Origin of the sequence: Escherichia sp. KTE159 (genome assembly GCF_000408805.1) — a bacterium.
Lineage (GTDB): Bacteria > Pseudomonadota > Gammaproteobacteria > Enterobacterales > Enterobacteriaceae > Escherichia > Escherichia marmotae.
In genome coordinates, this window is record NZ_KE137292.1 from 414,227 (window position 1) to 471,897 (window position 57,671).

The 57,671-nt window shown below is 51.3% G+C and carries 55 protein-coding genes and 3 pseudogenes (1 of these 58 cut by a window edge); 20 read left to right on the forward strand and 38 right to left on the reverse strand.

What is annotated here, in order from left to right; all coding sequences use genetic code 11:
• Together entF and wzz(fepE) are read left to right on the forward strand one after the other, a co-directional pair.
• A protein-coding gene (entF, locus tag A31E_RS19405; RefSeq protein ID WP_016248449.1) for an enterobactin non-ribosomal peptide synthetase EntF crosses the window boundary here: on the forward strand, positions 1-2,742 show its 3' portion. The gene continues 1,140 nt to the left of window position 1, outside the view; 2,742 of the gene's 3,882 nt are visible here — the last part of the coding sequence; the start codon falls outside the window, past its left edge; the stop codon is at positions 2,740-2,742.
• Positions 2,743-2,958: 216 nt separating this feature from the next.
• Positions 2,959-4,092 (forward strand): LPS O-antigen length regulator Wzz(fepE), encoded by a 1,134-nt coding sequence (wzz(fepE), locus tag A31E_RS19400; protein ID WP_016248450.1) that lies wholly within the window; start codon positions 2,959-2,961, stop codon positions 4,090-4,092.
• Here the strand turns inward: wzz(fepE) and fepC are convergent.
• The 3 genes from fepC to fepD are packed head-to-tail and all read right to left on the reverse strand — an operon-like array spanning position 4,089 to position 6,894.
• Entirely contained in the window at positions 4,089-4,904 is an 816-nt protein-coding gene (fepC, locus tag A31E_RS19395; protein WP_000140656.1) for an iron-enterobactin ABC transporter ATP-binding protein, read from the reverse strand. The genes wzz(fepE) and fepC overlap by 4 nt on opposite strands.
• Positions 4,901-5,893, reverse strand: coding sequence for an iron-enterobactin ABC transporter permease (fepG, locus tag A31E_RS19390; protein ID WP_016248451.1), 993 nt, complete (start codon positions 5,891-5,893; stop codon positions 4,901-4,903). Before fepG ends, fepC begins: the two co-directional genes overlap by 4 nt.
• Positions 5,890-6,894: a Fe(3+)-siderophore ABC transporter permease gene (fepD, locus tag A31E_RS19385; RefSeq protein ID WP_010380679.1), complete on the reverse strand. Its 1,005-nt coding sequence runs from the start codon at positions 6,892-6,894 to the stop codon at positions 5,890-5,892. Before fepD ends, fepG begins: the two co-directional genes overlap by 4 nt.
• Positions 6,895-7,004: 110 nt before the next feature.
• Here fepD and entS point away from each other — a divergent pair, with 110 nt between their 5' ends.
• Positions 7,005-8,255, forward strand: coding sequence for an enterobactin transporter EntS (gene entS / locus A31E_RS19380; protein ID WP_001041811.1), 1,251 nt, complete (start codon positions 7,005-7,007; stop codon positions 8,253-8,255).
• A gap of 3 nt (positions 8,256-8,258) precedes the next feature.
• On the opposite strand, the gene fepB is transcribed toward entS, so the two are convergent.
• Positions 8,259-9,215, reverse strand: a complete 957-nt coding sequence (fepB, locus tag A31E_RS19375; protein ID WP_016248452.1) for a Fe2+-enterobactin ABC transporter substrate-binding protein — start codon at positions 9,213-9,215, stop codon at positions 8,259-8,261.
• 188 nt (positions 9,216-9,403) lie between these two features.
• Here fepB and entC point away from each other — a divergent pair, with 188 nt between their 5' ends.
• From entC to A31E_RS19340, 7 genes are all read left to right on the forward strand, one after another.
• A complete protein-coding gene (gene entC, locus A31E_RS19370; RefSeq protein WP_016248453.1) occupies positions 9,404-10,579 on the forward strand; it encodes an isochorismate synthase EntC in 1,176 nt (391 codons plus the stop codon).
• 9 nt (positions 10,580-10,588) lie between these two features.
• Positions 10,589-12,199, forward strand: a complete 1,611-nt coding sequence (gene entE / locus A31E_RS19365; RefSeq protein ID WP_016248454.1) for a (2,3-dihydroxybenzoyl)adenylate synthase EntE — start codon at positions 10,589-10,591, stop codon at positions 12,197-12,199.
• A gap of 13 nt (positions 12,200-12,212) precedes the next feature.
• A complete protein-coding gene (gene entB / locus A31E_RS19360) occupies positions 12,213-13,070 on the forward strand; it encodes an enterobactin biosynthesis bifunctional isochorismatase/aryl carrier protein EntB (RefSeq protein ID WP_001007132.1) in 858 nt (285 codons plus the stop codon).
• Entirely contained in the window at positions 13,070-13,816 is a 747-nt protein-coding gene (entA, locus tag A31E_RS19355; RefSeq protein ID WP_001011656.1) for a 2,3-dihydro-2,3-dihydroxybenzoate dehydrogenase EntA, read from the forward strand. The genes entB and entA overlap by 1 nt, the downstream gene beginning before the upstream one ends.
• Positions 13,817-13,818: 2 nt before the next feature.
• Entirely contained in the window at positions 13,819-14,232 is a 414-nt protein-coding gene (entH, locus tag A31E_RS19350) for a proofreading thioesterase EntH (protein WP_000637956.1), read from the forward strand.
• Between the two features lie 180 nt (positions 14,233-14,412).
• A complete protein-coding gene (gene cstA, locus A31E_RS19345) occupies positions 14,413-16,518 on the forward strand; it encodes a pyruvate/proton symporter CstA (protein ID WP_001043117.1) in 2,106 nt (701 codons plus the stop codon).
• Between the two features lie 148 nt (positions 16,519-16,666).
• A complete protein-coding gene (locus tag A31E_RS19340; RefSeq protein WP_000460431.1) occupies positions 16,667-16,864 on the forward strand; it encodes a YbdD/YjiX family protein in 198 nt (65 codons plus the stop codon).
• A 9-nt stretch (positions 16,865-16,873) separates the two neighbouring features.
• Here A31E_RS19340 and hcxA read toward each other — a convergent pair whose 3' ends face one another.
• Positions 16,874-17,962, reverse strand: a complete 1,089-nt coding sequence (gene hcxA / locus A31E_RS19335) for a hydroxycarboxylate dehydrogenase HcxA (RefSeq protein WP_001515956.1) — start codon at positions 17,960-17,962, stop codon at positions 16,874-16,876.
• A gap of 108 nt (positions 17,963-18,070) precedes the next feature.
• Between hcxA and ybdL the strand changes: the two genes are divergently transcribed.
• Positions 18,071-19,231, forward strand: a complete 1,161-nt coding sequence (ybdL, locus tag A31E_RS19330; RefSeq protein ID WP_000183958.1) for a methionine-oxo-acid transaminase — start codon at positions 18,071-18,073, stop codon at positions 19,229-19,231.
• Here ybdL and A31E_RS19325 read toward each other — a convergent pair whose 3' ends face one another.
• The 4 genes from A31E_RS19325 to dsbG all read right to left on the reverse strand — a co-directional run bounded on the left by A31E_RS19325 (position 19,232) and on the right by dsbG (position 23,055).
• Entirely contained in the window at positions 19,232-19,861 is a 630-nt protein-coding gene (locus A31E_RS19325) for an IbrB-like domain-containing protein (protein ID WP_000526876.1), read from the reverse strand.
• A complete protein-coding gene (locus tag A31E_RS19320) occupies positions 19,834-21,054 on the reverse strand; it encodes a phosphoadenosine phosphosulfate reductase (RefSeq protein ID WP_000029788.1) in 1,221 nt (406 codons plus the stop codon). The genes A31E_RS19325 and A31E_RS19320 overlap by 28 nt, the downstream gene beginning before the upstream one ends.
• A 141-nt stretch (positions 21,055-21,195) precedes the next feature.
• A complete protein-coding gene (gene citR, locus A31E_RS19315) occupies positions 21,196-22,101 on the reverse strand; it encodes a DNA-binding transcriptional repressor CitR (protein ID WP_000002459.1) in 906 nt (301 codons plus the stop codon).
• A 207-nt stretch (positions 22,102-22,308) separates the two neighbouring features.
• The gene (gene dsbG, locus A31E_RS19310; protein ID WP_000913734.1) at positions 22,309-23,055 is read right to left on the reverse strand and encodes a thiol:disulfide interchange protein DsbG; all 747 of its coding nucleotides are present in this window, start codon (positions 23,053-23,055) and stop codon (positions 22,309-22,311) included.
• A 373-nt stretch (positions 23,056-23,428) separates the two neighbouring features.
• Between dsbG and ahpC the strand changes: the two genes are divergently transcribed.
• Entirely contained in the window at positions 23,429-23,992 is a 564-nt protein-coding gene (gene ahpC, locus A31E_RS19305; protein WP_000052796.1) for an alkyl hydroperoxide reductase subunit C, read from the forward strand.
• 243 nt (positions 23,993-24,235) lie between these two features.
• Complete coding sequence (gene ahpF / locus A31E_RS19300; protein WP_032240660.1) at positions 24,236-25,801, forward strand: alkyl hydroperoxide reductase subunit F; 1,566 nt, start codon at positions 24,236-24,238, stop codon at positions 25,799-25,801.
• Positions 25,802-25,921: 120 nt separating this feature from the next.
• Here the strand turns inward: ahpF and uspG are convergent, their stop codons facing one another.
• The 11 genes from uspG to citC form a co-directional block, all read right to left on the reverse strand.
• Positions 25,922-26,350 (reverse strand): universal stress protein UspG, encoded by a 429-nt coding sequence (gene uspG / locus A31E_RS19295; RefSeq protein WP_001515959.1) that lies wholly within the window; start codon positions 26,348-26,350, stop codon positions 25,922-25,924.
• Between the two features lie 123 nt (positions 26,351-26,473).
• Positions 26,474-26,563: a small membrane protein YldA gene (gene yldA, locus A31E_RS26705; RefSeq protein WP_353889723.1), complete on the reverse strand. Its 90-nt coding sequence runs from the start codon at positions 26,561-26,563 to the stop codon at positions 26,474-26,476.
• A gap of 142 nt (positions 26,564-26,705) precedes the next feature.
• A complete protein-coding gene (gene rnk / locus A31E_RS19290) occupies positions 26,706-27,116 on the reverse strand; it encodes a nucleoside diphosphate kinase regulator (protein ID WP_000089740.1) in 411 nt (136 codons plus the stop codon).
• A 227-nt stretch (positions 27,117-27,343) separates the two neighbouring features.
• Positions 27,344-28,153, reverse strand: coding sequence for a ribonuclease I (gene rna / locus A31E_RS19285; protein WP_010380708.1), 810 nt, complete (start codon positions 28,151-28,153; stop codon positions 27,344-27,346).
• Positions 28,154-28,266: 113 nt separating this feature from the next.
• Positions 28,267-29,730, reverse strand: coding sequence for a citrate/succinate antiporter CitT (gene citT / locus A31E_RS19280; RefSeq protein ID WP_000050312.1), 1,464 nt, complete (start codon positions 29,728-29,730; stop codon positions 28,267-28,269).
• Positions 29,731-29,780: 50 nt separating this feature from the next.
• Positions 29,781-30,659 carry a triphosphoribosyl-dephospho-CoA synthase CitG gene (citG, locus tag A31E_RS19275; protein WP_000062439.1) on the reverse strand — a complete coding sequence of 293 codons (879 nt, stop codon included), beginning with the start codon at positions 30,657-30,659 and terminating at the stop codon, positions 29,781-29,783.
• Complete coding sequence (gene citX, locus A31E_RS19270) at positions 30,634-31,185, reverse strand: citrate lyase holo-[acyl-carrier protein] synthase (protein ID WP_000550392.1); 552 nt, start codon at positions 31,183-31,185, stop codon at positions 30,634-30,636. Before citX ends, citG begins: the two co-directional genes overlap by 26 nt.
• A 3-nt stretch (positions 31,186-31,188) precedes the next feature.
• On the reverse strand, positions 31,189-32,721 hold the full coding sequence (gene citF, locus A31E_RS19265; protein WP_000149038.1) for a citrate lyase subunit alpha: 1,533 nt from the start codon (positions 32,719-32,721) through the stop codon (positions 31,189-31,191).
• 10 nt (positions 32,722-32,731) lie between these two features.
• Positions 32,732-33,640, reverse strand: a complete 909-nt coding sequence (gene citE / locus A31E_RS19260) for a citrate (pro-3S)-lyase subunit beta (RefSeq protein WP_000622357.1) — start codon at positions 33,638-33,640, stop codon at positions 32,732-32,734.
• Entirely contained in the window at positions 33,637-33,933 is a 297-nt protein-coding gene (citD, locus tag A31E_RS19255) for a citrate lyase acyl carrier protein (protein WP_000700699.1), read from the reverse strand. Before citD ends, citE begins: the two co-directional genes overlap by 4 nt.
• Before the next feature lie 14 nt (positions 33,934-33,947).
• A complete protein-coding gene (gene citC, locus A31E_RS19250; RefSeq protein WP_000467718.1) occupies positions 33,948-35,006 on the reverse strand; it encodes a [citrate (pro-3S)-lyase] ligase in 1,059 nt (352 codons plus the stop codon).
• 367 nt (positions 35,007-35,373) lie between these two features.
• On the opposite strand from citC, the gene dpiB reads away from it, so the two are divergent.
• Positions 35,374-37,032, forward strand: a complete 1,659-nt coding sequence (gene dpiB, locus A31E_RS19245; protein ID WP_000938914.1) for a sensor histidine kinase DpiB — start codon at positions 35,374-35,376, stop codon at positions 37,030-37,032.
• Positions 37,001-37,681, forward strand: coding sequence for a two-component response regulator DpiA (gene dpiA, locus A31E_RS19240; protein ID WP_000126491.1), 681 nt, complete (start codon positions 37,001-37,003; stop codon positions 37,679-37,681). Before dpiB ends, dpiA begins: the two co-directional genes overlap by 32 nt.
• A 37-nt stretch (positions 37,682-37,718) precedes the next feature.
• Here dpiA and dcuC read toward each other — a convergent pair whose 3' ends face one another.
• The gene (dcuC, locus tag A31E_RS19235) at positions 37,719-39,104 is read right to left on the reverse strand and encodes an anaerobic C4-dicarboxylate transporter DcuC (RefSeq protein WP_000958609.1); all 1,386 of its coding nucleotides are present in this window, start codon (positions 39,102-39,104) and stop codon (positions 37,719-37,721) included.
• A 573-nt stretch (positions 39,105-39,677) separates the two neighbouring features.
• Between dcuC and pagP the strand changes: the two are divergent.
• Together pagP and cspE are read left to right on the forward strand one after the other, a co-directional pair.
• Positions 39,678-40,108 (forward strand): annotated as a pseudogene (gene pagP / locus A31E_RS25625) (lipid IV(A) palmitoyltransferase PagP).
• A gap of 174 nt (positions 40,109-40,282) precedes the next feature.
• Positions 40,283-40,492, forward strand: a complete 210-nt coding sequence (gene cspE / locus A31E_RS19230) for a transcription antiterminator/RNA stability regulator CspE (protein WP_000034825.1) — start codon at positions 40,283-40,285, stop codon at positions 40,490-40,492.
• 52 nt (positions 40,493-40,544) lie between these two features.
• On the opposite strand, the gene crcB is transcribed toward cspE, so the two are convergent.
• A complete protein-coding gene (gene crcB / locus A31E_RS19225; RefSeq protein ID WP_000939738.1) occupies positions 40,545-40,928 on the reverse strand; it encodes a fluoride efflux transporter CrcB in 384 nt (127 codons plus the stop codon).
• 92 nt (positions 40,929-41,020) lie between these two features.
• Between crcB and A31E_RS19220 the strand changes: the two genes are divergently transcribed.
• The gene (locus A31E_RS19220; RefSeq protein ID WP_016248456.1) at positions 41,021-41,809 is read left to right on the forward strand and encodes a deaminated glutathione amidase; all 789 of its coding nucleotides are present in this window, start codon (positions 41,021-41,023) and stop codon (positions 41,807-41,809) included.
• 128 nt (positions 41,810-41,937) lie between these two features.
• Positions 41,938-42,141 carry a twin-arginine translocase subunit TatE gene (gene tatE / locus A31E_RS19215; protein WP_000503933.1) on the forward strand — a complete coding sequence of 68 codons (204 nt, stop codon included), beginning with the start codon at positions 41,938-41,940 and terminating at the stop codon, positions 42,139-42,141.
• 99 nt (positions 42,142-42,240) lie between these two features.
• Here the strand turns inward: tatE and lipA are convergent, their stop codons facing one another.
• The 15 genes and pseudogenes from lipA to leuS form a co-directional block, all read right to left on the reverse strand.
• Positions 42,241-43,206: a lipoyl synthase gene (gene lipA, locus A31E_RS19210; RefSeq protein ID WP_000042625.1), complete on the reverse strand. Its 966-nt coding sequence runs from the start codon at positions 43,204-43,206 to the stop codon at positions 42,241-42,243.
• 209 nt (positions 43,207-43,415) lie between these two features.
• Positions 43,416-43,579 (reverse strand): annotated as a pseudogene (locus tag A31E_RS26365) (LysR family transcriptional regulator); the annotation flags it as partial.
• A 42-nt stretch (positions 43,580-43,621) separates the two neighbouring features.
• Positions 43,622-44,263 carry a lipoyl(octanoyl) transferase LipB gene (gene lipB / locus A31E_RS19205; protein WP_000284037.1) on the reverse strand — a complete coding sequence of 214 codons (642 nt, stop codon included), beginning with the start codon at positions 44,261-44,263 and terminating at the stop codon, positions 43,622-43,624.
• A gap of 99 nt (positions 44,264-44,362) precedes the next feature.
• The gene (gene ybeD, locus A31E_RS19200; protein WP_000850550.1) at positions 44,363-44,626 is read right to left on the reverse strand and encodes a DUF493 family protein YbeD; all 264 of its coding nucleotides are present in this window, start codon (positions 44,624-44,626) and stop codon (positions 44,363-44,365) included.
• Between the two features lie 108 nt (positions 44,627-44,734).
• Positions 44,735-45,946 carry a D-alanyl-D-alanine carboxypeptidase DacA gene (gene dacA, locus A31E_RS19195; protein ID WP_010380725.1) on the reverse strand — a complete coding sequence of 404 codons (1,212 nt, stop codon included), beginning with the start codon at positions 45,944-45,946 and terminating at the stop codon, positions 44,735-44,737.
• A gap of 138 nt (positions 45,947-46,084) precedes the next feature.
• Positions 46,085-47,161, reverse strand: coding sequence for an endolytic peptidoglycan transglycosylase RlpA (gene rlpA / locus A31E_RS19190; RefSeq protein ID WP_001231396.1), 1,077 nt, complete (start codon positions 47,159-47,161; stop codon positions 46,085-46,087).
• Positions 47,162-47,171: 10 nt separating this feature from the next.
• Positions 47,172-48,284, reverse strand: coding sequence for a peptidoglycan glycosyltransferase MrdB (gene mrdB / locus A31E_RS19185; RefSeq protein WP_000131717.1), 1,113 nt, complete (start codon positions 48,282-48,284; stop codon positions 47,172-47,174).
• A gap of 2 nt (positions 48,285-48,286) precedes the next feature.
• Positions 48,287-50,188: a peptidoglycan DD-transpeptidase MrdA gene (gene mrdA, locus A31E_RS19180; protein ID WP_000776176.1), complete on the reverse strand. Its 1,902-nt coding sequence runs from the start codon at positions 50,186-50,188 to the stop codon at positions 48,287-48,289.
• A gap of 30 nt (positions 50,189-50,218) precedes the next feature.
• Positions 50,219-50,686, reverse strand: coding sequence for a 23S rRNA (pseudouridine(1915)-N(3))-methyltransferase RlmH (rlmH, locus tag A31E_RS19175; RefSeq protein WP_000776104.1), 468 nt, complete (start codon positions 50,684-50,686; stop codon positions 50,219-50,221).
• A 3-nt stretch (positions 50,687-50,689) separates the two neighbouring features.
• Positions 50,690-51,007, reverse strand: a complete 318-nt coding sequence (gene rsfS, locus A31E_RS19170; RefSeq protein WP_001161664.1) for a ribosome silencing factor — start codon at positions 51,005-51,007, stop codon at positions 50,690-50,692.
• 259 nt (positions 51,008-51,266) lie between these two features.
• Positions 51,267-51,878, reverse strand: a complete 612-nt coding sequence (locus A31E_RS19165; protein ID WP_016248457.1) for an adenosylcobalamin/alpha-ribazole phosphatase — start codon at positions 51,876-51,878, stop codon at positions 51,267-51,269.
• 23 nt (positions 51,879-51,901) lie between these two features.
• Entirely contained in the window at positions 51,902-52,543 is a 642-nt protein-coding gene (gene nadD / locus A31E_RS19160) for a nicotinate-nucleotide adenylyltransferase (protein WP_010380730.1), read from the reverse strand.
• A 1-nt stretch (position 52,544) separates the two neighbouring features.
• Positions 52,545-53,576, reverse strand: a complete 1,032-nt coding sequence (gene holA, locus A31E_RS19155) for a DNA polymerase III subunit delta (protein ID WP_016248458.1) — start codon at positions 53,574-53,576, stop codon at positions 52,545-52,547.
• Positions 53,576-54,154, reverse strand: coding sequence for an LPS assembly lipoprotein LptE (gene lptE / locus A31E_RS19150; protein WP_016248459.1), 579 nt, complete (start codon positions 54,152-54,154; stop codon positions 53,576-53,578). Before lptE ends, holA begins: the two co-directional genes overlap by 1 nt.
• 14 nt (positions 54,155-54,168) lie before the next feature.
• Positions 54,169-56,751, reverse strand: a complete 2,583-nt coding sequence (gene leuS / locus A31E_RS19145; RefSeq protein ID WP_016248460.1) for a leucine--tRNA ligase — start codon at positions 56,749-56,751, stop codon at positions 54,169-54,171.
• A gap of 234 nt (positions 56,752-56,985) precedes the next feature.
• Here leuS and A31E_RS19140 point away from each other — a divergent pair, with 234 nt between their 5' ends.
• On the forward strand, positions 56,986-57,468 hold the full coding sequence (locus A31E_RS19140) for a zinc ribbon-containing protein (protein ID WP_016248461.1): 483 nt from the start codon (positions 56,986-56,988) through the stop codon (positions 57,466-57,468).
• Between the two features lie 74 nt (positions 57,469-57,542).
• Here the strand turns inward: A31E_RS19140 and A31E_RS26710 are convergent.
• Positions 57,543-57,646, reverse strand: a pseudogene (locus A31E_RS26710) (hypothetical protein); the annotation flags it as partial.
• Between the last annotated feature and the right edge of the window lie 25 nt (positions 57,647-57,671).

Consider the following 57,671-nt stretch of genomic DNA (forward strand, 5'->3'; position numbering starts at 1 on the left):
GCGCTGTTCCCGGATGAGCACGGTGATTTGAGTATTGAAATCCTCGCCAATAAACAACGTTACGATGAGTCAACGTTAATCCAGCACGCTGAACGCCTGAAAATGCTGATTGCGCAATTTGCCGCGGATCCGACGCTGTTGTGTGGCGATGTCGATATTATGCTGCCAGACGAATATGCTCAGTTGGCGCAGATCAATGCCACCCAGGTCGATATTCCTGAAACCACACTGAGCGCGCTGGTGGCAGAACAGGCAGCGAAAACGCCGGATGCTCCGGCTCTGGCAGATGCACATTACCAGTTCAGCTATCGGGAAATGCGCGAGCAGGTGGTAGCGCTGGCTAATCTGCTGCGTGAGCGCGGCGTTAAACCCGGCGACAGCGTAGCGGTGGCATTGCCGCGCTCGGTCTTTTTGACCCTGGCATTACATGCGATTGTTGAAGCAGGCGCGGCCTGGTTACCGCTGGATACGGGCTATCCGGACGATCGTCTGAAGATGATGCTGGAAGATGCACGCCCGTCGTTGTTAATCACCAGCGACGATCAACTGCCGCGCTTTAGCGATGTAGCAAATTTAACCCGCCTTTGCTATAACGCCCCACTTACCCCTCACGACAGTGCGCCACTGCAACTTTCGCAGCCGCACCACACCGCTTATATCATCTTTACTTCCGGTTCTACCGGCAGGCCGAAAGGGGTGATGGTCGGGCAGAAGGCTATCGTTAATCGCCTGTTATGGATGCAAAACCATTACCCGCTGACAGGTGAAGATGTCGTTGCTCAAAAAACGCCGTGCAGTTTTGATGTCTCAGTATGGGAATTTTTCTGGCCGTTTATCGCTGGGGCAAAACTGGTAATGGCAGAGCCGGAAGCGCACCGCGATCCGCTCGCTATGCAACGGTTTTTTGCCGAATACGGCGTGACGACCACACACTTTGTACCGTCGATGCTGGCGGCGTTTGTTGCTTCGCTGACAGCGGAAACCGCTCGCCAAAGTTGCGCGACGTTGAAACAGGTGTTCTGTAGTGGCGAAGCATTACCGACCGATTTATGCCGTGAGTGGCAGCAATTAACCGGCACGCCGTTACATAATCTCTATGGCCCTACAGAAGCGGCGGTGGATGTGAGCTGGTATCCGGCCTTTGGCGATGAACTGGCGGCGGTGAGTGGTAGCAGCGTACCGATTGGCTATCCGGTCTGGAACACGGGGCTGCGCATTCTTGATGCGATGATGCATCCAGTACCGCCGGGTGTTGCGGGAGATCTCTATCTCACCGGCATCCAACTGGCGCAGGGTTATCTTGGACGACCCGATCTCACAGCCAGCCGTTTTATTGCCGATCCGTTCGCTCCTGGTGAACGCATGTATCGTACTGGCGATGTGGCTCGCTGGCTGGAAAATGGCGCGGTGGAGTATCTCGGGCGCAGTGATGATCAGCTAAAAATCCGTGGTCAGCGTATTGAACTGGGTGAAATCGATCGCGTGATGCAGGCGCTGCCAGATGTCGAGCAGGCCGTTACCCACGCTTGTGTCATTAACCAGGCGGCAGCAACCGGCGGTGATGCGCGTCAGTTGGTGGGGTATCTGGTGTCGCAATCAGGTTTGCCGCTGGATACCACTGCACTGCAGGCGCAATTGCGCGAAACATTGCCGCCGCATATGGTGCCTGTAGTTCTGCTGCAACTTGCGCAGTTGCCGCTCAGCGCCAATGGCAAGCTGGATCGCAAAGCTCTGCCGTTGCCGGAACTAAAAGCCCATACGTCGGGACGTGCGCTGAAAACGGGCAGTGAATCGATTATTGCTGAAGCGTTTTCGTCATTACTGGGTTGTGACGTGCAGGATGCCGACGCTGATTTCTTCGCTCTTGGCGGTCATTCGCTACTGGCGATGAAACTGGCAGCGCAGTTAAGTCGACAGTTTGCTCGCCAGGTCACACCGGGGCAGGTGATGGTGGCATCAACCGTCGCTAAACTGGCAATGATTATTGATGGCGGAGCAGAAAACGCCCAGCGTCTGGGATTTGAAACCGTTCTTCCACTGCGTGAAAGCAATGGCCCGACGCTGTTCTGTTTCCATCCGGCGTCCGGTTTTGCCTGGCAGTTTAGCGTGCTCTCGCGTTATCTCGACCCACAATGGTCGATTATCGGTATTCAGTCACCGCGCCCCAATGGCTCCATGCAGACGGCGACAAACCTGGATGAAGTATGCGAAGCGCATCTGGCAACATTACTGGCACAACAACCTCGTGGCCCTTATTACTTGCTGGGTTATTCGCTGGGCGGTACGCTGGCGCAGGGTATCGCGGCGCGACTGCGTGCTCGTGGCGAACAGGTAGCATTTCTTGGTTTGCTGGATACCTGGCCACCAGAAACGCAAAACTGGCAGGAAAAAGAAGCCAACGGTCTGGATCCGGAAGTGCTGGCGGAGATTAACCGCGAGCGCGAGGCGTTCCTGGCGGCACAGCAGGGAAGTACTTCAACGGAGCTGTTTACCTCCATTGAAGGCAACTATGCTGATGCGGTGCGATTGTTGACCACTGCTCATAGTGTGCCATTTGATGGTAAAGCCACGCTGTTTGTTGCTGAGCGTACATTACCGGAAGGTGTCAGCCCGGAGCGCGCCTGGTCACCGTGGATTGCAGATCTGGATATTTATCGCCAGGATTGCGCGCACGTGGATATTATATCGCCAATGACGTTTGAAAAAATCGGGCCAATAATTCATACGATACTAAATAAATAACTTTATCTTAAATACAAACCCATAATTATGATAAATAATTATGGGTTTTATTATTTATCATATTAATACCCCCCTGAGTGGATTGACTGAAAATGCTCCAAATATTGCGTTCGTGCGTGTAATTTACAAACTTCAGCTTCGGATAATTCTCACCAACTGGTAAAGTGAGCGCTATGGAGATTTACTCATATTGGACTCATTTTCAGGTTATACCGCATGTCATCACTGAATATTAAGCAGGGAAGTGACTCTCATTTTCCCGATTATCACCTGGCGTCGCCCAGTAATAATGAAATTGATTTACTTAATCTAATCGACATTTTATGGCAGGCAAAAAAAACGGTCATGGCAGTCGTTTTTGCGTTTGCCTGCGCAGGTTTACTTATCTCTTTCATCCTGCCGCAAAAATGGACCAGTTCGGCTGTCATCACCCCCGCAGAGGCTGTTCAGTGGCAAGACCTGGAGAAAACTTTCACTAAACTCCGCGTGCTGGATCTCGATGTCAATATCGACCGCGGTAGTGTTTTTAATCTTTTTATCAAAAAGTTTCAGTCAGTTAGCTTGCTGGAAGAGTATCTGCGTTCATCACCTTATGTTATGGACCAACTAAAAGAGGCGAAAATCGACGAACTGGATTTGCATCGCGCTATTGTCGCATTGAGCGAAAAAATGAAAGCGATTGATGACAATGCCAGTAAGAAAAAAGATGAGCCGACACTTTATACTTCCTGGACGCTAAGTTTTACCGCGCCCACCAGTGAAGAAGCCCAGACCGTTCTGGCAGGGTATATCGATTATATCTCTACGTTGGTGGTGAAAGAGTCGCTAGAAAATGTGCGTAATAAACTGGAAATTAAAACCCAGTTCGAAAAAGAAAAACTGGCCCAGGATCGGATTAAAACCAGAAACCATCTTGATGCAAACATTCAGCGCCTCAATTATTCACTCGATATTGCTAATGCGGCAGGAATTAAAAAACCCGTTTACAGTAATGGTCAGGCAGTAAAAGACGACCCTGAGTTCTCTATTTCTCTCGGCGCAGACGGTATTGAGCGTAAACTGGAAATTGAAAAAGCGGTCACTGATGTTGCCGAACTGAACGGTGATTTACGTAATCGCCAGTATCTTGTTGAGCAATTAACAAAAGCAAATGTCAACGATGTCAATTTTACGCCGTTTAAATATCAGTTGCGTCCGAGTTTGCCGGTGAAAAAAGACGGTCCTGGCAAAGCGATTATTGTGATCCTTGCCGCGTTGGTCGGCGGTATGGTTGCGTGTGGCAGCGTGCTTTTGCGCTATGCAATGGCATCCAGAAAACAGGATGCCATGATGGAAGGCCACTTAGTTTAAATCTTCGCGGTTGAAGGTGCCGTTCGTCCGAGCGGCACCACCAATGGTGTTCCTGCCACGGGATCATCAATAATCATGCAGCGCAAACCATAGATACGCTCAATTAATTCGGCAGTGACAATCTCCTTAGGTGCACCCTGGGCGATAATTTTTCCTTCTCGCAGCGCAATCAAATGGCTGGCGTAACGACAGGCCTGGTTGAGATCGTGCAGCACCGCAGCCAGCGTATAGCCTTTCTCGCGGTTTAGTTCACTGAGCAACTCCAGCAAATCAATCTGATGACTGATATCCAGCCAGGTCGTTGGCTCATCGAGCAACATAATCGCCGTTTCCTGGGCCAGCACCATCGCGATCCACGCTCGCTGTCGTTGCCCGCCGGAGAGGGTATCCACGCTTTGATTCGCCAGATGAGTAATTCCCGTGGCCTGCATCGCTTTTGTAACCGCCTCTTCATCTTCTTTCCGCCAGCGGGTAAACAACGGCTGATGCGGATAGCGCCCACGCGCTACCAGCTCCTGAACGGTGATGTCGCCCGGCGTGGTAGCGTTTTGCGCCAGCAGACCAATCCGGCGTGCGACCTCTTTACTGGCGAAACGCTGAATCTGTTCGCCATCCAGCCAGACATGCCCGTGAGCGGGTGTCATCAGACGGCTTAACGTGCGCAGCAAAGTGGATTTACCGCAGCCGTTTGGCCCGATAATCGCCGTGAAATGACCGTCAGGGATCTCTACGGTCAGATTTTCCGCAACGGTATATTTGCCATATCCCAGGGTTAACTGCTCGCCGCGCAAACGGGCTACTGATTCGGTCATTTTTTGCGAGACTCCTGAATTAACAAGACGATAAGGTAAATACCGCCGAGGCTGACGGTGACGACGCCAACCGGAAGTTGATACGGCATAAACAGTTGCTGAGCGCAGAGGTCTGCTGCCAGCAGTAACAGCGCGCCACATAGCGCCGCCTGGGTCAGCCCCCAGCGAGCGGTGCCGCTAATGCGTCGGGCAATATGCGGCGCGACCAGCGCAATAAAGGAGATCGGCCCCGCCAGTGCAGTTGCAGCAGCGGTAAGCACCACCGCCACCAGCATCATTAACAGACGCGAGCGTTCGACGCTGACGCCCAGCGCGCAGGCGGTATCATCGCCCATCTCCAGCAAGCGCATCCGCCTTACCAGCAAGGCTGCGGCAATTAACATCAAAATAATGATTGGCGCGGAAGGCCAGGTTTTCGCCCATGTCAGGCCGTTGAGCGAGCCGGCATTCCACAAACCCGCCGTTAGCGCCGTCTCTAATGAGGCTTTAAGCAATAGCCAGGTATTAAAGGCCACCAGCATGGCGCGAACGCCGATACCGATAATAATCAGGCGAAAGGTGTCGATACCGTTACGCCAGGCGAGCAGCCAGACCAGTAGTGAAGTGACAATGCCCCCCGCCATTGCTGCCAGGGCGATAGCCGTCAGGTCCTGACCAAACAGTACCATCGCCACCAGCACGCCGCTCCACGCCCCGGTGTTAAAGCCCATCACGTCAGGGCTGCCGAGTGGGTTACGCATCAGCGACTGAAAAATAGCGCCGCTGACGCCCAGCGCCGCGCCAATTAACAGCGCCATCAGCACGCGCGGTAAGCGCCATTCGGTGACGACCATTGTCATACTGCGGGGAGCATCACCCATCAGCGCGGCGAATACCTGCGATGTTTCCAGTGTCACAGCACCACTGCGTAATCCCCAGATGCCCGCCACGATACAGGCGGTAATCAGCAACAAACAGGTTATGAGTAATCTGCGAGAGACGTAAATCATGCGCCACCTCGCGTTTTACGTCGGACGAGGAAGATTAATACCGGTGCGCCAATAAAGGCGCTGACCACGGAAACGCGCAGCTCGCCGGGCACAATCACACGCCCGATGATATCGGCAAACAGCAACAGGACAGGCGTGGCGAGTAGTGTAACGGGGAGTGACCAGCGATGATCTGCTCCTACCAACCAGCGCGCCATATGCGGCATCATCAGGCCAATAAAGGCAATCGGACCCACCACTGCCGTCGCACTACCGCAAAGCACAGTAATCGCCAGCAGACCAATCAACTGTGTGCGCGCTACGCGGCTACCCAGCGCCGTCGCGGTGTCGTTTCCCAGACTTAAACTATTCAACGCACGACTCAGTAAGAGTGCGGTTGCTCCGGCGATCAGCACCGGGAGCAGCACCACTTTTAAGGTATGGAGGTTGCGAATATCCAGTGAACCGGCTTGCCAGAAACGCAACTGATCGTAGACGTCAGGATTAAGCAGGGCGATGCCGCTGGTCAGCCCTTCCAGTACCGCCGCCAGCGCCACGCCCGCCAGGGTTAAACGCACCGGACTTAACTGCCCGCCGCCCTGGCTGCCGGTAAAGGCAACAATCAACGAGGCCACCAGCGCGCCAGCGAAAGCCATCGCCAGTTGTTCCTGGGCGGAAGAGTAACCAAACAGCGCTGCGCCGAGCACAATGGCAAAGCTGGCTCCGGCGTTCACGCCAAGCAAACCGGGATCGGCAAGCGGGTTTCGGGTGAGGGTTTGCATTAACGCCCCGGCAAGGCCAAGCGCTCCGCCCGCCAGCAATCCGGCAAGGGTGCGCGGCAGTCGGGCGTCGAGCACGATGGTGCAGTCGGCGCTCTGGCAGGTGCCGGAGAGTGCCTCCAGGACCACGGAGGCGGGGAGTGATTTTGCCCCAATGAGCAGGCTTAATGCCGTCGCGATAATCAGTAATAACAGCAATCCGGGCACGGCAATGGCGCGTGTCACGGCAACAGAACCAGACATACGAACTTCCATGATAATGAAATTAATTATCGTTATCGATCTTATTTGGATATGTTAGCATGTGCAGCCTAAGAATAGGTATTTAAAATATTTGATGGCAAGGCATTGTAATGAATAAACAATCCTGGCTGCTTAACCTCAGCCTGTTGAAAACGCACCCGGCGTTTCGCGCAGTATTCCTCGCTCGTTTTATCTCAATTGTTTCTCTGGGGTTGCTCGGCGTCGCGGTGCCGGTGCAGATCCAGATGATGACGAATTCCACCTGGCAGGTTGGGCTTTCAGTGATGCTGACCGGCGGCGCGATGTTTGTCGGTCTGATGGTCGGTGGTGTGCTGGCGGATCGTTATGAGCGCAAAAAAGTGATTTTGCTGGCGCGCGGCACCTGTGGCATTGGCTTTATTGGTCTGTGTCTGAACGCGCTGTTGCCGGAGTCATCACTATTGGCAATCTATTTACTCGGTTTATGGGATGGTTTTTTTGCCTCGCTGGGCGTTACGGCGCTGCTGGCGGCAACGCCTGCGCTAGTTGGGCGGGAAAACTTAATGCAGGCCGGGGCGATTACCATGTTGACCGTGCGCCTGGGATCGGTAATTTCGCCCATGATGGGTGGCTTACTGCTGGCGACTGGCGGCGTCGCCTGGAACTACGGGCTGGCGGCGGCAGGAACGTTCATCACTTTACTGCCTCTGTTAAGCCTTCCGGCACTGCCGCCGCCACCGCAGCCGCGTGAGCATCCGCTGAAATCGCTTCTGGCAGCCTTTCGTTTTCTGCTCGCCAGCCCGCTGGTGGGCGGCATTGCGCTGTTGGGTGGGTTGTTGACGATGGCGAGTGCGGTGCGGGTACTGTATCCGGCGCTGGCAATCAACTGGCAGATGTCGGCGGCGCAGATTGGCTTTCTCTATGCGGCAATTCCGCTCGGTGCGGCAATCGGGGCGTTGACTAGCGGGAAACTGGCGCATAGCGTGCGGCCAGGATTGTTAATGCTGCTTTCCACATTAGGTTCATTTCTCGCCATTGGTTTGTTTGGCCTGATGCCAATGTGGATTCCGGGCGTGGTTTGTCTGGCGCTGTTCGGCTGGCTGAGCGCGGTCAGTTCGTTGCTGCAATATACAATGCTGCAAACGCAAACTCCGGAAGCGATGTTAGGGCGGATTAACGGTTTGTGGACGGCGCAGAACGTGACGGGCGATGCGATTGGTGCGGCGTTGCTGGGCGGTCTGGGGGCGATGATGACACCGGTTACATCCGCCAGTGTCAGTGGCTTTGGCTTGTTGATTATCGGTGTATTGTTGTTGCTGGTGCTGGTGGAGTTGCGCCGTTTTCGCCAGACGCCACCACAAGCGGCAGCGTCCGACAGTTAATGCTTAGAACAGCGCCTTAAGTCGTTCCAGCACTTGCATGGCGCTGTAGTAATCCAGACGGAACGTCTCGGTTCCCAGTGCATAAACCTGCTTGTTCTGTACTGCAGGCAGGTGCGCGAGCAGCTGATTAGCATAAATTGCATCGGCATCTTTCTGATCGCCGGCGAACAGGAACAGCGACTCACCGTTTAACCCGGCAGCCAGATTTTCTCCACCAAGCTGAATGATGTCATGGCGTTTGCCCTGACTTTGACTGGCGTTTAAGCCCGCTGGCAGTTTCGCCAGCGTAAAGCCGAGTTGTTCCAGCATCTGCCCTTGTGCTGATTCCGGCGTCCAGAGATTGGCACTGTGTGCAGCGGCGGTATAGACAATGGCAGTGACCGGCTGCGGCGGTAATTTGATTTGCTCTTTCGCTGCCGTCAGTTGTTTATCAAACTGCGCAATTCTTTCTGCCGCCTGTTTCTCATGCCCGGTAATTTCGCCTAACTGCGTTAATAGCGACTGCCAGCTTTTGTCGTCGTAATTGATAATTAACGTCGGCGCGATGGTGGAAAGCTGATCGTACAGTGGCATTGCAGAATCGCCGCCGGTTGCGCTAATCAAAATCAGATCCGGCATTTGTGCGGCTACCGCTTCGGCGTTCGGTTCTCCGATATAGAGGCGCTGCAGTTTGCGTTCCTTCGCAACATCGCTCCACTGGCGCAAGAATCCCTGGTCGTCCGCGACGCGGTTATTCGGCGTAGTTGCACCACTGGCAATCACCGGAGCGTCTATCGCCAGCAGCGACCCCGTCAGCGTGACGCTGGTTGAGACGATGCGCTGTGGCTGGCTTTCCAGCGTATGGCTGCCGCGGCTGTCAGTCACCTGACGCGGCCAGTCGGCGGCCTGCACTGCGGATATTCCTGAAAGCAAAAGTCCTGCTAAGAAAAGGGTCTTACGGTAGAGCGGGGCGAGTCTCACGAATCAGCGTCCTGTTATTAGTGAAGTTAATGCTTCTCATTTTCATTGTAACGACAAGCAGATGCAAGCCCGAGTCGTAGATTGTGTTGCGGCAAGAGTTGACATAGTGGCTGTTTGCTTTTAGGTTAGCGACCGAAAATATAAATGATAATCATTATTAAAGCCTTTATCATTTTGTGGAGGATGATATGGATACGTCACTGGCTGAGGAAGTACAGCAGACCATGGCAACACTTGCGCCCAATCGCTTTTTCTTTATGTCGCCGTACCGCAGTTTTACGACGTCAGGATGTTTCGCCCGCTTTGATGAACCGGCTGTGAACGGGGATTCGCCAGACAGTCCCTTCCAGCAAAGACTCACCGCCCTGTTTGCTAATGCCAAATCGCAGGGCATTAAAAATCCAGTGATGGTCGGGGCAATCCCCTTCGATCCACGTCAACCTTCATCGCTGTATATTCCCGAATCCTGGCAGCCATTCTCCCGCCAGGAAAAACAAGCTTCTGCGCGCCGTTTTACCCGCAGCCAGTCGCTGAATGTGGTGGAACGTCAGGCAATTCCGGAACAAGCCACGTTTGAACAGATGGTTGCCCGCGCTGCCGCACTTACCGCCACACCGCAAGTCGACAAAGTGGTGTTGTCACGGTTGATTGATATCACCACCGATGCCGCCATCGACAGCGGCGTACTGCTGGAACGGTTGATCGCGCAAAACCCGGTTAGTTACAACTTCCATGTGCCGCTGGCCGATGGTGGCGTCCTGCTCGGAGCCAGCCCGGAACTGCTGTTGCGTAAAGATGGCGAGCGTTTTAGCTCGATTCCGTTAGCCGGTTCCGCGCGTCGTCAGCCGGATGAAGTGCTCGATCGCGAAGCGGGTAATCGTCTGCTGGCGTCGGAAAAAGATCGCCATGAACATGAACTGGTGACCCAGGCGATGAAAGAGGTACTGCGCGAGCGCAGCAGTGAGTTACACGTTCCCTCCTCTCCACAATTGATCACCACGCCGACGCTGTGGCATCTCGCAACGCCCTTTGAAGGTAAAGCGAATTCGCAAGAAAACGCACTGACGCTGGCCTGTCTGCTGCATCCGACCCCCGCGCTGAGCGGTTTCCCGCATCAGGCCGCGACCCAGGTTATTGCTGAACTGGAGCCGTTCGACCGCGAACTGTTTGGCGGCATTGTTGGCTGGTGCGACAGCGAAGGTAACGGCGAGTGGGTAGTGACCATCCGCTGCGCGAAGCTGCGGGAAAATCAGGTGCGTCTGTTTGCCGGTGCGGGGATTGTGCCTGCGTCGTCACCGCTGGGGGAGTGGCGCGAAACGGGCGTCAAACTTTCTACCATGTTGAATGTTTTTGGATTGCATTAAGGAGTGAGGATGAGCATTCCATTCACCCGCTGGCCGGAAGAATTTGCCCGTCGCTATCGGGAAAAAGGCTACTGGCAGGATTTGCCACTAACTGACATTCTGACGCGACATGCTGAGAGTGACAGCGTCGCGGTTATCGACGGCGAGCGGCAGTTGAGTTATCGCCAGTTGAATCAAGCGGCTGATAACCTCGCGTGTAGTTTGCGCCGTCAGGGCATTAAACCTGGTGAAACCGCGCTGGTACACTTAGGTAACGTCGCTGAACTTTACATTACCTTTTTCGCGTTGCTGAAACTGGGCGTTGCGCCGGTGCTGGCGCTGTTCAGCCATCAGCGTAGCGAACTGAACGCCTATGCCAGCCAGATTGAACCGGCATTACTGATTGCCGATCGCCAACATGCGCTGTTTAGCGGGGATGATTTCCTCAATACATTTGTTGCAGAGCATTCCTCCATTCGCGTGGTGCAACTGCTGAACGACAGCGGCGAGCACAATTTGCAGGATGCGATTAACCACCCGGCAGACGGTTTTACTGCCACGCCGTCGCCTGCCGATGAAGTGGCGTATTTCCAGCTTTCCGGCGGCACGACCGGCACGCCGAAGTTGATCCCGCGTACCCATAATGACTATTACTACAGTGTGCGCCGTAGCGTCGAGATTTGTCAGTTCACGCAACAGACACGCTACCTGTGCGCGATTCCGGCGGCTCACAATTACGCCATGAGTTCGCCTGGATCGCTGGGGGTTTTTCTCGCAGGCGGCACAGTGGTTCTGGCGGACGATCCCAGCGCCACGCTCTGTTTCCCATTGATTGCCAAACATCAGGTTAACGTTACCGCACTGGTGCCACCGGCAGTCAGCCTGTGGTTACAGGCATTGAGCGAGGGCGAAAGTCGGGCGCAACTCGCCTCGTTAAAACTGTTACAGGTCGGCGGCGCGCGTCTTTCTGCCACGTTGGCGGCGCGTATTCCCGCAGAGATTGGCTGCCAGTTGCAGCAGGTGTTTGGCATGGCGGAAGGGCTGGTGAACTACACCCGTCTTGATGATAGCGCGGAGAAAATTATCCATACCCAGGGCTACCCAATGTGTCCGGACGATGAAGTGTGGGTTGCCGATGCCGACGGAAATCCATTGCCACAAGGGGAAGTCGGGCGTCTGATGACGCGTGGGCCGTACACCTTCCGCGGTTATTACAAAAGCCCGCAGCACAATGCCAGTGCCTTTGACGCCAACGGTTTTTACTGTTCCGGTGATCTGATCTCCATAGATCCAGACGGTTACATCACTGTGCAGGGGCGCGAGAAAGATCAGATCAACCGTGGCGGTGAGAAGATCGCTGCCGAAGAGATTGAAAACCTGTTACTGCGCCATCCGGCGGTGATCTATGCCGCGCTGGTGAGCATGGAAGATGAGCTGATGGGCGAAAAAAGCTGCGCTTATCTGGTGGTAAAAGAGCCGCTGCGTGCGGTGCAGGTGCGTCGTTTCCTGCGTGAACAGGGTATTGCCGAATTTAAATTACCGGATCGCGTGGAGTGTGTGGATTCACTTCCGCTGACGGCGGTCGGGAAAGTCGATAAAAAACAATTACGTCAGTGGCTGGCGTCACGCGCATCAGCCTGAAGGAGAGAACACGATGGCTATTCCAAAATTACAGGCTTACGCACTGCCGGAGTCTCACGATATTCCGCAAAATAAAGTCGACTGGGCCTTTGAACCGCAACGTGCTGCGCTATTAATCCATGATATGCAAGACTATTTTGTCAGCTTCTGGGGCGATAACTGCCCGATGATGGAGCAGGTGATCGCTAATATTGCCGCCCTGCGTGACTACTGTAAGCAACACAATATTCCGGTTTATTACACTGCCCAGCCAAAAGAGCAGAGCGATGAAGATCGGGCGCTGCTGAATGATATGTGGGGGCCGGGCCTGACGCGTTCGCCGGAACAACAAAAGGTGGTGGATCGCCTGACGCCAGATGCTGACGATACAGTGCTGGTGAAGTGGCGCTACAGCGCGTTTCATCGTTCCCCGCTGGAACAAATGCTTAAAGAGAGCGGACGTAACCAACTGATTATTACCGGAGTGTATGCGCACATCGGTTGTATGACCACTGCGACCGACGCGTTTATGCGCGATATTAAACCGTTTATGGTGGCTGATGCGTTGGCCGATTTCAGCCGTGACGAGCATTTGATGTCGCTGAAATATGTTGCCGGGCGTTCCGGTCGGGTGGTGATGACTGAAGAGTTACTGCCAGCACCGATCCCTGCCAGTAAAGCGGAGCTGCGCGAGGTGATTCTGCCGTTGCTGGATGAATCCGATGAACCGTTTGATGACGACAACCTGATCGACTACGGTCTGGATTCGGTGCGCATGATGGCGCTGGCGGCGCGCTGGCGCAAAGTGCATGGCGATATCGATTTTGTCATGCTGGCGAAAAATCCGACCATCGACGCCTGGTGGAAGCTACTCTCTCGCGAGGTGAAATAATGAATTTCAGCGGCAAAAATGTCTGGGTAACCGGCGCGGGGAAAGGCATCGGCTATGCCACGGCGCTGGCGTTTGTTGAAGCGGGAGCAAAAGTCACAGGCTTTGATCGGGCATTCACGCTGGAGCATTATCCCTTTGCGACTGAAGTGCTGGATGTTGCTGATGCCGGGCAGGTGGCGCAAGTCTGCCAGCGGCTGTTAGGCGAAACGCAGCGCCTGGACGTGCTGGTCAATGCGGCAGGAATTTTGCGCATGGGCGCGACAGACCAACTGAGTAAAGAGGACTGGCAGCAGACTTTTGCGGTCAACGTCGGCGGTGCGTTTAACCTGTTTCAACAGACCATGAATCAGTTTCGCCGTCAGCGGGGTGGAGCGATTGTTACGGTAGCGTCCGATGCCGCACACACGCCGCGTATTGGTATGAGTGCTTATGGCGCGTCGAAAGCGGCGCTGAAAAGTCTGGCGTTGAGCGTCGGGCTGGAACTGGCAGGTAGTGGAGTACGTTGCAACGTGGTTTCGCCGGGTTCCACCGACACCGACATGCAACGCACGCTGTGGGTGAGCGATGACGCGGAAGAGCAGCGTATTCGCGGCTTTGGTGAGCAGTTTAAGCTTGGCATTCCACTGGGGAAAATCGCCCGTCCGCAGGAGATCGCCAACACGATTTTGTTCCTCGCCTCCGATCTCGCCAGCCATATCACGCTACAGGATATCGTGGTGGATGGCGGCTCAACGCTGGGAGCATAACTGTGATCTGGAAACGTCATTTGACCCTGGATGAACTGAACGCTACCAGCGATAACACGATGGTGGCGCATCTGGGAATTGTTTACACCCGTCTGGGTGATGATGTGCTGGAAGCCGAAATGCCGGTCGATACCCGTACTCATCAGCCGTTTGGTCTGCTGCACGGCGGCGCGTCGGCGGCGCTGGCAGAAACGTTGGGATCGATGGCTGGATTTATGATGACTCGCGACGGGCAGTGCGTGGTGGGGACGGAACTTAATGCCACCCATCATCGCCCTGTCTCGCAGGGAAAGGTGCGTGGCGTCTGTCAGCCGCTGTATCTTGGGCGACAAAATCAGAGCTGGGAGATTGTCGTTTTCGATGAACAGGGACGGCGTTGCTGCACCTGTCGGCTGGGTACGGCGGTTTTGGGATGAACCCGACAGAATAAAATGAGATTGCAGGAAAACTCGGTTAATGGAGTGATCGAGTTAACATTGTGAAGTTAATTATTGGTTTTAACTCTTATTTGTTTGGTTATCGCGTTGTTAAATTTTGCAAAGATGTTATAGAAACAAAATGTAACATCTCTATGGATACGTACACGGATAACAATTATGAACAAGTCAGGGAAATACCTCGTCTGGACAGTGCTCTCTGTGATGGGAGCATTCGCTCTGGGATACATTGCTTTAAATCGTGGGGAACAGATTAACGCGCTGTGGATTGTGGTGGCGTCGGTCTGTATCTATCTCATCGCTTATCGTTTTTACGGTCTGTTTATCGCCAAAAAAGTGCTGGCGGTTGACCCGACTCGTATGACGCCAGCCGTGCGCCATAACGACGGTCTGGACTATGTGCCGACGGACAAAAAAGTGCTGTTCGGTCACCATTTTGCGGCCATTGCCGGCGCAGGCCCACTGGTCGGGCCGGTGCTGGCGGCGCAGATGGGCTACCTGCCGGGGATGATCTGGCTGCTTGCCGGGGTGGTTCTTGCCGGTGCGGTGCAGGACTTCATGGTGCTGTTTGTTTCCACGCGCCGCGATGGTCGCTCGTTGGGTGAACTGGTCAAAGAAGAAATGGGACCAACCGCCGGGGTGATTGCGCTGGTGGCCTGCTTTATGATCATGGTGATCATTCTGGCGGTGCTGGCGATGATCGTGGTGAAAGCCCTGACCCATAGTCCGTGGGGAACGTACACCGTTGCGTTCACTATTCCGCTGGCGCTTTTTATGGGGATCTACCTGCGCTACCTGCGTCCAGGTCGCATTGGTGAAGTGTCGATCATCGGTCTGGTGTTCCTGATTTTCGCCATCATTTCTGGCGGCTGGGTGGCAGAAAGTCCGACCTGGGCACCGTACTTTGACTTTACGGGCGTGCAGTTGACCTGGATGCTGGTGGGCTACGGTTTTGTGGCGGCAGTGCTGCCGGTATGGCTGCTGTTGGCTCCGCGTGACTACCTCTCTACCTTCCTGAAAATCGGGACTATCGTTGGTCTGGCGGTGGGAATTCTGATTATGCGCCCCACGCTGACCATGCCGGCGCTGACCAAATTTATCGATGGTACTGGCCCGGTATGGACCGGTAACCTGTTCCCGTTCCTGTTTATCACCATCGCCTGTGGTGCAGTGTCTGGCTTCCATGCGCTGATCTCTTCCGGCACCACGCCAAAGATGCTGGCGAACGAAGGTCAGGCGTGCTTTATCGGTTACGGCGGAATGTTGATGGAATCCTTCGTGGCGATTATGGCGCTGGTTTCCGCCTGTATCATCGATCCGGGCGTGTACTTCGCCATGAACAGCCCGATGGCGGTGCTGGCTCCGGCAGGTACGGCAGATGTGGTGGCTTCTGCAGCGCAAGTGGTGAGTAGCTGGGGCTTTGCAATTACACCGGATACGTTAAACCAGATTGCCAGTGAAGTCGGTGAACAGTCGATCATTTCTCGTGCGGGCGGTGCGCCAACGCTGGCGGTAGGGATGGCCTACATCCTGCACGGCGCGCTGGGCGGCATGATGGATGTGGCGTTCTGGTATCATTTTGCCATTCTGTTTGAAGCGCTGTTTATTCTGACGGCGGTAGATGCGGGTACGCGTGCTGCGCGCTTTATGTTGCAGGATCTGCTGGGCGTGGTTTCTCCTGGTCTGAAACGGACGGATTCACTGCCTGCTAACCTGCTGGCGACGGCGCTGTGCGTACTGGCCTGGGGTTACTTCCTGCATCAGGGCGTGGTCGATCCGCTGGGCGGCATTAATACCCTGTGGCCGCTGTTTGGTATTGCTAACCAGATGCTGGCGGGGATGGCGCTGATGCTTTGTGCCGTGGTGCTGTTCAAGATGAAACGTCAACGTTATGCCTGGGTGGCACTGGTGCCAACGGCCTGGTTGCTGATTTGTACCCTGACCGCAGGCTGGCAGAAAGCGTTTAGCCCGGATGCGAAGGTCGGCTTCCTGGCAATTGCGAACAAGTTCCAGGCAATGATCGACAGCGGTAATATTCCGTCGCAGTATACCGAGTCACAACTGGCGCAACTGGTGTTCAACAACCGTCTGGATGCCGGACTGACCATCTTCTTTATGGTGGTTGTGGTGGTTCTGGCGCTGTTCTCGATTAAGACGGCACTGGCGGCATTGAAAGAGTCGAAGCCGACGGCGAAAGAAACGCCGTATGAGCCGATGCCGGAAAATGTTGAGGAGATCGTGGCGCAGGCGAAAGGCGCACACTAAATTATCACTATTACGCTCTCTCTTTTGGGAGAGCGTAAGGCTGATGACAAACGCAAAATTGCCTGATGCGCTGCAACATTTGTAGACAGGATAAGGTGTTCACGCCGCATCCGGCAATATCTCAGCAATCTGATTACCGGAGGTATTGATGTTTGATTCACTGGCAAAAGCCGGAAAATATTTAGGTCAGGCGGCGAAGCTGATGATTGGCATGCCCGATTACGATAACTATGTCGAACATATGCGGGTCAATCATCCTGATCAGACGCCGATGACTTATGAAGAGTTTTTCCGCGAGCGGCAGGACGCGCGCTACGGTGGCAAAGGCGGCGCGCGCTGTTGCTAAATCTGCATGTCAGACGGTAAATGATTCCACTTTTTCGAACGCTGCACGCAACGTATCAGGTGTCAGCGTGACCGGCAGATAATGAATGGACTCCACCGGACGCAAAGTATGGGCAATCACTTTGTCGATTTCCGCCTGATTATTGATATCCACTTCCAGTTCCGCCAGCGTGGTCGGTAGATGAAAACGCTTATATGCCCCGGTTAATTGCGCCAGCACGTCATCCTGTCCCAGCAAGGCGCTTTGTACCAGAATGCCGTAAGCAACTTTGGTGCCGTGGAGAAATTTCTCGGTTTGCGGCAGCACGGTCAGACCGTTATGCACGGCATGGGCTGCCGCCACACGCGTAAAACGATCGCCCAGACCTCCTACCATACCTCCACCGGCGATAATCGCATCCACCACATCGCAAAATGACTGCGTTAACTGCTTGTTTTGCTGATCGGCAAGAGCCTGTTCGCTACTGCTTAACAATACGTCGCGGATGGCCTGTGCGCTATTGAGCCCCAGACGCACAGTCAGCGGCAATGTTTCCGGTTGCGGTGCCAGCACCACCGCTTCATACCATTTCGCCAGCGTGTCACCGATACCCGCCAGCAGATATTCTTGCGGTGCATTGAGGATAATCTCTGGTTCCACCAGCACCATAAAATTGGTGTCGTCGAAAATCTCATAATGTAGCGCCTGTCCGGCGTCGTTATACCAGACGGAGAGCGGTGTCCAGGCAGCGCAGGTAGCGGCGATCGTCGGAACGGCAACAAACGGCAGACCCAGACGGCGGGCGAGGGCTTTCGCGGTGTCGAGCAGTGCGCCGCCGCCGACGCCAATCACGACGCTGCGATTGTCACCAGACTCAGCCGCCAGTTGTTGCACATCGTTTTCGCTGCAATGACCACGAAACAAAATATGTTTTGCGCCGGGCAGCTCAAACGCTGGTGGAAGTTTTGTTTCTGCCGCAGCAATGGCACGTTCGCCATAAATCCACACGGCACGAGCAAGCTGTTCGTTGGTGAAAAAATCATGCAGGTGATTCAGGCTTCCGGGATGAGAAAAGTAGTTAGCAGGGCCGACGACGACGCGGATAGGATTGTGAGGCATGTTGTGTTGTCCTTATTGTTTTATTTAGACATCTAAACGTCTTGATTGCCAAATACTAACATCGTGTTATAGTGCCTTCAACACGCAACTTCGTCAGGCATGATAAAAATGACAAATAACCCTCTGATTCCACAAAGTAAACTTCCACAACTAGGCACGACTATTTTTACCCGGATGAGCGCGTTGGCGCAGCAGCACCAGGCGATTAATCTGTCGCAAGGTTTTCCTGATTTTGATGGCCCGCGCTATTTGCAGGAGCGGTTGGCGTATCACGTTGCTCAGGGCGCAAATCAATACGCGCCAATGACCGGCGTGCAGGCATTGCGCGAGGCGATTGCTGAGAAAACCGCACGGCTGTATGGCTATCAACCGGATGCTGAACATGACATCACCGTAACAGCAGGAGCGACGGAGGCGTTATATGCGGCGATTACCGCGTTGGTACGTAGTGGCGATGAGGTTATCTGTTTTGATCCCAGCTATGACAGTTACGCACCCGCCATCGCGCTAGCGGGTGGGGTAGTGAAACGCATTGCGCTGCAACCGCCGTATTTTCGCGTTGACTGGCAAGAGTTTGCTGCGTTACTGAGCGAGCGTACCCGGTTGGTGATCCTCAATACGCCGCATAATCCCAGCGCCACTGTCTGGCAGCAGGCTGATTTTGCAGCCTTGTGGCAGGCGATTGCCGAGCGCGAGATTTTTGTCATTAGCGATGAGGTCTACGAGCACATCAATTTTTCACAGCAGGGCCATGCCAGTGTACTGGCGCATCCGCAACTGCGTGAGCGGGCGGTGGCGGTGTCATCGTTTGGCAAGACCTATCATATGACTGGCTGGAAAGTGGGGTATTGCGTTGCGCCAGCGCCCATCAGCGCCGAGATCCGCAAGGTGCATCAGTATTTGACTTTTTCGGTCAATACTCCCACACAACTGGCGCTTGCCGATATGCTGCGGGAGGAACCTGAACATTATCTTGCGTTACCGGACTTTTATCGCCAGAAGCGCGATATTCTTGTGAATGCATTACGAGAGAGCAGACTGGAGATCTTACCCTGTGAAGGCACTTACTTTTTGCTGGTGGATTACAGCGCCGTTTCTACGTTGAATGATGTCGAGTTCTGTCAGTGGTTAACACAGGAGCATGGTGTAGCGGCGATCCCTCTGTCGGTGTTTTGTGCCGATCCCTTCCCGCATAAACTGATTCGTCTCTGTTTTGCCAAGAAGGAATCGACGCTGCTGGCGGCGGCTGAACGCCTGCGCCAGTTGTAATTATTTCACCGTCCAGGCACGGGAATATCTACGGTCGGCAAACAACTCTTGCAGGCCGTTTATTTGCTTGAGGCGTAGCACTTCGTCGCTGTCCATACCCAGTTCTATACTGATTTTATTATCGTCCCATCCCAACTGGCTGAGTTCACGAACGATTTCTGACATTGCTGTGATTTGGTGGCGGCCACGCGCGCGGTTGTGGCGAATCGTTGCAGCGATGCGTTCGTTACGATCCCTTTCCAGACAGGTAACCGGTAAATACCCTTTTAAGCGCGTTTTTAACGTGTTAGAGCCTTTACCAATTTCATGGCGGTGGAAACCATCAACAATTTCAAGCGTATTAGCTCTGGTGTTGGTTACTACAATCGGTTGGGTAAAACCATCAATTTCAATGGATTTTTTTAATAGCTTCTTCTCTGGCGGTGCCACATTATTGGGATTGTAATCGTTTGGCACGAGTTGGCTATTTTTAACCCATAACACACAATCCACCGGCTCGTCGCGAAATGGACTCACTTGATGTATCGCCATCCGGATCTCATTGATCGCCTTAATGCGATCTTCTTCCGCTAAACTGGCGAGAAATTGCGTTAAATCCTGAGTTAATCGCTGTTGCATAATATTCCCCACTCCTGACGTTTTTCTTTCATCCGTTCGTTATAACGTTGATAATTTTTAGCTTTTGTAGGGCTGAATGATAACGCCCGGCACCAATAATCATTGTTGAGTAATACCTTGCAGATACGTCGCCAGGAGGGGACGTCTTTTGAGCCAATATCTCCTTGTTGAGTCTGAGGAATTTCGATTCCTTTTTTTTGATACCAGTGCAAATAAACAGCAATTTTATTGCGATAATGGTCAGCCGTTTTTTCTGGCATGCTGTTAAGCAGTAATAAGGCATATTCCTGCCAGTCTAAATGGTCAGGTTTTAGGATCTTCCTGTGGCCATAGAATTGATTATTGTGACCAGCGTAAATTCCACCGCTTTTTACGCCACTGACCCGGGCGCACATTGCGGCCCATCGATCAGGTTCAAGAACATGATATAGCCACAAACCTTGCCGTTGCTCTGGACCAAAAGGTTCGCAAATTCGCATTTGACGCAGAGGGACGCCAGCCTGGTACATCAGGTTATACAGCGGATTACAGAGGTTTTGGCCTTTAGCGTACCAGGTCCAGATATCAGCGACTTTCCAGTCGTAAATGGGGTAAATGTACCAACAATGACCGCCTGGCGCGGCGGTGGTCCACGGCTTATCGTCAGCAAAACGTTGTTTATTTAAACTGGCAATGGCGACGAAACGATTATAAGACTCGTCGGCACGGATCCCGACCATCATTGCGGCTGGTCGTTGTTGTGAAAACCATTCGGCAAATTCACGCACGAAATGTTCAAACGTCATACCCGATTGATAAAACGAGAAAAATGCCGGGTCGGTTATCGCATCTTCTGGTGGCTGTCGAACCCATTCAGTATCAGGTTGCCAGCACTGCCATTCAGGTTGATATTGGGATAATGAATTTTGTGTTGTTAACGGTAGAGCCACCCAATAAAACGTTTCGATGACATCCGCATATTGTTCCCGTAGCGATTGAACATAGTCAATAGTACAAGAAAACTGTGCTTCCCAGTCGATAAACAGGACGTGTATTTTTTTTCCTATTTTCCTGGCCAGACCGGCGGTCAAATGAAGCATTAAGCCAGAATCTTTACCACCAGAAAAAGAGACGCATACGCGGGGCAGTGTATTAAGTGTCCAGGTGATACGGTCTTGTGCTGCTTCCAGAATATTGAGAGGAAGCGGAATTTTATAAATGGACATCTGTAAACGCTCTCTTAACATGACCGGGAGAAAGTGCAATAGTTTGCTGATTATAATATTAATAAACTTAAATGAAATATCTTATTTTATATTCACTAGGTGAATTTTTTTATGATGAATATTGTTCTTATTGATAGGTTTTCAGGATAAGCTGTCATTTAAGCGATCAATAAATCGAGAGAACGCCAGATTGTTTAATGATGATTTATTATAGGAAATATAAAGTGTATTAGAGGGGAGGTTATGTTTTAGTTTTATTTGTTTTAATTGCAGGTTTTTCTGATGACAACGATATAGTTCAAAGGGAACAATACCCAGTAAATCGGTTACCGCAATAGTATTGATAATAGTAAACAGAGAAGAACTACGGAATGCTATTTTTCGGTTTGCCAGAATCGCTTCTATTTCCATCTGAAAATCTTCAAGGCCAGATGCTTTTGATGTCAGAAAAGTAAACTCTTCATCAAGAATGTCTTCGCGGCTACTGTATTCCGTTATTCTCGGATGAGATGCACTACAGATAAGCGTGTTGCGTATCGATTGAAAAGGTACACAGCTCACCGAGCGACTGATGACTGGTATTAATGTAATAACCAGATCTGCTTTGCGATAAGCCAATAAATTTTCGGCGCTTTCTGCTGACATCATAATGTCATGATGTTCAATTTCTACCGATGTGTCTTGTCGTAGGCATCCGATCAAAAGACTACTGTTGGTTGACGAGATAAGTTGCGGACCATAAATAATAAATTTTTTCTTCAGCTCGGATTTATTGACAATGTTGATGGTTTGCTCAAGGTTTTTGAGATTTTTCTCGAGATGATGATGCAGATTTAATCCTGTCGTTGTTGGTGCAATTCCTTTACCGGAGCGAATAAATAAGGGGTCATTAAATTGCGCCCGTAGACGTTGTAAAGACTGGCTTACCGCAGAAGGCGTTATATATAATGATTCTGCGGCCTTGCTAATACTAAGATGTTGGTAGATGCACTCAAAAATGACAAGCAAGTTTAAATCGAATTTTTTTAAGTCGTAAAGATTAGCCATGATGCACTCCATTCATATGCTTGTTCTCATAATATTCATCAAGTCAATGATATGGCTTTATGTATTTTTATATATTATGTTATTTTACTTAATTCACGATTAAGTTTTTCTAAAATAGCATAGCTGATATTAGATGGGTGAACAATACTTGCGATTTTTTGGATAACTGAAAAGAGATAAATATTCCAGTTATCCATAGAATGAAGGTTATTTATTTCCCATAATGATATTAAATGTTTTTTGATCTGGTAATCCGACAGCCTGCTGTAATGTGTTTTCTGGGCTCATGTAATAAATAGCAGGGGTAACATTTGCGCCCAGTTCGTCCATCAACGTCTCGTTGGCACTGAGAATCTTCATCTGTTCAGGTGTGATGCTCCCTGAGAGGTTCAGCTTTAACTTGCCGCCAGATGCCTCATACTCTTGCCACGTTTTTGCCGGATCTTTAGACGCGAGGATTGCCGCCGCGGTGGCCGGGCTTTCTGGTTTTATCACGCCAACCAGCAGAGTACGAATTTGAACTTTACCGGCATCAACCCATGGGCGTGCTTGTTGCCAGAATTGTTTGCAATACGGGCAGAAAGGATCGGCAAAAACATAAACCACGACCGGCGCGTCTTTTTTACCGTCAAGTAACCAGTTTGATTGTTCCATACGCTGCCACATTTCGCGTCCGGCAGGTGCGTAAATCTCTTTTTCAATAAGAGCGTTACTGAGGTTTTCTCCCTTTTCGTTGTACATATAGCCAGAGATGGCATGCTTACCGTCTGGCGTAAGGTAGATAGTGACCCCCATATCCTGATATTTCCCCAGATAACCTTTCATACCGCCTGGCGCATCGAACGATTTAATAATCGTAATTCCCTGTTTTTCAATCGCTTTAACGGGCGCAGGAAGCTCTTCGGCGTAAGCAATTCCTGGGAGCAGGGTAAAAAAAATTATCTTTTTTAACATTGTCTTGTCCTTTTCGTTCAGTGCAAATACACAATAAAAGGCTTAACCTATCACTGTCATAGTTAAGACCTTATCTCAGGTGATTGCCCTTTGTTTATGAGGGTGTTGTAATCCCTCTCGTCGTTGCGATTATCATCGCAACACCGTAGCCTGTTGAACAGGCGCTGAAGATACCAAAGGGTAGTTCAGGTTATGCGGTCACCTGGAAAGGGGACCCATTTTACTTTTTATCGCCACTGGCGATGCAAAGTTCACAAAGTTGTCTTACGAAGGTTGTAAGGTAAAACTTATCGATTTGATAATGGAAACGCATTAGCCGAATCGGCAAAAATTGGTTACCTTACATCTCATCGAAAACACGGAGGAAGTATAGATGTCCTTGATTAACACCAAAATTAAACCTTTTAAAAACCAGGCATTCAAAAACGGCGAATTCATCGAAATCACCGAGAAAGACACCGAAGGCCGCTGGAGCGTCTTCTTCTTCTACCCGGCTGACTTTACTTTCGTATGCCCGACCGAACTGGGCGACGTTGCTGACCACTACGAAGAACTGCAGAAACTGGGTGTAGATGTATACGCAGTATCTACCGATACTCACTTCACCCACAAAGCATGGCACAGCAGCTCTGAAACCATCGCTAAAATTAAATATGCAATGATCGGTGACCCGACTGGCGCCCTGACCCGTAACTTCGACAACATGCGTGAAGATGAAGGTCTGGCTGACCGTGCTACCTTCGTTGTTGACCCGCAGGGTATCATCCAGGCTATCGAAGTTACCGCTGAAGGCATTGGCCGTGACGCATCTGACCTGCTGCGTAAAATCAAAGCAGCACAGTACGTGGCTTCTCACCCAGGTGAAGTTTGCCCGGCTAAATGGAAAGAAGGTGAAGCAACTCTGGCTCCATCCCTGGACCTGGTTGGTAAAATCTAAATTTTCTTCGTCTTTCACGCCATAGCAGTGTTGGCGTCGCCCGCTCACCCCGGTCACTTACTTGTGTAAACTCCGGGGGTTCACAGGCTAGCCGCCTTGCTCTGACGCGAAATACTTCGGAAATTCACCTAATTAATCGGGTGCTGCGGCACCCGATTTTCTTCCCCGCACCATGATGCAAGCTGCATCCAGGTAGCCGCAGAGGCCGCTTGCATGATGATGTTTAAAGCCCAGGAGATAAACATGCTCGACACAAATATGAAAACTCAACTCAAGGCTTACCTTGAGAAATTGATCAAGCCTGTTGAGTTAATTGCCACGCTGGATGACAGCGCTAAATCGGCAGAAATCAAGGAACTGTTGGCTGAGATCGCAGAACTGTCAGACAAAGTCACCTTTAAAGAAGATAACAGCTTGCCGGTGCGTAAGCCGTCTTTCCTGATCACCAACCCAGGTTCTAACCAGGGGCCGCGTTTTGCAGGCTCTCCGCTGGGCCATGAATTTACCTCGCTGGTACTGGCTCTGCTGTGGACCGGTGGTCATCCGTCGAAAGAAGCGCAGTCTCTGCTGGAGCAGATCCGCGACATTGACGGTGATTTTGAATTTGAAACTTATTATTCGCTTTCCTGCCATAACTGTCCGGACGTGGTGCAGGCGCTGAACCTGATGAGCGTACTGAACCCGCGCATTAAACACACGGCAATTGACGGTGGTACGTTCCAGAACGAAATCACCGATCGTAACGTGATGGGCGTTCCGGCCGTATTCGTGAATGGTAAAGAGTTTGGTCAGGGGCGTATGACGCTGACTGAAATCGTTGCGAAGATTGATACTGGCGCTGAAAAACGTGCGGCAGAAGAGCTGAACAAGCGTGACGCTTATGATGTGCTGATCGTTGGTTCTGGCCCGGCGGGTGCTGCGGCGGCAATTTACTCCGCACGTAAGGGTATCCGTACTGGTCTGATGGGCGAACGTTTCGGTGGTCAGATCCTCGATACCGTTGACATTGAAAACTACATCTCCGTGCCGAAAACCGAAGGCCAGAAACTGGCTGGTGCGCTGAAAGTTCACGTTGATGAATACGATGTTGATGTGATCGACAGCCAGAGCGCGAGCAAGCTGATCCCGGCCGCGGTTGAAGGCGGTCTGCATCAGATTGAAACAGCTTCCGGCGCGGTACTGAAAGCCCGCAGCATTATCGTGGCGACCGGCGCAAAATGGCGCAACATGAACGTTCCGGGTGAAGATCAGTATCGCACCAAAGGCGTAACCTACTGCCCGCACTGCGACGGCCCGCTGTTTAAAGGCAAACGTGTAGCGGTGATTGGCGGCGGCAACTCCGGCGTGGAAGCCGCGATTGATCTGGCGGGTATTGTTGAACACGTTACCCTGCTTGAGTTTGCGCCAGAAATGAAAGCCGACCAGGTTCTGCAGGACAAACTGCGCAGTCTGAAAAACGTCGACATCATTCTGAATGCGCAAACCACTGAAGTAAAAGGCGACGGTAGCAAAGTTGTTGGTCTGGAATACCGTGATCGCGTGAGCGGCGATATTCACAATATCGAACTGGCCGGTATTTTCGTTCAGATTGGTCTGCTGCCGAACACCAACTGGCTGGAAGGCGCAGTAGAACGTAACCGCATGGGTGAAATCATCATCGATGCGAAATGCGAAACCAACGTCAAAGGCGTGTTTGCAGCCGGTGACTGTACGACGGTTCCGTACAAACAGATCATCATCGCCACTGGCGAAGGTGCCAAAGCCTCTCTGAGTGCCTTTGACTACCTGATTCGCACCAAAACTGCATAAGAAGAAGTAAGATTCACCTGCAATTGTTTAGCCGCCGGGGTCAAACCTGGCGGCTTTTTTTCGTTATAGAAAACCCTGCCGGGATGGCTCCGGGCAGGGCACCATAAATACGTTAATTTGTTAACGAACGACTAATACAGGCAGATGGGCGTGGCGGATCACGCTGGAAGCGTTAGAACCTAACAGATGGGTTGAAATTGATGGATTACGCGAACCGATAACCACAACATCCGCATTCAGTTCTTTGGCTAATTCATTCACCTCATCTCTCACGCTACCAAAACGGACATGTGGTTTGATACGGGAGGGATCAATAGTGAAATGACCCACCATTGTCTGCAGGCGCTCTTCCGCCTCATGTTGCAAATGCTCTTCGAAACGACGCACATCGGCAGCAAAACGGTGCAGACTAAGGCTTGCAGCGCCTGGTAATACATGGAGTAAATGAATTACACCATCATCCTGGGCGAGAAATTCAGCGTGACGAACGGCTTTGTCGCTTAATTCCATTTCAAATACGTCTACTGGCATAATGATTGTTTTGTACATAAGCATTCTCTCCTTGCTGTTGCATGCATACATAACATCATATTATTGATTTTAGATCTGTGATTTGCGACGTTGATTTTATATCTATTAAATATTGATGCTTAAAATGTATTCGTGTTGGCACTACCAGTGTTGCTCAAGGTATAGCACCGCTACAACAATTATTGCTGCGATGAAAATATAAAACGCTGTAATACCAAGAGCTTCACTCATAATGGAGTCCGCAGGTTGATAACCTGTTCAGATTAGAACGTAGCGGGGAAGAGCAAAATGATAAATCTGGTTGATATTTGAGCGGAAAGAGGATGCGGACGCATCCTCTGAGCAAAGCGATTTAACGCTTGTGCAGATGGGATTAAAGCAGGTATTCGCCAGCGGCTTCTGGCTGGTATTCGAGTTCCAGCACTTCAAGGTGGGTGGTAACGCCGCCCGGAAGTTCCCAGTGAATGGTGTCGCCAACGCGCAGCCCCAGCAGTGCGGCACCAACCGGAGCCATAACGGAAAGCTGAGTATTGCTGTCGGTCATTTTGGCCGGATACACCAGCGTGCGCACACGCACTTCGCCATCGCTAAGATTGCGGAATTTAACCCGGCTGTTCATCGTCACCACATCGTGTGGCATATCTTCTGGCGAACACATTTGGGCGCGATCCAACTCTGCGTTTAACGCGTCAGCGACTGGCAAACCGGCGTAGGCGGGTTGCTCCAGCAGAATATCGATGCGTTCGGCATCCAGGTCGTTAATGATGATAGTTGGTCTGGACATTTTTACTCCATGTCGTCGGTACTGCGAGTGTCGCAGATAAACATACCCAAAAGAAAACCCTCACCGTCAGGCGGCGAGGGTTTAACTCATATGATGATACTGGCTGTTGCTCACACTTTGAAGTGATTTACGTCACATTCAGGGAATTCCTCAATGCAGCGCATTATTGTAGAAATCTTAATCGCCATGTTTCATGAAAAACGCACCACAGCGTTTTGCCTGTCAGATTATTGATAGCCCGCTTTATCAATCACAAAGGCTTTGCCACAGTTACCGGGATGTGGTTGTGGCAAGAATGAGTTTGCGGAAAGCGGTGCGTTGATGGCGTCAGCTTTGAGTGAAATCTGGATTTCAGTCAAATATGCCGGATTACCCTGACACGTTAACTTGACCGCTTTGACGTTCTCTTTCCCCCAGCTTTTGGCGAAGGCGGCGTCAAAGTCATTTCGACTCACGGTTTTACCATAGTTTTCAGCGAGAAATTTTCCAGCGTCGCTTTCTTTGATTTCTTGATTCAGACGCACCATCGTGCCGAAGTAAGCGTCCGGATCAAAACCAAAACAGGCGCCGTGTTTCGCATATTCGTAACGTTCCAGGCAGGAACGCCCACCCGCGCCGGGCATCACTTCACTTAGTTTAGCTGCCGTTTCCAGCGACAACCCTGTTTCCGGTGACGAACACATTCGGCTGGCGCGTGCCTCTGGCAAGTTTGGGATTGGGCGGGTGGCGCAGCCAAAGCGCATCCAGCGGCGTTCATCAACACCGCGTGCCGCAACCGACTTTGGCAACCCAGGCCACAGGCCGTGTACGGTCAAGAAATCAGCTTTGTTGGTCGTTTCGGTTTGCAGACGACATTCATCGCGTTCGTTACGATTGCGATCGTGCTGGCTTTGGCAAAATCCGGTTTGCCAGGAAAGAGCCAGCACATAGCGATCAAAATCGCCGTACTGTTTTGCCTGTAACGCCACGGCGTTAGCTGAAGAGAAGGGGAGCAGAGAAGCCGTCAGTAAAGCGGCGTTACGCCAGAATGCTTTCATAATGGGTGTGGGACTCATACATACACTGAATACTATCTATTAAATCATAAAAAAGCCCGCCGGGTGGGCTTACCTGGCGGGCGTGATGATTTATTCAGCGTCTGGCGAACGTATTAGTTCCACATTGCCAGAATTGGCCAGCCAACCAACAGCAACATGGCGATGTAAATGACCCCGAAGATGGCACCCAGACGCCAGTAATCTTTCGATTTCACATAGCCGCAGCCGTAAATAATAACTCCTGGGCCAGTTGCATATGGAGTCAGGCAGCCCATGATACCGATAGACAGAACCAGCAGGATACACAGTTGTTCCATCGGTACGCCCGGAATACCTTTACCGACGGCCAGAATCACCGGCAGCATGGTTGCGGTATGCGCAGACAGGCTGGCAAACAGGTAGTGCGCAAAGTAGAACACCAGAACCAGTACAATCACTGTCGCGTTTGGTGAGAAACCTTCCAGGTGCGTACTCATGGTGTTGGCAAACCAGTCGATAAAGCCAGAACGGGTCAGGCCATTAGCCATGACAACCAGTGTTGCCAGGTTAACTAGCGTGTTCCATGCGCTGTTATAGCGGGTAATGTCTTTCCACGGCACAACGTGCAGCGCCAGCATCAGCGAAACCGCCAGCAGGCCAACAGCAGTGGCGTTAATGACTTCACTACCAAATACCCATAAACCCAAACTAAGCAGAACAAGACCAATCAGCGTCCACTCTCTGCGAGTCAGGCGACCCATTGTTTTCAGTTCGTCACCCGCCCAGGTTGCCACTTCTTCACTATGAGTGACTTCCGGTTTGTACAGTACATAGGAAAGCCACGGCGCAATGATAAGTAAGATAACGCCAACTGGCAGGAAGCAGAGGAACCACTGCAACCAGCTAATCTGGATACCGGCAATTTTGCTGACAAACTCCAGACCCAGCACGTTCGGTGCAGCACCGGTGACAAACATGGAGGAACTCAGACTGGTACTGATGACCATCATCCACATTAAATAACCGCCAATACGACGTGCAGACGGATCGTTCGGGAATGATTTAAACAGTGGCGGCAGGTTTTTAATGACCGGGAAAACGGTCCCACCTGTACGTGCGGTGTTAGACGGTGTAAATGGTGCCAGCAGAATATCGATGATGACAATCGCATAACCCAACGTCAGCGTGCGTTTCCCCATGAATTTCACCAGGAAAAGGGCGATACGACGACCTAATCCGGAAACTTCATACCCTAATGCAAAGATAAATGCGCCAAATACCAACCAGACAGTGGTACTGGAAAAACCAGCCAGTCCCCATTTCAGCGCCTGTTTTTGGGCATTAAAAGCGGGGTTAGCTAATTCTTTGGCGTCAAAGAGCAGATAATTACTGCCAATAACGCAAATAGTTACTGCAATAAAACTGATTGCTGTTGCCGGAATTGGCTCGAGGATCATACCGACAATCATTGCCACAAACACGGCGAAGTAATGCCATGCCTGCGGCGGCATACCGTCGGGTACAGGGATAAGAAACATGACGCCCATCACCACCAGTGGGGCCAATAATTTCCATATCTTATCTTTTGCTAAAGACATACGGGTTCTCCGAAAATTAATATTTCCAAATTTATCAAGTGTTTAAATTTTTAAATCTGTGCTAAAAACCAGGTAAGAATCAGCAGGTCGGCGCTGCCGCCTGGGCTGAGATTTCGTTCGATACACTCCCTGTCGAACTGCCGGAGATAATCGAGATCGGCGGGGGTTCGGATGCCCCCTTTTTGCAATAGTGTTTGCGCCTGGCGTTGTAGCCAGCGCAGCCCCCCTTCGCCACCGCGTGATGCAACGTTGGTATCGCCGTTCATCGCCATCAGCAGCAGTAAGGTATCGAGCAATGCCAGTTCAGGATCTAACCCCTGATCCAGCAGAGTGAGGTAGTGCGGCAGGGCGTGGTTGATCACCAGCGGATAACCCGCTTCGGCTTCGCCGCGCGCGCCGGTTAGGCCAAGTTGTTGATACAACCGTTGACCAGCCGTCAGTTGTTGATTATTGGTACGTAGTTCGCGATCGGTCAGACCGCGGCAGAAACTTGCCGCCGTCGCACAAACGGTTTTGGGCGTTACCGGCTGGTTGAGCTGATGCAAACGACCAATCGCCGCACACAGTAGCCCTAAAGAAAAAATGCTGCCTTTATGGGTGTTTACGCCCGCAGTGGCGCGGAACATATCGCCTTCGCAGGCCATACCAATTGGGCGTAATCCGTTGAGTACCGCTTCCGGTGCCATTTCTGCGCTACAGGCACCAAATTCAATGAAACGCGGTAACCAGCCCTGAATTGCCAGTGCGCTACGGTGGAAATCTTCCAGCGCCATATCTTTGTGCGCACCGCAGTTAATGCGATCCACCAGGCCAGGTTTTGGTGACAGATTGACTTCAGTCAGCATGGCGCGCCAGCCCAGCAGGGCGTAGTCATCGATTAATGACGCAGCAAGCTTTGTGGTTTTAGTTGACGTTGCAGGCATCGACATCGTTCAGCAGCGCCTCCATGCGGTTGAGTAAATCGGTCAGTTGATGGGTTTTCCCACGCGCGCAAACAGCCGCGCTTTGTTCGCACAACAGGCAGCGGCGAGGCGGTAGTGAATAATTGCGGCGGGAGAGAATTTCGCCTTCGGGCGTCAGCACATCGATATCCCACAAACGCCCGAGAGGATGACTATGTTCAAGCTCAATGGTCGCGAGCTTGAGGTCGCGAGCCGGGGCGGCAATGCTCAACATGCCCTCCGGCCCGCTGGCAGAAACCAGTGCAGCCTGCTCCTGAATTTGCCAGCCCTGTTTTGCGGCTAAGGCATGCAGGGCAGTTACGCCATGATTAAAAATACGGCGTGTGACCTCGCTGTCTTTAATCGGCCCAGGCGCAACCACGGTAAAGGAGACCAGTGGAACAGGATGGCGCTTGAGCCAGGCGTGTTGCCGTGCTTGCCTTTCATCCCGGCTGATGAGCAACTCGGGAATCGAAACCGCATGGTGGCTGGCGAGTTCAGGGAGCAGGTGCATGGCTTATTCCTTCACCTGATGTACAACATCAATCACCGAGCCATCGCGGTAACGCACGACGGCAACGACGCGGTCGGTGAATTCAATCGGCTGTGGTTCACCGGTCAGCAGACGCGCACGTTCACGCAGCCACTCAATGGAAACCACTTTAATTCCCGCTTCCTGCAGACGTTCTGCCAGTTCCGGACGTGCCGGGTTAACAGCGATACCGTGGTCGGTGACCAGAATATCGACGCTGGAGCCAGGGGTAATGCAGGTCAGCACGTTATCCACCAGAGTTGGAATACGACCGCGAACCAGTGGCGCGACGATGATGGAAAGCGCAGAGGCAATTGCGGTATCGCAGTGACCGCCGGAAGCACCGCGCAGTACGCCGTCAGAACCAGTCAGCACGTTAACGTTGAACTGGGTGTCAATTTCCAGCGCGCTCAGTACCACTACATCGAGACGATCAACTGATGCACCTTTAGAACCCCAGTTGGCATACTGGTTGGCGCTGATTTCGATGTGATTCGGGTTACGGGCCAGTGATTGTGCGGCGTGGCTGTCAAAGCTCTGTACGTCCAACAGTTTGCGGATCAGACCTTTTTCATGCAGATCAACCATCGTGGCGGTGATGCCGCCGAGGGCGAAATCGGCGCGAATGTCACGGCTACGCATTTTGTCTTCCAGGAAACGCGTTACCGCCAGCGATGCGCCGCCGGTGCCGGTTTGCATGGAGAAACCTTCTTTGAAGTAGCCGGAGTTGACAATCACGTCCGCGGCGCTGCGGGCAATCAGCAGTTCGCGCGGGTTCGTGGTCATACGGGTCGCGCCAGCGCCGATTTTCGCGGCATCACCAACACGATCAACTTTGACGATCAGATCAACCTGATCCTGTTCAATGCTTGCCGGGTTATGCGGATAAGGCAGCAGCTCTTCGGTGAGCATCACGACCTGTTTTGCATTGTCGGCATCGACCATCGCATAGCCGAGGGAGCCGCAGCAGGCTTTGCCAGTGTAGCCGTTGGCATTACCGAACTCATCACAGGATGGGACGCCGAGGAAGGCCACATCGATGTTCAGTTCACCGCTCTGCACCAAATGCACACGACCGCCGTGGGAGTGGATTTGCACTGGTTCAGCCAGCAGACCACGGGAGATTTCTTCTGCCAGTGGGCCGCGCAGACCGGAAGTATAAATACGGGTTACCACGCCCTGACGAATATGTTCTACCAGTGGCGCGTGGCAATCACTCAGGGAACTGGATGCCAGGGTCAGGTTTTTAAAGCCCATTTTCGCGATGACGTCCATCACCATGTTGACGGTCAGGTCACCACCGCGGAAAGCGTGGTGGAAAGAGACGGTCATGCCATCTTGCAAACCAGAACGACGAATCGCTTCTTCCAGGTTGGCGCACAGTTTGCGATCGCGCGCTTTTTCTGCCTGATAAGTTTGTTTCGGTGAGTTCTGGAAAGCGGCAAGATCGCATTCAGCGTGACGATTCCAGGCCGCTACCCGTTCTTGTCGTTGAGATTGTTCAATTTTATGCGTCATTTTGATTGCCTTATTCTTCGCGGATGCCGGAAAGTTCTGCGCGGGAGAGCACCAGACGGGCGCGATCGATAACCGGACCGTCAACCATCTTGCCGTTCAGAGAAACCACACCGAGGCCTTCGCGAGCAGCGGCTTCAGCGGCTTCTACGACGCGGCGTGCGTGATCCACTTCTTTCTGGGTTGGTGCGTAGAGGTTGTGCAGCAGATCAATCTGACGCGGGTTGATCAGCGATTTGCCATCAAAGCCCAGTTGCTTGATGTGGGCAGCTTCTTGCAGGAATCCGGCTTCGTTGTTGGCGTCGGAATAGACGGTGTCAAACGCCTGAATACCGGCAGAGCGCGCGGCCTGCAAAATGGAGCAGCGAGCAAACAACAGCTCAGTTCCTTCCGGGGAGCGTTCTGTACGCAGGTTGCGCACATAGTCCTCTGCGCCCAGCGCGATACCGATTAAGCGCTCGGAAGCGTGAGCGATTTCTACCGCGCGGGTAATGCCCAGCGGAGATTCAATCGCTGCCAGCAGACCGGTACTACCCGGTTCACGACCGCAGGCTTTTTCAATGCGCAGGATTTCTTTCTCGATATCCAGAACGTCCTGAGCGGTATCGGTTTTCGGCAGACGTACAACGTCTGCGCCGCCGCGAACGACAGCTTCCAGGTCGTTAACGCCCCATTCAGAATCCAGCGCGTTAACACGCACGATGGTTTCGATATCGCGATACAGTGGGTGTTGCAGCGCGTGGTAGACCATGCGGCGAGCGGTGTCTTTTTCGCGCAGTGCCACGGAGTCTTCGAGATCGAACATCAGGGCATCAGCCGGGTAGATGAAAGAGTTGCTGACCATCGCGGCATTAGCGCCAGGTACGAACAACATGCTGCGGCGGGTGCGGGTTTTACGTTGTTGCAACGAAGCGGAAATCATTGGCAATCCTCCCATGGCAGAGCCGGGATACCGCTGGCGCGCGCCAGCAGAGCTTCCAGTCGTGCACGTAAAATGCAGTCCAGTGCGCCTTTGTCATCGACATTTAGCTGTACGCCGCGCACGTTATAGCGGGCAAGAACGTCCAGAATGGTGCTACGAATTGCATCGCCAAACTGTTTCTCAACGCTGCTGTTGATTTGCAGGTCGATATCCTGCGTATCGAGTGGGGCGATGCGTATCATCACATCCCCAGACTCTAGGGTGCCTGCAACGGCGGGCTGGTTTATTTTCATTTTTCACCTGTTTTTTATGCGGGGGTCTTTTGACGAACTGCCGCGTCGTGGCGGGAGTGTTCAAGCAGATTCTGCAAGTAATGCAGCGTGGCTGCCGGAACCAGCGGCGCGATAGCCGTGAGATCGTTTTTCACCAGTAGTTGGCGCACCCGTGAAGCGGATATCGGCATCTCCTGGTAACGCAGTCGCTCAATTTCAACCAGTTCGATGGGCGGTGCTGAGATAGTCGGTGTTTCCAGCCAGTAGCGCATATCCTGGTTGTACTGGGCGGTCACGCGACAATACGGTTCAGTACCGACAAAGCGGTGGGTTACGCCAAGCGCAGGAGCGAGGTACTGACGGAAAATCTTCAGATCAATTTCGGTGTAACAATGGTTAATGACGCTCTGTTCTTTAATGAAGTAGCAAGGGAACGTGGCGCGGGAAATGATGTACTCGGAACCGCGATGCACTGTCAGGCGCGGAATATCAGCGGTGCCTTTCAACACCAAATCCAGCCGGTCTTCATAGGGAAAGCGCGAAGAATCTTCTTTGACTAAAAATAGATGCAGCCAGTCGCACTGTGCTGCGGCTTGTTGAATCAGATAACGGTGGCCGTTGGTAAAGGGATTGGCGTTCATCACTATGCAGCCAATCTTCTTCCCTTCATGACGAAATTTTTTCAGCGATTCAGCATAGCGTTTCAGCCGCGTGGCACTGTTTTCCATCAGTACCATCACGCCTGGTACGCTGGTCAGCGTGGAGAAACCGCACTGGCGGAACAGCGCTTCGTATTCGGTTTTGGTATAAATAAACAGATGTGTGCAGTGCCGTTCATAGGCGAGGTTTATTAGTTCGGTGGCTAATGTCAGCGCCAGTCCTTCACCGCGAACAGATTCACTGATAGCCACGCACTTAATAATATTTCCGGCAATTCCACCGCAAGCGATAAGTTTTTCATTGCGGGTTACGGTAATAAATACTTCGACTGTTGTGTCAACGCTCAAATCATTTTCATGTAGAAATTGCGCGATTTCCGCCATTTTTTTATTTTCTGAACGTTTTACCCGGGTGAAAATATCATTGCCGAACATAATAAGTCGTATCCTGAAGGTATGTGTTGTTATCAATTTGCAATGAATGTTGCAAGTTGGTAATCATTTATTTTCAGTTGGGAGAAAGGGCTGCGAGTGAGGTATATCTGTTTCTCCTTTTGCTATACATCCTAAGGAGTATTGCAGTGAGAAATTTTGATTTATTTCACATAGAGTTAGTGGTTTTTTATTTATTTAATGGTTTTAAGTTTTTTAATTAATGTAATTGCGAATTGGCGCGTGGTTTTAAGTTGTTTAATTGATTTAATGAATGAATTTTGCCACGATTATATTTTATTTTTATCTGTCAAGATTCAACATTTTAATTACATTCACCAAAAACAGGGTTTACCCCGCAAGGAAAACAATGTTGCAGTTTAATGAGAATAAACAGTTTGCTTTTTTCCAACGACTGGCATTTCCGCTGCGTATCTTCCTGCTGATTCTGGTGTTCTCAATATTTGTCATCGCAGCACTGGCGCAATATTTTACGGCCAGTTTCGAGGACTATTTAACGCTCCATGTGCGTGACATGGCAATGAATCAGGCAAAAATTATTGCCTCCAATGACAGCATCATCACGGCGGTTAAAACGCGTGACTACAAACGACTGGCGACCATTGCCAACAAATTACAAAGAGATACTGATTTCGATTATGTGGTGATTGGCGACCGCGACTCGATCCGCCTTTACCATCCTAATCCGGAGAAAATTGGTCATCCTATGCAATTCACCAAACCCGGCGCACTGGAGAAAGGAGAGAGTTACTTCATTACGGGTAAAGGGTCGATAGGTATGGCGATGCGCGCCAAAACACCGATCTTTGATGATGATGACAACGTCATCGGCGTGGTGTCGGTGGGTTATCTGGTCAGTAAAATCGATAGCTGGCGCGCCGAATTTTTATTACCGATGGCAGGCGTGTTTGTCGTGCTGTTGGGCATTCTGATGCTGTTGTCGTGGTTCTTAGCCGCGCATATTCGCCGCCAGATGATGGGGATGGAACCGAAGCAAATTGCGCGCGTGGTTCGTCAGCAAGAGGCGCTATTTAGTTCTGTTTATGAAGGACTGATTGCGGTGGATCCACACGGTTACATTACCGCCATCAACCGTAATGCAAGAAAGATGCTGGGGCTGAGTTCCCCCGGACGGCAGTGGCTGGGCAGACCCATTGCTGAAGTGGTCAGGCCCGCCGATTTCTTCATCGAGCAGATTGATGAAAAACGCCAGGATGTGGTGACAAATTTTAACGGCCTGAGCGTCATTGCTAATCGGGAAGCTATTCGTTCTGGTGATGATTTGCTGGGGGCAATAATCAGCTTTCGTAGTAAAGACGAAATATCCACCCTTAATGCGCAACTGACGCAAATTAAACAATACGTCGAAAGCCTGCGCACATTGCGTCATGAACATCTCAATTGGATGTCTACGCTCAATGGTCTGTTGCAAATGAAAGAGTATGATCGCGTGCTGGCGATGGTTCAGGGAGAGTCTCAGGCCCAGCAACAGCTTATTGACAGCCTGCGCGAGGCATTTGTCGATCGCCAGGTGGCGGGGTTGCTGTTTGGTAAAGTGCAGCGCGCTCGTGAACTGGGGCTAAAAATGACAATCGTCCCCGGCAGCCAGCTTTCCCAACTGCCGCCAGGGCTGGACAGCACTGAGTTTGCGGCGATTGTGGGCAACTTACTCGACAATGCCTTCGAAGCCAGTCTGCGCAACGATAAAGGGAATAAGATCGTCGAATTATATCTGAGCGACGAAGGCGATGATGTGGTGATTGAAGTGGCCGATCAGGGTTGCGGCGTCCCAGAGTCTCTGCGTGACAAAATATTTGAGCAGGGCGTCAGTACGCGTGCTGATGAACCCGGTGAGCATGGCATTGGGTTGTATCTTATTGCCAGCTATGTAACGCGCTGCGGGGGAGTTATCACTCTCGAAGATAATGATCCCTGCGGTACTTTATTTTCAATCTATATTCCGAAAGTGAAACCTAATGACAGCTCCATTAACTCTATTGATCGTTGAGGACGAGACGCCGCTGGCAGAGATGCATGCGGAATATATTCGTCACATCCCTGGATTCAGTCAGATATTGCTGGCGGGAAACCTGGCGCAGGCCCGAATGATGATCGAGCGTTTTAAGCCGGGGCTTATCTTGCTGGATAACTATCTCCCTGACGGTAGAGGTATTAATTTGCTGCATGAGCTGGTGCAGGCGCATTATCCCGGCGATGTGGTGTTTACTACTGCTGCCAGCGATATGGAAACGGTGTCTGAAGCAGTACGCTGCGGTGTGTTTGATTATCTGATCAAGCCAATTGCTTATGAGCGTCTGGGGCAGACATTGACCCGCTTTCGCCAGCGTAAACATATGCTGGAAAGTATTGATAGTGCCAGTCAAAAGCAAATTGATGAGATGTTTAATGCTTATGCTCGCGGGGAACCGAAGGACGATCTTCCGACCGGTATTGATGCGTTGACACTGAATGCAGTGCGGAAACTTTTCAAAGAGCCGGATGTGCAACATACGGCGGAGACGGTAGCACAGGCATTGACCATCAGCCGCACTACCGCCAGACGTTATCTCGAATATTGTGCCAGCCGCCATCTGGTTATTGCCGAGATTGTTCACGGCAAAGTCGGCAGACCGCAGCGTATTTACCACAGTGGGTGAAGAGAGTGCCGGAGGAAGCACGCCTCCGGCCAGAGAATTACTTACCAGTAACGGCGGCGGTTGTACCGGGGACCATCAACTCCGTGGCCACGATGACAATTACCAGCCCAACAAGCACCGGCACCGAGGTGCGTTTTACCACTTCAAAAGGTGAAATTTTCGCCATTCCGGCAACCGCAACCACCACGCCAGAGACTGGCGAAAGTGTACGACCCAGGTTTGATGCTTGTAGCATCGGAATTGTCAGGTATGCCGGGTTAATTCCGGAAGAGTGCGCCAGTTTCGGGATCATCTCAACGAATGCATAGAACGGCGCATTGCCGGAACCAGTAGTCACCGCCGCCAGCATCGTCAGGATAACCAGCACCAGCATGAGGATAATGCTCGCTGAACCGAATGAGGTAGCGATTGAGATCAGGCTCTGGATAAAGCCAATGGTGCTAAGGCCCTGGGCAAAAACACCGGCGGCAACTAATAGCATTACCACGTTAGCGAAGGCATCAGCCATGCCACGATAAGCCACTTCCAGGCCAGAAAAGACTTTTTGCGTATTAAAGCTGCGAATAAATTCCAGAATGGAGGCAATTAGCATACATATCACCAGAATGGTGATGATGTGCAATTGCGGCCCCCATTTGCCGTCAAAAAACAGCACGCCAATGATTGGGGTGAACGGCAGAATGGCGTAAAACGCAGGAGCGGTGGTCGTGATTTCGCTGACATCTAACATTTCATGGGAAATGTGCTCTTTGTTGTCCAGATAGCGCTGCCAGAAAAAGTGGGCAATCGCCATGCCGATAATTGCAGCAATTGAGATTGGCAGTGTCGTTTTGAAGGCGAAGTCAATTAACGGCATTTCGGAAGCCTGCGCCGCCAGTACCACATCACCTGAAGTCGGCGCGAGAATAATCGCCGCAGGTGAGGCACAAATGGCAGCCGCCGCGCCGCGACTGATACCAACGTTCACCATGACCGGGAACAGCGTTGCCATCAGTAAAACGCCCAGGCCGGTTGCGGAGGAAACTGCCAGTGACATCAGACAGGCAACAAAATAGGCGGCAATCATCAGCAGGTAAGGGGAGTTAATGTACTGCAATGGTTTTGACGCCAGTTTGACGACCATATCGTTTGCGCCGATATGGGTCATGTAAGCGGCAAAGCCACACAGCATCATGATCATCATGCCGAGGTCGCCACCGCGACTCATCAGTAATATTTTAATGTATTCAACGATATCCGTGGCGCTATAGCCCGTTGAAGTCTGGCTGGATGGTAAAACTTTGTGCCCCATAATGGCACTGATTATCAGTAATAACAGACCGCCTGCAAATAACACCCCGGTGGCGGAATACCCTTTAATGATGTAGCGAGCTACACCCACAATAACTACAACTCCAATAAGGAGCTCAATAACTGTCAGCATAATTTTTCCTGTTTCCAGACTCCAAGATAAATAATAACAAATTCCTAAAACTAGTGAAAAATATGCCGAACAAATGGGTGGTGAATGCTGATTAAAATCAAGAAAAGCGACCATTAATACATTGATGTTGTTGTTTTTTATACATGAATAACAAAATGAATTTTTATAGTTGGTAATTACCAGTGTGATAATGTGTATTAATTGATAAGTTAATGATGTGATTTTGTTAAATTGCGCGATAGTGGTTTCTTTACTTGTTTAAAAAATATGCGCTCATGTGTGCGCGCTGGTAGTGTTAGTGATATTTATTTGTTAGCTTGTCATTGCATCTGATTAAAAAGCAAGAGATTTTTTCTTTTGTTTATTGCTGTCTATGTCGGGGAAGATTTTTTTTGCTTAAGTTGTCATTTGGAAGGAAATATTGCTTAAGTCTCCAGAATAATTTGGTGATATTTATTTGTGTAAGCCTATAAAATATTAATAGTATTCTTTATGTAGGTGTTAATACGGTTATGTTCATTTTAGTCCAGCTATGCTGGAAGTGAATTTTTGATAAATATTTTATAGTCACTAATGGATATAAGTGAATGTATTACCGTAATTCCCTTTGTTTTTATTAAGTTAATCAGCGTGATGAGATTTCTGTCTGTACAGAACAATGGATTACGGCATTTAGAGAGAATGTCGCAGCAACCTGACGGCAGCCAGAACATATGATTTGTATATTCCTGCCATCACCAGGCATGCACGTTTCGCTTACGATAAAGAAAAAGCTGATCGCTATAACTAAAAACGTGGGGCGGCGGTTTCGGTTAGTCGCGTTGGGATGAGAAAGGCAACTGGCACGGTTTGTACGTGATGACATTTGAGGATTCGTGGAATAAATGGGAGCCTGTTGCTGGATAGGGCCGTGAAAGCCGCTGGCTATCTTTCAGATGACTTACATCCCTGGTATCTACAACAATGGCAATGTTTACTTTGCCTGGATGCGGTTTCAGTTTTAGACAAGTTGCGGTTTTATAAAAGCCTTAAAAAACATAATGTAAGGCAAGGAGCATCAAAAATAACGCGACTTTTATCACTTTTTAGCAAAGTTGCACTGGACAAAGCGTACCACAATTGGTGTACTGGTAACCGACACAGCATTTGTGTCTATTTTTCATGTAAAGGTAATTTTGATGTCTAAGATTAAAGGTAACGTTAAGTGGTTTAATGAGTCCAAAGGATTCGGTTTCATTACTCCGGAAGACGGCAGCAAAGACGTGTTTGTACACTTCTCTGCAATCCAGACTAATGGTTTTAAAACTCTTGCTGAAGGTCAGCGCGTAGAGTTCGAAATCACTAACGGTGCCAAAGGCCCTTCTGCTGCAAACGTAATCGCTCTGTAAGATACGTCAGCAAGAATTCAAAACCCGCTTAATCAGCGGGTTTTTTTTGCCTTTAATGTGCTGTTGACGCCGAAAAAAGCCAGAAAGCCAGCGCGGTCATGGCAAATGAACCTAACAGGTTAACGAAGACGTTCAGTAACGCCCAGCCAAAGCGTCCTTCTTGCAACAAAAACACCACTTCTGCTGAAAATGTAGAGAAAGTCGTCAGCCCGCCACAAAACCCGGTAGTGATTAGCACTTTCCACACGGGATCAATGTTCGTCATCCGGCTAAACCAGGCAAATCCCATTCCAATGATGAATGCCCCAATCAGGTTTGCTGCCAGCGTCCCCAACGGAATAGCCTGATGCAGCGGGTTAAACCGCATACTTAACAGCCATCTCGCCACGCTTCCCGTACCACCGCCAATAAAAACTGCTAAAAGGAGTTGTAACACTGCAAAATCCTGCTATTTGATTTGTATGAGTGATAAGTGTAACGCCGAATAATCGTCGTTGGCGAATTTTACGACTCTGACAGGAGGTAGTAATGCTGGTTGCCGCAGGACAGTTTGCTGTTACATCTGTATGGGAAAAGAACGCTGAAATTTGCGCCTCGTTGATGGCGCAGGCGGCGGAAAGCGATGTCTCTTTGTTTGTCCTGCCGGAAGCCCTGCTGGCACGAGACGATCATGATCCCGATCTGTCTGTTAAATCAGCACAGTTGCTGGAAGGTGAATTTCTCGGACGTTTACTGCGAGAAAGTAAACGTAACATGATGACGACGATTCTGACGATTCATGTTCCTTCAACGCCGGGGCGCGCGTGGAATATGCTGGTGGCCCTCCAGGCGGGAAAAATCATCGCACGTTATGCCAAACTGCATCTTTATGATGCGTTCTCCATTCAGGAATCGCGTCACGTGGATGCCGGGGATATGGTTGCTCCACTGCTGGACATGGAGGGGATGAAAGTCGGTCTGATGACTTGCTATGATTTGCGTTTCCCGGAGCTGGCGTTGGCACAGGCTTTACAGGGAGCAGAAATCCTTGTACTTCCCGCTGCCTGGGTTCGCGGACCGCTGAAAGAGCATCACTGGTCAACCTTACTCACCGCTCGTGCTCTGGATACCACCTGTTATATGGTGGCGGCGGGGGAGTGTGGTAACAAAAACATCGGGCAAAGCCGTATCATTGATCCTTTTGGTGTCACTATTGCCGCAGCGGCTGAAATGCCTGCACTCATTATGGCGGAAGTGACGCCCGAACGTGTGCGTCAGGTGCGCGCGCAACTCCCCGTCTTAAACAACCGACGGTTTGCGCCGCCGCAATTATTATGATGTTTTTTTACTCGGTGCTTGATTCACCTTGTTACAGATTGCTATTGTGTGCGCGCGTCGAATGACCGTTAATATTCTCTGGTTTTTAAGGCGCGTTCTGCTGCCTGTTTTATGTCAAGAAGGTATCTATGGGTGAGATTAGTATTACCAAACTGCTGGTAGTTGCGGCACTGGTCGTTCTGCTGTTTGGGACTAAGAAGTTACGTACGCTGGGCGGAGACCTTGGAGCGGCCATTAAGGGATTCAAGAAAGCGATGAATGACGACGATGCTGCGGCGAAGAAAAGCGCAGATGTTGATCTTCAGGCTGAAAAGCTCTCTCATAAAGAGTGACGTGGCGAGCAGGACGCTCCCTCAATATCTTGTTCGATAAAAAAACCCGCTTCAGATAGCGGGTTTTTTATCAGACAGATGTAAGTAATTATTACAGAATTACTTAACTTCCATCCCTTTCGCCTGCAAGTCGGCGTGGTAAGAAGAGCGGACAAACGGACCGCATGCAGCATGGGTAAAGCCCATCGCCAGCGCTTCGGCTTTCATTTCGTCGAACTCATCCGGGCTAACGTAACGTTGAACCGGCAGGTGATGGCGGCTTGGCTGCAAATATTGCCCCAGCGTTAACATGGTCACGCCATGACGACGCAGATCGCGCATTACTTCAATAATTTCTTCATTGGTTTCACCCAGACCGACCATCAGACCAGATTTGGTCGGGATTTCCGGATGCGCTTCTTTAAAGCGTTCCAGCAGTTTCAGCGACCAGTTGTAATCTGCACCCGGGCGTACCTGACGGTAAATACGTGGTACGTTTTCCAGGTTATGGTTGAACACGTCTGGCGGTGTGGCGGTCAGAATATCCAGCGCGCGATCCATACGACCACGGAAATCCGGCACCAGAGTTTCAATTTTGATTTCCGGGCTTTTTTCCCGGATGGCAGTAATGCAATCTGCAAAATGCTGAGCACCGCCATCGCGCAGGTCATCGCGGTCAACGGAAGTGATAACCACATAGCGCAGTGCCATATCGGCAATGGTCTGCGCCAGTTTCACCGGCTCATTGGCATCCGGAGCTACCGGGCGACCGTGGGCAACGTCACAGAAAGGGCAACGGCGGGTACAAATAGCGCCGAGGATCATAAACGTTGCTGTACCGTGGTTGAAGCACTCCGCCAGGTTAGGGCAGGAGGCTTCCTCGCAGACAGAATGCAGGCCATTTTTGCGCATTGCGGCTTTGATGCCCTGGATACGTGTAGAGTCCGCTGGAAGCTTGATTTTCATCCATTCCGGCTTGCGCAGCAGGGCTTCGCGCTCTGTTGCCACGTTTTTAACCGGGATAAGGGCCATCTTATCGGCATCGCGGTATTTAACACCGCGTTCCATCACAATGGGTTTACTCATAGCGTGCGTGTTCCAGTTGCGAATTACGAAGGAAAGCGTTTCAATTCAATAGATTGTTGTAATTATCAACTATTTTTGAATTAACGACTGGCAGTATATCATTGAAACGAACCTGAAAGCAGCCAAAGCGGTCGCGAAAATGTAAAATTGTTGTTGGATTGTGCCATTTTATCGTTCTACGCTGTGAACTGGCTGTAACAATACTTTTTTCAAAATGCGTTATCGGTAACATCAATCATTCACCGTGAAGTAGGGGGGGGCGGATGAATCGTTTGTAATGAACAGCAAAATCAATTTGCTCTTCATTTAATGTTGGAAAGGGCTATCTCTCCAGAGGCCAGCAACGGCTAAAGAGGACATAAACGTGGGCGGGAAAGCAATGACCCAGTGTAAGTTGGGCCATTTATGAGAGCCATTAAACAGGGATGTATTCTACGACAGGGTTGTTTAGCAGCATTAAAATATTTGCCAGCAAACGCGGTGCTACATTATCGGTTGTCGCATCAGGTTTCCATTGCGATATTTTAGCCATTTCCATTCCCGCATAGCCACAAGGGTTAATGCGTAAAAATGGAGAAAGATCCATATTGACGTTTAATGCCAGACCGTGAAATGAACAACCGCGACGAATACGTAAGCCGAGTGAGCAAATTTTCTTTTCCCCGACATAGACCCCAGGGGCATCAGCACGAGGATGCGCTTCAATATCCAGTTCAGCCAGGGTATTAACGACCGTTTGTTCGAGTAAGGTCACCAGCTCACGCACGCCCAGTTTGCGGCGTTTAAGATTGAACAGAACGTACATCACCTGCTGACCTGGGCCGTGATAAGTCACCTGACCGCCACGGTCGCTTTGGATCACCGGAATATCGCCCGGCATTAAGATATGTTCTGCTTTCCCCGCCTGCCCCTGAGTAAATACAGGGGGATGTTCTACCAACCAGATCTCATCCAGGGTGTTTTCATCGCGGGTATCGGTGAATTCATGCATAGCCTGTGAAATAGGCTCATAGGGCTGAAGGCCGAGCTGGCGGACAAGAATTTTATCCTGATACAAAACGGCATCTCCGTGGAGAATGAGTAAAAGAGGAGAAAAAGTATATCACAGCGGGGGGAGGGGAGTTACCCGACCAGGGCCGGGTAACGGAGAAACGAATTACAGTACCATGCGGACAATATCGATTTTGCCCAGCTCTTCATACAGAGTTTCAACCTGCTCGATATGAGTGGCGTTGATAGTGATAGATACCGAGTGGTAGTTGCCTTTGCTGCTTGGTTTTACCGTTGGGGTGTAGTCACCTGGCGCATGGCGCTGTACCACTTCAACCACCTGATCAACCAGCTCAGGTAACGCCTGCCCCATTACTTTGTAGGTAAACGGAGTAGGGAATTCAAGCAGTTCGTTAAGTTTGGTTTTCATGTCAGCTCCGGCGTAACGTAATTAAATAGCAACTCCCGCCAGAAGGCGGGAGTTTTTACTGATGTTTAGTATATGGGGGCGGAAATTACACTTTCAAGTGTTCAATTTTTAGCCAAACCAGTGATGGAACATTAATTTAATGTAATCAATGATTTTACCGAAGAAGTTACCTTCCGGAATTTCCTGTAACACTACCAGCGGACGCTGTTCAATGGTTTTGCCGTCAAGCTGGAAGTTAATTGTGCCGACCACCTGATTCTTCTGCAGCGGCGCATGCAGTTCGCTGTTGTTCAGCACGTAACTGGCTTTCAGATCTTTCATGCGGCCACGCGGAATAGTCAGGTAAACATCTTTATCGACACCTAACGAAGCGCGGTCAGTATTACCAAACCATACCGGTTCAGAGGCAAATTCTTTGCCGACTTTCAGCGGGTTAACGGTTTCGAAGAAACGGAATCCCCAGGTCAGCAGTTTTTTACTTTCGGCTTCACGGCCTTTGAAAGTGCGCCCGCCCATGACTGCGGAGATCAGACGCATCTGACCTTCTGTCGCGGAAGCGACAAGATTGTAACCTGCTTTGTCAGTGTGACCGGTTTTGATACCGTCAACATTCAGGCTGTTATCCCACAGCAGGCCGTTACGGTTGAGCTGACGAATACCGTTAAAGGTGAACTCTTTCTCTTTATAGATAGAGTATTCATTTGGCACATCACGAATCAACGCCTGTCCGATCAGCGCCATATCACGTGCGGAGCTGTACTGACCGTCAGCGTCCAGACCATGTACAGTCTGGAAGTGGGTATTTTTCAGACCCAGCGCGTTAACGTAGCTGTTCATCAGGCCAACAAAAGCATCCTGACTACCGGCGGCAAAGTCTGCCATCGCCACACAAGCATCGTTACCGGATTGCAGGTTGATACCGCGGATCAGCTGTGAAACCGGCACCTGCATACCAGGTTTGAGGAACATCAGTGAAGAACCTTTGAACACCGGGTTACCGGTAGCCCAGGCGTCGTTACCGATGGTCACTAAATCCGTTTCTTTAAATTTACCTGCTTTCATCGCCTGACCGATAACGTAGCTGGTCATCATTTTTGTCAGGCTGGCAGGGTCGCGGCGGACATCTGCATTTTGCTCAGCGAGCACTTTGCCAGAGTTATAGTCGATCAGGATGTAGGACTCCGCGTCGATCTGCGGTACACCCGGGATCATAGTTTTGATATTCAGGTCATCGGCATGTGCAGCAGAGATAAAGGCTGTGCAAAGAGCCGTGGTGAGCGCCAGGCGCTGCATGAAACGAGCGGAAAAAATGGTATTCATGGTCTGAACTACGACATCCGTGATGGAATTAAAAAAGTGCCCTACTATAGCAAATGCACTACCGCCAGGCATCTGACTTTCCGCGTGACTTTGTTAATGTCATTTACAGAAATTGACATTTCAGATGCCTGCTTTACGCTACTGCGCGGTGGTAATAAATGACTGTAATTGGGCTTCGGTTTGTAAACGTTGCTGCAAAGCACTGGCTTCGGCTTTGCTGGCAAATGGGCCAAGTTGAATACGCCAGACTGCGCCGTTTTGCGTCACACGCCCGGGTACTCCGAACTTCTGTCCTAACTGCTGCTGATACTGTTGCGCGCGCGCCTGATCGCTAACGGCGCCAACTTGCACCATAAAGTTACCGCTGGAGGCTGGTGACGCGGCTTGTGGTGTCACCATTGCTGACGTTGTAGCCGGTGCTGTGACCACGGGCTGTGGTGCAGGCGTCGGTTCACTGCCTTCCAGCACGCCAGGTGCCAGGGTGGTTGGCGCGCCGAGGAAGCCGCTGCTGGTTACCGGGGCTCCGGTTGGATCTTCGCTTTTCAGCGTCGAATTGCTGACGGGAAGAATATCGCCCTGCGGGCCAGATACTGAACTTGTTCCCGCTCCGCCGCTTAAATCAGGTGGTGCGGGCAGGGCGTAAGTTTGCTTGGCGACGGTGGTGCAGGCCATACCGGGACCAGACAGCGAACCATCTTGCGCCACAATAATGGGATCGATGCGAACTTTGGTGTTGTTCGACGTGTTAAGACGGTCGGCTGCTGCGCGAGAAAGCGAAATTACGCGATCATTGCCATAAGGACCACGATCGTTAATGCGCACCACAATCATCCGACCGTTAGCCAGGTTAGTGATTCGCGCATAGCTGGGGATCGGCAACGTCGGGTGCGCCGCTGTTAGCTGCATCGGATCGAATGCTTCACCTGAGGCCGTCAGATTGCTGCCAGGTTCGGCATCATAAATAGCAGCCAGGCCCGCCTGACTAAAGCGAGAAGGATCCTGCACGATTTTGTAGCTTTTGCCATCGCGCTGGTAATCCTGATTCGCCGTCGCGTTCAGTGGTTCGAAACGCGGTTCTGCCCCGCCAATCTCAACTATTGGGCCGTTACATACCGCAGGCTGCGGCACACTTACCGTCTGTTGCTGACCATCATCGCTTGTACATGCCGCGAGCATTCCTGCCGCGATGCAGATCCCGAGCCACTGCTTACGCATTGCACACCTCTTACACGCTTTTCGACAACATTTTCCTGTGGGTGTGGATTGACATAACAATCCCAAACCCAGCCATCAGCACTATGAGCGCCGATCCTCCATAACTGACCAGTGGGAGCGGAACCCCTACAACCGGCAGAATACCGCTTACCATACCAATATTTACGAAGACATAAACGAATAATATCAGCATTAAACCGCCAGCCATGACGCGACCAAAGGTGGTTTGCGCTCTGGCGGCTATCCACAGTCCGCGCATGATCAACAGAATGTAGAGGGCGAGCAGAATCAAAATGCCTACTAACCCCAGTTCTTCCGCCAGTACCGCGAAGATAAAGTCGGTATGGCGTTCGGGCAGAAATTCAAGCTGTGACTGAGTGCCGTGCAGCCAGCCTTTGCCGCGTAATCCACCGGAGCCAATAGCAATTTTAGACTGAATAATGTGATAGCCCGCGCCGAGTGGGTCTGATTCCGGGTCAAGGAGCATCATTACGCGCTGGCGCTGGTAATCATGCATCAGGAAGAACCACAGAATTGGAATGAATGCTGCTACCAGCACCACCGCAACGCCAATCAAGCGCCAGCTAAGGCCAGAGAGGAAAAGCACAAACAACCCGGAAAGCGCAACGAGGATTGATGTCCCCAGGTCTGGCTGCGCTGCCACCAGCAGTGTTGGCATAAAAATCAGCACCAGCGCGATGGCGGTATTTTTTAACGATGGCGGACAAACGTCACGGTTGATAAAACGAGCTACCATCAACGGTACGGCTATTTTGGCGATTTCTGATGGCTGGAAACGGACGATACCGAGATCCAGCCAGCGTTGAGCGCCTTTGGATATGGCACCAAAGGCATCTACTGCCACCAGTAAAATAATACAGATGATATAGAGATAGGGTGCCCAGCCTTCATAGACGCGCGGAGGGATTTGCGCCATGACCACCATAATGACCAGACCCATTGCGATTTGGCCAATTTTACGCTCCATCATGCCGATATCCTGGCCGCTGGCGCTCCAGATTACCAGAGCACTGTAGACCAGCAATGCCAGTAAGATCAGCAGCATTGTGGGATCAAGATGGACTTTATCCCAGAATGTTTTTTTATTCGGATTATCCGTCATGATTAATGGTCCTCCGCTGCGGTAACCGCTGGATTTTCCGCAGGCAGATCGGTGTTGTTATCGCCAAGCATAATGTGGTCGAGGATCTGGCGCATTAGCGTACCGACCGCCGGGCCCGCGCCGCCGTTTTCCAGAATCATAGCGACAGCCACTTGCGGATTGTTATACGGTGCAAATGCGGTCATCAGTTTGTGGTCACGCAGACGTTCGGCAATTTTGTGCGCATTATAAGTTTCGTTCGCTTTCAGACCGAAGACCTGCGCCGTACCAGATTTCGCCGCAATTTTGTACGGTGCGCTGGCAAAGTATTTATGCGCCGTGCCATTAGGGCGGTTGGCAACCCCGAACATACCATCTTTTGCCAGCTCCCAGTAACCTGAATGAATATCGCCAACTGGCGGTTCATGTGGCGGCACCCACGGCACCTGTTTGCCATCTTCGGCGGTGCTCATCAGCAAATGTGGAACCTTCACGATACCGTCGTTAATCAGGATCATCAGTGCTTTACTCATCTGGATAGGGGTTGCAGTCCAATAACCCTGACCGATACCGACCGGAATGGTGTCACCCTGATACCACGGTTTTTTAAAGCGTTTCTGTTTCCATTCGCGGGTAGGCATGTTACCGGAACGTTCTTCAGCAAGATCGATACCGGTGTAATGACCGTAACCGAATTTACCCATCCATTCGGAAAGGCGATCGATCCCCATATCGTAGGCAACCTGATAGAAGAAGGTATCCGCAGATTCTTCCAGCGATCTCGTGACATTCAGGCGGCCATGCCCCCATTTTTTCCAGTCACGGTAACGTTTTTCCGAACCCGGTAGTTGCCACCAGCCGGGGTCGAACAAGCTGGTATTGCGGGTAATGACGCCCGCGCTAAGCGCAGAAACAGCCACATACGGCTTAACAGTCGAGGCTGGCGGATAAACCCCCTGCGTGGCGCGGTTCACCAGCGGTGTGTTCGGGTCGTTCAGCAACGCGGAATAATCTTTGCTGGAGATGCCGTCAACAAACAGGTTCGGGTCATAGCTTGGCGTGGAAACCAGCGCCAGAACGCCACCTGTACGCGGATCGGTGACCACGACAGCCGCACGACTGCCTGCCAGCAGTGTCTCAATATACTGCTGGAGTTTGAGATCAATCGTCAGGTAAATATCGTGCCCGGCTTGCGGTGGGACTTCTTTTAACTGGCGGATAACGCGACCACGGTTGTTAACTTCAACTTCTTCATAACCCGTCTGACCGTGCAGCACGTCTTCGTAATAACGCTCAATTCCCAACTTACCAATGTCATGCGTCGCGGCATAGTTGGCCAGTTTGCCGTCATTATTCAGGCGTTCGACATCTTTATCGTTGATTTTCGAGACGTAACCGATGACGTGCGTCAGTGCTGAGCCGTAGGGATAGTAACGGCGTTTATAGCCTTTCACTTCCACCCCCGGAAAACGGTACTGATTGACGGCAAAGCGTGCAACTTGTACTTCGGTCAGATTAGTTTTCACCGGAATGGAGGTAAAACGGTGTGAACGTGCGCGCTCTTTTCTGAAGGCTGCAATATCGTCATCGGTCAGATCGACCACGTTGCGCAGGGCATCCAGCGTTTGCTGCACGTTATCGACTTTCTCTGGCATCATCTCTATCTGATAGATAGTGCGATTGAGTGCCAGAGGGATGCCGTTACGGTCGTATATAATGCCGCGGCTGGGGGCGATAGGCACCAGCTTGATGCGGTTTTCATTAGAACGGGTCTGATAATCGGTAAAACGAACAATTTGCAGATTATACAGGTTGGCGATAAGCACGCCGGTCAGCAGCAAAATCCCCAAAAAGGCGACCAGCGCCCGGCGCACAAACAGCGCGGACTCTGCCGTATAGTCGCGAAAAGAGTTCTGTAGTTTCATCCGCTGCGTTTTCTACTCAAAGCTTTCTTATCACTCACGATGATAAGGATGGTTGGTGGTGATGCTCCACGCCCGGTACAGACTTTCTGCGACCAGTACGCGAACCAGCGGATGGGGGAGTGTCAGCGCGGAAAGCGACCAGCTTTGTTCTGCTGCTGCTTTACAGGCAGGCGATAACCCTTCCGGCCCGCCAATAAGCAGGCTGACGTCGCGGCCATCGAGTTTCCAGCGTTCCAGTTCAGCGGCTAACTGCGGCGTGTCCCAGGGCTTGCCTGGAATATCGAGGGTGACAATGCGGTTTTTACCTGCGGCTGCCAGCATTTGCTCACCCTCTTTGTCGAGTATGCGCTTGATGTCCGCGTTCTTGCCGCGTTTTCCGGCCGGTATTTCAATCAGCTCAAAAGGCATATCTTTTGGAAAACGACGCAGGTACTCGGTAAAACCGGTTTGTACCCAGTCCGGCATTTTCGTTCCTACGGCGACAAGTTGCAGCTTCACACATTAACTCCAGAGTTTTTCCAGCTCATACAGGCGACGGCTCTCTTCCTGCATAACATGGACAATCACATCACCCAGATCGACGACGATCCAGTCAGCGCTGTTTTCACCTTCAACGCCGAGCGGCAACAGACCCGCTGCACGGGACTCCTGCACCACATGGTCGGCAATAGACATGACATGACGGCTGGATGTACCCGTACAGATGATCATGCAGTCGGTGATGCTGGATTTGCCCTGAACGTCTAAGGCGATGATGTCCTGACCTTTGAGGTCATCAATTTTGTCGATAACAAAATCCTGGAGTGCTTTACCCTGCAAGTTTTCCCCCTGGGTGAATCAAAAAAGATAAAAATGGTCTGTCAGTATACCTGAACCAGAGGCGATTTCGGGACAATTGTCTCCGAATCGGCTTCGAAAGTGGGCTATCATCCCACCCCGCGCCGCAGATTGCATCGCCATTTTTGTAAAACAATTTCTACAAAGTCGTGTTTAGCGGAAAAAGTCTGGCTGCGGAGAATATCAGCCTGCCCGGGGCTGTCAATGGTCGTTGCGGCTTACCCGTAAAAAAACAGAAAAGTCATGCGCTCTCGAACCCGATGGCACGGCTATTGAGGACACGCAAGGTTACAAATGTTTCGTTGATATCAATGGCGCTCCAGCATCCTTGGTCGATGCGAAAATGCCACATTGCCCCGGCGGGCATGCCAATTAAACGGGCAATTAACAGGCTCAACACGCCCTGATGGCTGACGACTAATATATTTTTATATTGCTGATATTCCTTAAGCCCGGCGATAAAGCGCTCTACGCGTTGCGAAAACGCCTGAAACCCTTCACCGTTAGTCGGGATGGTATGCTGCCAGTCATCGCACCACGCGCTGTAATTTTCAGCATCTTCTTGCATCAAATCGCGATGGTGCCGCATCTCCCAGTCACCAAAAAACATTTCGTTGAGTTCAGGGACGGTGTGTAGGGAGAGCTGACGATCGCTGAGAACCAGCCGCGCGGTATGCTGCGCACGTTCCAGTTCACTGCATAAAACTATATCGAAGGGAACATCACGCAGCAGGGTATGCAGGCTTTGCGCTTGCTCGACACCGCGCGCGGTCAGTGGCGTTGGCGCATGACCACTATATAAACCATCGACATTCGCTTGCGTTTCTCCATGACGAATTAACCATAGTCGCATCATTCCCTCCGTGATGACAGGTATCAGCGATACAAGCCTTGTTGGTTAATGTAGGTCAATACTGATTCCGGCAACAAATCCTCACACGATTCACCGTTTTGCAAACGTTCGCGGATAATGGTCGCAGAAATGTTAAACCACGGCGTTTCAGCAAGATAAATTTTACCGGCAGACTGAAGATGCAGATCTTCCGGGTTATGCGTCAAATGATCTTCCAACCACTGTTGATACTGTGGTTGCGCCATTTCAAGCGGATAACCGGGACGCCGACAGACAATCAAGTGTGCATTGTCGAGAATGGTTTCGTATTCGTACCAGGTCGGAAAGGTCAGCAATGAATCCTGACCGATAATAAATGCCAGCGGCACATCTGGTCCTTGCTCTTGCCGCCACTCTTTTAGTGTTTGTGCAGTGTAAGAGGGGGCATTGCGCTTTAACTCGCGTTCATCCAGGGTAAACAGAGGCTTGTCGGCAATCGCCAGTTCAAGCATGTGTTTTCGCTGTGCGCTGTTCGCTTCCGGCTGCGGACGATGCGGAGGAACATTGTTAGGGATGATAGTAACCCGCGTCAGACCAATCAAATTCGCCAGTGTTTCCACGGGTTTAAGATGACCATAGTGCACCGGATCAAAGGTGCCGCCAAACAGAGCCTGTAAAGATTTCATATCAACCATCGATAAATACGTCCGCCAGTGGTTTATGGCTTAACAGAAGAGATAACCCCTCCAGCTCTGCCCACACCGACTGACCGTAATCTTGTTTGAGGGTGAGTTCCGTTCGTGCCAGAAGTTGCACGGCCTGACGTAACTGCGGCGGGCTTAGGCGATTTAACGCTTCACCCATCATGCCCCGGCGGTTCTGCCAAACGCGATGCTTATCAAACAACACGCGTAATGGCGTATGGGCAGACTGGCGTTTCAGGTTAACCAGTAACAACAGTTCACGTTGTAACGTGCGCAACAAAATAACCGGCTCGCTGCCTTCCAGACGCAGTTGCTGAAGAATATGCAACGCGCGCTTGCTTTTGCCCATTAACAAAGCATCAACCCAATGAAAAGGGGTGAAATGCGCGGCATCATTCACCGCTTGCTCAACGCGTGGCAGCGTCAGTTTGCCGTCAGGCCAGAGTAACGACAATCGCTCCAGTGCCTGTGCCAGCGCCAACAGGTTACCTTCATAACAATAGCAGAGTACCTGATTTGCGGCGTCATCCAGTTCCAGGTTGAGCTGTTTGGCTCGCGTGGCAACCCAGCGAGGGAGCTGAGCCTGTTCCGGCGTCTGACAGGTTACCTGCACACTTCGATTGGCAAGTGCGGTAAACCAGGCGGCATTTTCCTGCGCTTTACTTAACTTATTGCCGCGTATGATCAACAGCAGATCGTCATGCAGAAGTCCGGTGAGCGTGAATAGTTGTTCATTGATCGCTGCATTTGGCCCATTTTCTGGTAATAACAGCAACAGCGTTTGTCGACTGGCGAACAAGCTCATGGCCTGGCATAACGAAAAAATCGCATTCCAGTCCGTGTTGGGATCAATGGAGAAAGTGTGGTGTTCTTCGAATCCTTGTGCTGCAGCCACCTGACGAACAGCGTCCTGGCTTTCCTGCAACAACAGGGGATCGTTACCAAGTAAAAGATACGCCGCGCGCAGCCCTTCATTGAGCTGCGCGCGGAGTTGTTCTGGGTACAACCGAATCATCAGTTACCCAGTGTGGTGGAGACGCGTGCAGGCGTTGCTGTAGTATCCGTTGTTGTCGACGTATCTTCGTCGGAACGGATATCCGCAGCGCGAATGCTTGGCAGCTTACGAATAAGCTGTTCGGCGGCACGGTCGTACATCTCTTGAATGATCATGCTCTGCTCATTATCTTTCGCTAACGCCATTTGCGGGTTATCGAAGAACGAACGGAAGACTTTGGCGCTAATCGGGTAGATGTCACGGCCAGGGATCAATACTGACGCGCTGACAGTCATCACCATCTGATATTCAGCGGTTTGACCATTACGGAAGACTGAAGCGGTATCCTGAGAGATTGATACAGCCCCCAGACGCAGAGATGGGACATCCTTGCGTGTAGTTTCTTTATCAAGTAGCTCAACACCGTTCAGACGCAACTGATTACGCACCGCACGGCTTAACGGCCCGTTCGGGTCGCCAGAGTCCAGGATCATGACTTTCATTGTGGAAGGAATCTGCGTGGTGTTACGCAGATGCCAGCCACACCCGGCGGTGATTAACACCGCCAGAGATAACAACAATGTTGCCAGATATCGCACGCTTCCTCCCGCGCTTAGCCAACGACCAGATTGAGGAGTTTACCCGGTACGTAAATCACTTTACGTACGGTAACGCCATCAAGATATTTTGCCACCAGATGTTCCTGGCCAGCACGTTCGCGAACCTGCTCTTCCGTTGCATCCACCGGAACGGTGATTTTGGCACGGACTTTACCGTTAACCTGCACAACCACCAGCGTGGAATCTTCCACCATCGCTTTTTCGTCAGCAATCGGCCACGGCGCGTTGTCGATATCGCCTTCGCCTTTCAGCTCCTGCCACAAGGTGAAGCAGATGTGCGGCGTGAACGGGTTAAGCATACGCACAACGGCCAGCAGAGCTTCCTGCATCAGCGCGCGATCCTGCTCGCTATCGGTCGGCGCTTTCGCCAGCTTGTTCATCAGTTCCATAATCGCCGCAATTGCGGTGTTGAAGGTCTGACGACGGCCGATATCATCGGTTACTTTAGCGATAGTTTTATGAACATCGCGACGCAGAGCTTTCTGATCTTCAGTCAGTGCATCGACGTTCAGTGCCGCAACATCACCTTTTGCAGTGTGCTCGTAAACCAGTTTCCAGACACGTTTCAGGAAGCGGTTAGCCCCTTCAACGCCGGACTCCTGCCATTCGAGCGTCATATCTGCCGGAGATGCGAACATCATAAACAGACGAACGGTGTCCGCACCATAACGTTCAACCATTACCTGCGGGTCGATACCGTTATTCTTCGATTTGGACATTTTGCTCATGCCGGTATACACCAGCTCATGACCTGCCGCGTCTTTCGCTTTCACGATACGGCCTTTCTCGTCACGCTCAACGATGGCATCAACCGGAGAAACCCAGTTACGCTCGCCGTTTTCGCCAACGTAGTAGAAAGCATCTGCCAGCACCATGCCCTGACACAACAACTGTTTCGCTGGTTCGTCAGAGTTCACCATACCTGCATCACGCATCAGTTTATGGAAGAAGCGGAAGTAGAGCAGGTGCATGATGGCGTGTTCGATACCACCAATGTAGATATCTACCGGCAGCCAGTAGTTAGCCGCTTTGGAATCCAGCATACCTTCTTTGTACTCCGGGCAAGTGTAGCGCGCATAGTACCAGGAGGACTCCATAAAGGTGTCGAAGGTGTCGGTTTCACGCAGTGCTGGCATACCGTTAACAGTGGTTTTCGCCCACTCAGGATCTGCTTTGATTGGGCTGGTAATGCCGTCCATCACCACATCTTCCGGTAGGATCACCGGCAGTTGGTCATCCGGAGTTGGCATTACAGTACCGTCTTCCAGCGTAACCATTGGGATTGGCGCACCCCAGTAACGTTGACGGGAAACACCCCAGTCACGCAGGCGATAGTTAACTTTACGCTCGCCAACGCCCATTGCCGTCAGTTTGTCGGCAATGGCGTTAAAGGCTGCTTCATGGTCAAGACCGTTGAACTCGCCAGAGTTGAACAGCACGCCTTTTTCCGTCAGCGCCTGCTGGGAGAGATCCGGTTCAGAACCGTCAGCCGCCAGGATAACCGGCTTGATGTTCAGACCATATTTAGAGGCAAATTCGTAATCGCGCTGGTCGTGACCCGGAACGGCCATGACTGCGCCAGTGCCGTACTCCATCAATACGAAGTTTGCCGCCCAAACCGGAATTTCTTCGCCAGTTAATGGATGAACAGCTTTAAAGCCGGTATCGACGCCTTTTTTCTCCATCGTCGCCATTTCAGCTTCGGCAACTTTGGTGTTACGGCATTCATCAATAAAGGCCGCCAGTTCAGGATTATTTTCCGCTGCCTTCTGTGCCAGCGGGTGACCTGCCGCTACCGCCAGGTAGGTACAACCCATAAAGGTGTCAGGGCGGGTAGTGTAAACGGTCAGTGTGTTGTCATAGTCGTTAACGTTGAAGGTGATTTCCACGCCTTCGGAACGACCGATCCAGTTACGCTGCATGGTTTTAACAGTGTCTGGCCAGTGATCCAGTTTATCCAGATCGTTAAGCAGCTCGTCAGCGTAAGCGGTGATTTTGATAAACCACTGCGGGATCTCTTTACGTTCAACTTTGGTATCACAACGCCAGCAGCAGCCGTCGATAACCTGCTCGTTCGCCAGTACGGTCTGGTCGTTCGGGCACCAGTTGACCGCAGAAGTCTTCTTATACACCAGGCCTTTTTTATACAGCTCGGTGAAGAATTTCTGTTCCCAACGGTAGTATTCTGGCGTACAGGTCGCCAGCTCGCGGCTCCAGTCATAACCAAAGCCCAGCATTTTGAGCTGGTTTTTCATGTACGCGATGTTGTCATACGTCCACGGTGCTGGCGCGGTGTTGTTTTTCACCGCTGCGCCTTCCGCAGGCAGACCAAACGCATCCCAGCCGATCGGCTGAAGAACGTTTTTGCCCAGCATACGCTGGTAGCGGGCGATCACGTCACCAATGGTGTAGTTACGAACGTGGCCCATGTGTAGTCGACCAGAAGGATAGGGAAGCATAGACAGGCAGTAATACTTCTCTTTGCTCTCGTCTTCGGTTACTTCAAATGTGCGCTTCTCATCCCAGTGAAGCTGTACTTTGGATTCTATCTCTTCCGGGCGGTATTGCTCTTGCATGGCAGCCAGTGGTCCTGTTTTCAATACGGCTACAAATGTAGCGTTGAGGTGGTTTTTCAGATCCGCATAGCATAGCCCAAACGTCCGCGTCAAAACAGCCTTTCGCGCACTCGACGTTGAAATGATGCCCGGATTATTCATACATTAATTTACAGAGTTTGTGGGCGTATTAGCAAAGTAAGGAACAAAGAACGTCTATTATTATAGTCAGTTAACGACCCGGGAGATGAAACGATGAACAAGGTTGCTCAATATTACCGTGAACTGGTCGCGTCACTGAGCGAACGCCTGCGCAATGGCGAGCGTGATATCGACGCGCTGGTAGAACAGGCGCACGAGCGCGTAATAAAAACAGGGGAGTTAACGCGAACCGAGGTCGATGAACTGACACGCGCCGTCAGACGTGACCTGGAAGAGTTCGCTATGAGCTATGAAGAGAGTCTGAAAGAAGAATCTGACAGTGTTTTTATGCGGGTGATTAAAGAAAGCTTGTGGCAGGAGCTGGCGGATATCACCGATAAAACGCAGCTTGAGTGGCGCGAAGTTTTCCAGGATCTCAACCATCACGGGGTTTACCACAGCGGAGAAGTGGTAGGGCTGGGGAATCTGGTCTGCGAGAAATGTCATTTTCATCTCCCAATCTACACGCCGGAAGTGCTGACGCTATGCCCGAAATGCGGCCACGACCAGTTCCAGAGACGCCCGTTCGAGCCGTAATAGTCTGATTTCGCACAGTAATAAAGATAATTTGGGTCGAATGAAAATCGTCCGACCCTTATCTGTTTTTATCTCTACAGTAAATTTTCAATCTCACGGATTTCTTTACTGACATCTCTTGTAGCGGATGACTGAACTTACGGTACAAGTTGAGAGCCTGTCGGAGATCGACAGCCTTTACCAGTCAACCGCTTCTTCATATT

Excerpts from the sequence above, each read along its gene's own strand:
- fepC (WP_000140656.1), bottom strand. The coding sequence starts at position 4,904 with ATGACCGAATCAGTAGCCCGTTTGCGCGGCGAGCAGTTAACCCTGGGA.
- fepG (WP_016248451.1), bottom strand. The coding sequence starts at position 5,893 with ATGATTTACGTCTCTCGCAGATTACTCATAACCTGTTTGTTGCTGATT.
- fepD (WP_010380679.1), bottom strand. The coding sequence starts at position 6,894 with ATGTCTGGTTCTGTTGCCGTGACACGCGCCATTGCCGTGCCCGGATTG.
- entS (WP_001041811.1), top strand. The coding sequence starts at position 7,005 with ATGAATAAACAATCCTGGCTGCTTAACCTCAGCCTGTTGAAAACGCAC.
- entC (WP_016248453.1), top strand. The coding sequence starts at position 9,404 with ATGGATACGTCACTGGCTGAGGAAGTACAGCAGACCATGGCAACACTT.
- entE (WP_016248454.1), top strand. The coding sequence starts at position 10,589 with ATGAGCATTCCATTCACCCGCTGGCCGGAAGAATTTGCCCGTCGCTAT.
- entB (WP_001007132.1), top strand. The coding sequence starts at position 12,213 with ATGGCTATTCCAAAATTACAGGCTTACGCACTGCCGGAGTCTCACGAT.
- entA (WP_001011656.1), top strand. The coding sequence starts at position 13,070 with ATGAATTTCAGCGGCAAAAATGTCTGGGTAACCGGCGCGGGGAAAGGC.
- cstA (WP_001043117.1), top strand. The coding sequence starts at position 14,413 with ATGAACAAGTCAGGGAAATACCTCGTCTGGACAGTGCTCTCTGTGATG.
- A31E_RS19340 (WP_000460431.1), top strand. The coding sequence starts at position 16,667 with ATGTTTGATTCACTGGCAAAAGCCGGAAAATATTTAGGTCAGGCGGCG.
- hcxA (WP_001515956.1), bottom strand. The coding sequence starts at position 17,962 with ATGCCTCACAATCCTATCCGCGTCGTCGTCGGCCCTGCTAACTACTTT.
- ybdL (WP_000183958.1), top strand. The coding sequence starts at position 18,071 with ATGACAAATAACCCTCTGATTCCACAAAGTAAACTTCCACAACTAGGC.
- A31E_RS19320 (WP_000029788.1), bottom strand. The coding sequence starts at position 21,054 with ATGTCCATTTATAAAATTCCGCTTCCTCTCAATATTCTGGAAGCAGCA.
- citR (WP_000002459.1), bottom strand. The coding sequence starts at position 22,101 with ATGGCTAATCTTTACGACTTAAAAAAATTCGATTTAAACTTGCTTGTC.
- dsbG (WP_000913734.1), bottom strand. The coding sequence starts at position 23,055 with ATGTTAAAAAAGATAATTTTTTTTACCCTGCTCCCAGGAATTGCTTAC.
- ahpC (WP_000052796.1), top strand. The coding sequence starts at position 23,429 with ATGTCCTTGATTAACACCAAAATTAAACCTTTTAAAAACCAGGCATTC.
- ahpF (WP_032240660.1), top strand. The coding sequence starts at position 24,236 with ATGCTCGACACAAATATGAAAACTCAACTCAAGGCTTACCTTGAGAAA.
- uspG (WP_001515959.1), bottom strand. The coding sequence starts at position 26,350 with ATGTACAAAACAATCATTATGCCAGTAGACGTATTTGAAATGGAATTA.
- yldA (WP_353889723.1), bottom strand. The coding sequence starts at position 26,563 with ATGAGTGAAGCTCTTGGTATTACAGCGTTTTATATTTTCATCGCAGCA.
- rnk (WP_000089740.1), bottom strand. The coding sequence starts at position 27,116 with ATGTCCAGACCAACTATCATCATTAACGACCTGGATGCCGAACGCATC.
- rna (WP_010380708.1), bottom strand. The coding sequence starts at position 28,153 with ATGAAAGCATTCTGGCGTAACGCCGCTTTACTGACGGCTTCTCTGCTC.
- citT (WP_000050312.1), bottom strand. The coding sequence starts at position 29,730 with ATGTCTTTAGCAAAAGATAAGATATGGAAATTATTGGCCCCACTGGTG.
- citG (WP_000062439.1), bottom strand. The coding sequence starts at position 30,659 with ATGTCGATGCCTGCAACGTCAACTAAAACCACAAAGCTTGCTGCGTCA.
- citX (WP_000550392.1), bottom strand. The coding sequence starts at position 31,185 with ATGCACCTGCTCCCTGAACTCGCCAGCCACCATGCGGTTTCGATTCCC.
- citF (WP_000149038.1), bottom strand. The coding sequence starts at position 32,721 with ATGACGCATAAAATTGAACAATCTCAACGACAAGAACGGGTAGCGGCC.
- citE (WP_000622357.1), bottom strand. The coding sequence starts at position 33,640 with ATGATTTCCGCTTCGTTGCAACAACGTAAAACCCGCACCCGCCGCAGC.
- citD (WP_000700699.1), bottom strand. The coding sequence starts at position 33,933 with ATGAAAATAAACCAGCCCGCCGTTGCAGGCACCCTAGAGTCTGGGGAT.
- citC (WP_000467718.1), bottom strand. The coding sequence starts at position 35,006 with ATGTTCGGCAATGATATTTTCACCCGGGTAAAACGTTCAGAAAATAAA.
- dpiB (WP_000938914.1), top strand. The coding sequence starts at position 35,374 with ATGTTGCAGTTTAATGAGAATAAACAGTTTGCTTTTTTCCAACGACTG.
- dpiA (WP_000126491.1), top strand. The coding sequence starts at position 37,001 with ATGACAGCTCCATTAACTCTATTGATCGTTGAGGACGAGACGCCGCTG.
- dcuC (WP_000958609.1), bottom strand. The coding sequence starts at position 39,104 with ATGCTGACAGTTATTGAGCTCCTTATTGGAGTTGTAGTTATTGTGGGT.
- cspE (WP_000034825.1), top strand. The coding sequence starts at position 40,283 with ATGTCTAAGATTAAAGGTAACGTTAAGTGGTTTAATGAGTCCAAAGGA.
- A31E_RS19220 (WP_016248456.1), top strand. The coding sequence starts at position 41,021 with ATGCTGGTTGCCGCAGGACAGTTTGCTGTTACATCTGTATGGGAAAAG.
- tatE (WP_000503933.1), top strand. The coding sequence starts at position 41,938 with ATGGGTGAGATTAGTATTACCAAACTGCTGGTAGTTGCGGCACTGGTC.
- lipA (WP_000042625.1), bottom strand. The coding sequence starts at position 43,206 with ATGAGTAAACCCATTGTGATGGAACGCGGTGTTAAATACCGCGATGCC.
- ybeD (WP_000850550.1), bottom strand. The coding sequence starts at position 44,626 with ATGAAAACCAAACTTAACGAACTGCTTGAATTCCCTACTCCGTTTACC.
- dacA (WP_010380725.1), bottom strand. The coding sequence starts at position 45,946 with ATGAATACCATTTTTTCCGCTCGTTTCATGCAGCGCCTGGCGCTCACC.
- rlpA (WP_001231396.1), bottom strand. The coding sequence starts at position 47,161 with ATGCGTAAGCAGTGGCTCGGGATCTGCATCGCGGCAGGAATGCTCGCG.
- mrdB (WP_000131717.1), bottom strand. The coding sequence starts at position 48,284 with ATGACGGATAATCCGAATAAAAAAACATTCTGGGATAAAGTCCATCTT.
- mrdA (WP_000776176.1), bottom strand. The coding sequence starts at position 50,188 with ATGAAACTACAGAACTCTTTTCGCGACTATACGGCAGAGTCCGCGCTG.
- A31E_RS19165 (WP_016248457.1), bottom strand. The coding sequence starts at position 51,878 with ATGCGACTATGGTTAATTCGTCATGGAGAAACGCAAGCGAATGTCGAT.
- nadD (WP_010380730.1), bottom strand. The coding sequence starts at position 52,543 with ATGAAATCTTTACAGGCTCTGTTTGGCGGCACCTTTGATCCGGTGCAC.
- holA (WP_016248458.1), bottom strand. The coding sequence starts at position 53,576 with ATGATTCGGTTGTACCCAGAACAACTCCGCGCGCAGCTCAATGAAGGG.
- leuS (WP_016248460.1), bottom strand. The coding sequence starts at position 56,751 with ATGCAAGAGCAATACCGCCCGGAAGAGATAGAATCCAAAGTACAGCTT.
- A31E_RS19140 (WP_016248461.1), top strand. The coding sequence starts at position 56,986 with ATGAACAAGGTTGCTCAATATTACCGTGAACTGGTCGCGTCACTGAGC.